Genomic DNA, 57,671 nt, shown 5'->3' with positions numbered 1-57,671 from the left:
ATGCGACGCGGATGGAAAGAACATCCGACCGCTGTCCAGCAACAATGATCATGACAACACGCCCTGGATGCTTCCTGACGGCCGCGTCCTCTACATGCGATGGGAGTATGTCGATCGCAGCCAGGTGCACTTCCATCATTTGTGGACAATGAATCCCGACGGCACATTCCAGACCGTGTTCTTTGGCAACATGTACGGCGGGGTGGCCATGCTCGATGCCAAGCCCATTCCTGGCACAAATAGAGTTGTCGTCTCATGGTCACCGGGACACGGTCGGCCGGAGCATCTGGGGCCCGTAGCCATTGTGGATCCCAGCCTTGGTCCGGACAACCAAGCAGCGGTTAAGATTCTGGGAAAGGGCCGCGATTGGAAAGATCCCTATCCGATCAGTGAGGACTGCTTTTTGGTAGCCCATCCGCGGGGGCTTTTCGTCATGGATGGGGTGGGAAACAGCGAGTTGATTTACGAGCTTCCCCCGGAAGAACGGGCTAAGTTTCAATGCCATGAGCCCAGGCCAATTGTTCCACGACCCCGGGAGCGGGTGCTTGCATCCCGTGTGGATTTGACGAAGCCGACCGGCACCCTGATTCTGGAAGATATCTACCAGGGCCGAAACATGGCGGGAGTTCCCCGGGGCAAAATTAAGAAACTTCTCGTTCTCAAACAATTGCCGAAGCCGGTCAATTTTTCCGGTGGCATGGAGCCTTTGACCATTGGTGGGTCGTTTACGCTGGCGGAAGTGGTGGGGGAAGTCCCGGTGGAGCCAGACGGCTCCGCCCATTTTGAGGTGCCTGCTCTTCAGTCACTCTTTTTTGTCGCTTTGGACGAGAATGATCTCTCTGTGAAACGAATGCACAGTTTTGTCACGCTTCAACCGGGAGAAGTCACCAGTTGCGTCGGATGCCACGAGGTGCGGACGCATTCTCCGCACGTTATCCGAACCGATCTCATGGCTCTGCGACGTCCCCCAGACAAGATCCAGCCCATTTCGGACGTGCCCAAAGTACTGGATTTCCCACGAGACATTCAGCCTATTCTGGATCGGCATTGCGTGACCTGTCACAACCCGGATAGACGAGAGGGAAAAATCGACCTAACGGGTGATCACACGGCTCGTTACTCGATCAGTTACTGGACAATTCGAGTGCACAATCTCGTTTCCGATGGGCGCAATGAACCGCGGGGAAATCGGCCGCCGTATAGCTACGGGAGTGCTGCCAGTCGTTTGATGAAGCTTGTGGATGGAAGTCATTACGGGGTCAAACTGAGCCCGCTGGAACTAAAGACTCTCCGCTTGTGGATCGACACAAGCGCGTGTTATCCAGGAACCTACGCAGCGCTCGGTTGCGGTTATTATCCCGTCGATCTCCCCTGGGGCGACTTGGGACAGCGCTGCGGCGCCTGCCATGTCAAAGAGGTGGCCACGCCCGAAGGACCGAAAAAAATGGCTGTGTTTAACGGCGGATTCCCCGGTGCTATCGAGCCCCTTTGCAATCTTGACAGGCCGGAAAAGTCCTACCTCTTACGGGCTCCACTGGCAAAATCAGCGGGAGGGTTGGAGGCCTGCGGGGAGGCTGTGTTTGCCGACACCAATGACCCGGTTTATCAGAAAACACTGGCGGCCATCGAGGATGCCCATCGCCGCCTTCAGGAGGGAAAGCGCTTCGATATGCCGGGATTCCGGCCAAATCGCCATTACATCCGTGAAATGCAACGATTTGGCTTTCTCCCCGAAGATTTGGGCCCGAATGATCCCATCGACTATTACAAAGTAGATCGCGACTATTGGGACTCTTTCCTCTACCAGCCGATAAACACCAGCGGTCTCGCCACCAAACCGTGAAGGGACCACCGGGAAAGTGCAGATTTCTGGTTCTCGGATCGAGGTCGTCGCTCGGCGAGTGGTGGCTATCACTCGATTTCGTCCTCGTCGTCCAACTCTACTTCCACCAGCGGCGCGACGGTTCCATTCGGTTTAAACCTGCCAAGGAGTGACTCGCTGATGAGATTCTTCCCGAGCACAGCCCGATTGGCCGGCGGGGTCAATGAGCGATAAAGGACCCACTGGCGATCGCCAATCTGGATTCGATATCCCACGGCTTCGTCGCTGCTAACTTTCCGCAGGCATTCACTGACGGTCAGATGCCGCCAGGTAAGCTCGGGGAAAGTGTCGGTTCGGTTGAGCGCATCTTTAGCGGTAGCAGCTTGGTGGTCGACACGCCAGAGGGTCAGAAAAACGGGGAAATAAAACCGCCGTGCTGCCACCCGATAAGTCACTCGGATTTCGTTGTCAATGATCATGATGCTACCTTGGTTAAATCCCTGTTTCCATTCGGGAAACGCAAGCGGCAGAAGCAGCCCTTTCACACCGGTCCCGTCAACGAGAATCTCGTGGGTTTCCGCAGCGGCCCGTGGTTGAATTGCCGGTGAAACGGCAAAACTGAGGCTGTACATCCAGGTTCGTTGTCTCGTGCTCAGAAACGTTTCCGCGAAGAGGACAAATCCATCGATGGGGCACACAGTAATTTGTCTTTGTTGGCGAATTCCTGGCGTCAATCTCCGTTCAAATTCTCGGTGATGGGCTTCGCGGTCGGCAAATTGGCAGACTTCCTTCCACGGGCTGGTTGGAGTCGGAATTTCCCCATCCACTTCCACGGATGAGTTCCACTCTCCTGCGATGATGGATTCTCCCGCGAGGTTCACCGTGTATGCCATCTCGTGGTCACTGTGAGCAAGCTCCACATGGAGGTTTTCCCGACTCCTTTTCGATCCGAGGTGGACACGAGCACATCCAGTGGCCTTTCCGTGGTTGCCTGTCGATTTCTGCTCGGGCTGGTTCCATCTCTCAGGTGTTGGCTGCTCCATGTTTGCGATGTGTCCGCTAGAACTCGAAGTGCCATGGATCGGGAGTTTCGCTGCCTTTTCCTACTCGATTTCATCGATTATCGTAGTGAGGGGAGAGCGAGTTCAACTGCCGGTGCCCCTCAGATTGATAGGATACCGGGCATTGAATCTTCGTGTTTGCAGTTTACCGACGCGGGAAGAATTTACCGGCGGTTTCGAGGTATCCCAGGTTAATTGCATGATTCTTTCGGAAAAAGAGACGGCGATGAGATCGCAGAGGCTGATGACTTTTCTGGTAACTTTTCTGTCGATTCTGTGCATTTTCATTTCTTTTGGGACTGGATGTCGCAAGGAGAGGCCGGCGTCCGCTGTATCTCAAGCGACTGTCGATTCCCATGAAAAGGCCACTGTTCGCGGGGAGGAGGTGAAACCTTTTCAGCCGCCCGGCCCTTCCGTTGCCACCCCCCCGGAAGCGAACGCTCGGGAGGCAATGCAGTCTCCGACGAATTTGATGGATATCCTAGACATTGAGCTCAAGGCTGCCACAGAATGGCAGGTCGGCAACGAGGTCACCTTTCATGTGGAGGTGACCAACCACGGCGAGACCTTCGTTGATCAAATTGAGGTTCAGGGAAGTGTCCAGTTCGGGCTTCAGGACACAATCAGCGAAGCACGATGGACATTTCCTGTCGGGCGACTCGCGGCGGGAGAAACCATCTCACCGGTGCTCAGCTATGTTTCCACTAAGCCGGGTATCTGGTATGTTGCGGCAGCTATTTACCAGAAAGGTGAGCTGGTCAAGGCGACCACTAGGACGCTTTATATTCGGGAAACAGAGTCGCCAAAACCATCAGAAAAACCGGAAAAGGAAACCGTCTCTCTCGGTCCGCCGCTTGTTGAGCATCCGGAACGCTTGCAGCGGCTGCACCCCGAATATCCCATCTGGTTGGATGCGGAAGGCCGCGCGGTGGTGATGGTCGGCCAGGTCTGCCAACGTCAGGCCCCTCTGGAGTTATTTGCCTGTTTGAAGAATTCGAAGGAACACGAGTCGGTGGTATCCATTGATACCCGCGCCTACATTGTCCATGCTGGGCTTCTGGCTCTGGGGTTGGAACCCGGCCGACCTGTCCAGTTCTACCCCGAATACCGCCCGGCCGAAGGACCGGAAATCGACGTCCTTGTGGCCTGGAAGGATGCCGAAGGCAAAGTTCACACCACCCCGGCGCAACAGTGGGTGAGGGACGTCCGTACGAAGCAGGCGATGAGCTATCCATGGATCTTTACGGGGAGTCAACTCCTCACCGATGAGGAGACGGGAAAACAGTATTATTACGCGGATACTACGGGAGAGCTGATTTGCGTCTCGAATTTTCCCTCAGCGGTGCTCGACCTGCCTATCCGCAGCACGGATAGTAACGATGCTCTCCTTTTCGAAGCGTTTACTGAAAACATTCCCCCGCTGGGAACGCCGGTGACCGTGATTCTCAAACCTAAAGCGACAAATGGATCGCACAAAACGACTGAACAGGGAGTCGGTTCGAGCCCACCCGGCGCTGTCCCAACAGAGGAACAAAAGGAGGCCGCAAATCAGCCTGCTGAAATGTCAAGTCCGGCCGAACCAATGGCCCCTGGTAGGTCCTCTGGTGAGTCGGCGACGCAATGAGATGGAACCACGATCATCAAACGGTAGCTGAACTATTTTGAATGTGATTGAAAAGGGGGTTCAGATCATATCCATGGATCAGACGAGTTTCTTGAAGTCCAAGCTGTTGGAGTGTCTGGGTGGGCCGTGGCCGTCGCCCTGCAATCTCGATCCCGAGTGGGGCAAGCCGGTTCGGCGAGACGGCTACACCATCACCCGGGTGACCTACCAGGTGGAGCCAAACGACCGGGTACCGGCGTTGCTCCTTGTGCCTGACGGAGTGGACGAAAAAAGTCTCGCGCCGGGTATCCTCGTGTGGCATCAGCACAACGGTGAGTGGCATCTTGGCAAAAGCGAGCCAGCAGGGCTGGCAGGCAATCCGATGCACCACACGGGGGTAGCACTGGTGAAGGAAGGCTACGTCGTCCTTTGCCCCGATGCGCTGTGCTTCGAGGAACGCCAGTCGCCGTATCTGAAGGGTGGTGATTATGAGCGATTTGTTTTCCTGAAGTACGTGGTCGAGGGAAAGTGCCTCGCCTGGAAAAACATTCTCGATATGCGGCGAGCGGTGGACTTCATGTGCTCTTTGCCTTTTGTGGATGGTTCCCGATTGGGATGCTATGGCCATTCTATGGGATCAACATTCACCTGGCTTGTTGGTCCGTGGGAGGAGCGGCTGGTGTGCCTGGTGGGAAACTGCTGCCTGCCTACCTATAAAGCCATTCACCGGAAACATCTTCTTCACTGTTTTCCCAACTTTATTCCAGGTTGGCTGCGGTACGGAGATACGCCCCATATTGCTGGATTGATTGCTCCTCGGCCCCTTCTTCTCAATTTCGGCGAACTCGACGAAGGCAGCCCTATCGAGGAAGTTCGCGAGGGAGTTGAAATCATTCGCGCGTTTTATGAGAGGGCAGGGGCGCAGGAAAACTTCAGTGTGTTTATTCAGCCGGGCGTGGGGCACGTTCTGTCAGACGAAATGTGGGAGCGGACAAAGACCTGGTTTGGACGACATCTGAAGCGTGCGTGATTTCAGAAGTTCCGCTCCGCTTACGGGTTTTTCTCGTCGCCAAGTGTGGATTTTCGGCGGAGTATATGATGGTAGTGCTGGGCGAAGCGGTGAGCCTCGTCCCGCACATACTGCAGCAGCCGAAGGGCGAAGGAATGCCGACTGAGGCGAAGCGGTTCGTCCCTTCCCGGCACAAAGACTTCCTCTTCTCGCTTGGCCAGGGACACGAAAACCGGGCGGGGACCGTCCCATTGCTCCAGAGCAGAAAGGGCTGCGTGGAGCTGGCCTTTGCCACCGTCAATGAGAAAGATGTCTGGCGGAGATTCATCCTCCTCGCGCAGTCTGCGAAATCTCCGGTGGACGACCTCCCGAATGGCCGCGTAATCGTCGATCCCTTCCACCGTTTGGATCCGGTACCGCTTGTAACCGGGTTTGAAGGGCAGACCGTCGATGAAGCGGACCAGACTGGCCACCATCTCAGAGCCCGACAGATGAGCGATATCCACGCCTTCAATCGTTCGCGGCGGCTGGGCCAACTTCAGCACGCGCTGGAGTCCTGCCAATCCTTTTTTGGGATCGACATGAAAAACTTCAGGTTGGACATGGACGTCGATTTTGCCCCGCTCATCCAGCTTTTCGAGATACTCGATTTCATCCCGTAACCGGGCGGCTTCTTCGAATCGCAGGGCCTCCGCCGCTTCTTTCATCTCTCGCCGGAGATCCTTCAGAAGCCCTTCTTTGTCTCCCTCCAGGAACCTCTGGAGCCGTCGGATGTCTTTGCGGTATTCCTCCTTAGAAATCCGCAGGTTGCAGGGTGCGGTGCACTGGTTGATTGCCGCTAGAAGACACGGACGGAAATGACGCCAGCGCGGATCGTCTTCTCGTATGTCAAGCTGGCACGTGCGGAATTTGAAAATCTTTTGCAGGACCTGAATCGCCCCACGGAGCACACGGGGGCTTGTAAAGGGCCCATAAAGCTTAGTACCCCGTCCTTGCGGTTCCCGCGTGAACACGACCCGTGGGAAATCCTCGCGGATATAAATTTCCAAGTAGGGAAACGTCTTATCGTCTTTGAGCTCGCGATTGTATTTTGGCTGAAGATCCTTGATGAGCCGTGCTTCCATGAGCACGGCATCCACTTCGCTTTCCGCCTCGATGTAATCGATGTCCCGGATTTCCTGCACAAGTTTCGCTGTACGTGGATCCTCGGCGGCCGCCTTGAGAAAGTAGCTGCTTGCGCGATTGCGGAGGTCTTTGGCCTTCCCGATGTAAATGACCCGACCTGCCTCATCTTTCATGAGGTACACGCCGGGTTTGTGGGGAAAGTTTTTGACCTTTAAGGCAGCCGGAGAACGTGTGTGGTCCGCTTCCATGGATGCCATCGTCGGATACCTCCATCGGCCCCTGTCCTTGATTATACAGGGGGCCGGGTTGACAAATGGCTGGCGGTTGCCGCAGTGATCGCCGCATGGGTGCGATCCACGATTGGCTCCGCTAGCGGAGTTGCGGAGGTACCGATTTTCGAGTTGTAGGCACGTTCCCCCACTGAGAGGGATGGCAAGCAATACCTACAAGGAATTCCAAAGAGCGGCGCTGTCGCTGGTCAAATCAATCGCGAACGATTATCATAAAAATTAGCGCGAATTGCCGGGATCTGCCGCCGGCGGCAGCCCCTCGAAAGTCGGATCTGTCGTTTTCTTACAGGTGACCGCAATGGCTCGGAAGATCTTGGATCGGAAAGCCCTCCGTCAGCAGGCGGAGGCGGCTTCCCAGGAGGATACGTCAAAGGCGAAGTCTTCCAGGAAAAGTCGGCCGAAAGTTAAAAAGGTCGTTAAACGCATCGCCTTGTGGGGAGTGTTCAGCCAGACTCTCGTCGAAGTGCAGACCTTCGACTACGCTCATCGGGAAGACGCCGAACGGGTGGCGAGGGAACTCTCAGAAAGCAAAAAGGTCCCCCATTTTGTTCAGCTCGTCAAACGAGAAGTTGAAGTAGAGATACCGGTGGACGGGGCGTGATCGGCGGCGGATGACGACGTGGATGGAGTGCAGTCCAGGCCGGAGCCTTCCTGTCTACTGCCGTATCGGGTGGTTCGTGTCGCCAAATTCCCCAGCATGGTCATATGGAACCGAGAGGGCCAGAGGATGACATGGTATGATCGTAGAGCGCACCTGATGCGAATCACCGTGTTTTGCGTGGCGATAGGGGCTTTTGTTCTGTCGGATGGATGTGGGAAATCGGGTTCCAGCAGCGATGGCAAAGCGCCATCGATTGCCCGACTGGATATCGGTGAACTGCCCGTCCTCGGTGACCCACTTCCTCCTCTCGATGAGGGCCGCCTGGAAATCAGCCCGCCGCGCGATTGGGTGGTATCTCCACGTTCCAGTCGGTACATTGTTCGGTTCCAGGCCGCGGAGGGGAATCCTTACCCCACGGTAATCGTGACGGCGGAGGATTGCCAGCAGTTCAAGAACGTGGATGCTGGCAACGTGGATGCGTTTGCTAAATTCGTCGCTTCGGAGCTTGCTTCCGCGGGCGCCAAAACCACCGTCAAGACGGGACAGATTGGGCAGCTTGTGGGGGTCATGTATACCCGGCGGGCGCGGGTGAAAGACGCCCTCGGTGGGATTGTCGATCGGGTGTTTTTCGATACGGTGGTGGCCGGCCGTCGCTACCAGTTTGAGCTTCGCTCTCCGCCAGAAACGGTGGGCCTCGCCGAGCCCTATTTTCTGGCCATCGTGCGCGGGGCCAAAGTGAGCGGGGTGAGCGAGCTCGAAGAGACGCTCGCCTCGGAAGAGGCTGCAGCCAAGCCGGACACGAAAGAGTCGGCCGCCCGAGCGCCGGCAGAAAAGCCGGAAAAGGGGACAGCGGCTGCACAGAAAGAGGAGAAATCCGCGCAGCAGGCGAAATCGGCCGAGCCAAAACGGGAAAAGCCTGCAACCCCGGAAAAGTCCATTCCAGGGAAGACTCCAGAGCAGACTGCGGCACAAGAGACCAAACCAGCCACTCCTGCGAAACCGGAGCAACCGCAACCTGACGTCAGTCAAGAGAAGAAGGGTAAATCCGCAGAGGACCTGCTCAAGGAAGTGGATAAGCTACTTCAATGAGAAAACCAGAGGAGACGGGGCGGTCACCGCCGGATACCGGGATATCGACAGACGCCCCTGGTTGAATCACAATGATAAGCAAGCCGTGCTCATCTCCGGAAGCGGTGGAGCGGCACGGCGGGAGGTGGCCGGCATCTGGAGGACGGTACCTTGGGCTTGGGGGCATGGAGTGCCGTAGGTGCGTAGTCACGTGACAGGTGTCTCTTCAATCGTGTTGGTGGGAAAGGCCAGCAATGCATTTCGAACCTGGGCATACCGTCGGCATTGATTTGGGAACCACGTTCTCCGCGATCGCTATTCTGGACGACGAAGGACGCCCACGCGTCATTCCCAACGATGACGGAGAAATCGAAACGGCCAGCGTCATTCTTCTGGCGGAGAGTGGCCATGTGATTGTCGGCCCGAATAGGATGCGGGCGGCGATGGAAGATCCGCAGAACGTCATCGAGCGGATCAAGCGATACATGGGCATGCCCGACTACCGTCGCACGTTCGACGGACGGGAAATTTCGCCGGAGTTTATTTCGGCCCTCATTCTCAAAAAGCTTCGCCAGGACGCAGAAAAGCAGATCGGAAAGATCGGCAACGCGGTCATTACGGTGCCATATTACTTCAACGATGCGCGGCGCAAGGCCACTCAGGATGCGGGGCGAATTGCCGGACTTAACGTCGTCGACATCATGAATGAGCCCACCGCCGCGACGCTGACCTACGCCTACAAAGAGGGTATTCTCGGGAACCCGGAAATTCGGGTGGATAAGCCTCGGAAAGTTCTCGTGTACGACCTGGGTGGGGGGACGTTCGACGTGACCGTCGTGGAATACACTCCCACCCAGTTCCGGGTGCTGGCGACCGACGGCGATGTGCAGCTCGGTGGCGTGGACTGGAATGACCGTCTTCTTGACTATGTGGCGGATATGTTCAAGCAACGGCACGGTATCGATCCGCGGGAGTCACCGCAAATGATTCAGATCCTGCGGAATGACTGCGATCTGGCCAAGATTGAGCTGTCGGAGAAAACCGAGACGGTCATCCACTGCCGGTACGAAGGTCGCGCGATCGACGTGCCTATTACCCGCGAGCTGTTCGACCAACTGACAGCTGACTTGCTGCAAAGGACAGCCGACACAACTCTGCTTGTGCTGGAAGAAGCTCGCGTGCGGCCTGACGAGCTGGAAGCGATTGTTCTGGTGGGCGGCTCAACGTTAATGCCGCAGGTACCCGCGATGATCCGGCGGATTCTCAATCGCGAACCGTATCGCGGCATTTCCCCGCACACGGCAGTGGCCGAGGGCGCGGCCATCCATGCGGCGATTCTAGAAGCGAAATACCGCGGAGAGGAAAGCGAACTCGCCGAAAGAATTCGGCGGCGGTTGCAGATGGTGCAACAGGAAAACGTTAACTCGCATGGATTGGGAATTGTGGCCCTCGATCCGAAGACGGGAAAAACGATCAACCATGTGATGATTCCGCGGAACAGCCGGATTCCCATCGAGGTGCGCCGAATCTTCAAAACAACCAAAGACAATCAGGAGCGAATTACGGTCCAGGTTCTGGAAGGAGACGCACCGGATCCGTTCGCATGTTCGCTTCTCGGAAAGTGCCGTATCACTGACCTGCCTCCCAACTTGCCGAAGGGCTCGCCGGTGGAGGTGACCTACGCTTTCAGCGCCCAAGGACGCGTCATCGTGACGGCACGCGACAAGACCAGTGGGCGAGAAGCGCGCATCGAAATTGAACGCCGGGGCGTGCTCGCGGAAGAGGAAGTTGACGCCCTCGCCCGTCTGGCCAACGAATACAAAGTCGATTAGGAAGCCGTGGTATGGCAAAGAAGCCCATCGATGTTTATCGCGACTGGCTGGGCATTGAGGAAACCCAGCGTCCGCTCAATTACTATCAGCTTCTCAAGCTCCCTCTCTTTGAAGACGACGTTAATAAAATCCGGGAACAATATCGGAAACTGAACGCCTACGTCCGCAAATATGCGACGGGCGATTATGCATTTGAGTCCCAGCAGCTTCTCAATGAGCTGGCAAAGGCCATGCTCTGCCTCACCGACACCCAGCGCAAGCGCGAATACGATGCTATGCTGGGACGGAAGGATTTCGGTGAGGGTGTGCGACGCACCGTCGAGGAAATCCTCCTTGCTAATAGAGCCATCACACCTGAGAACCTGGAGCGGGCGCGGCGCTTTGCCCAGGCGGTAGGACTGGCGATCCATGATGCCATCATCCAGCAGAAGTTGGCGGCACCCGACGTGGTGATGCAAGCCTACGCCGAATCACAGGGGTTGCCGTTCGTCGATCTTCAAGAGACAACGATTGACGTATCGCTTCTCGACAAGATGCCTCCCGCACTGGCCCGCCAGTACTCCTGCCTACCCATCATGGTGGACGACAATCAGTTGCTTGTGGCGTCACCCTTTCCACTGAATCCCGATGTGGAAGAAACGCTGCGCCACTTGTACGGTTTGCCCGTCCGGAGCGTCATCACTACCCCGATCGGGATCAATGCGGCAGTCACACGGTACATGTCCGGCAGAGGAGACGGACGCGGTCAGAAAGCAGCCCCCGCCCATCAGAAGGCTTCCGCATCACAAACTTTCGCACCACGGTCCCCGGAACGGTTTCGGCAGGACCTCCAGTATGCGATCGTGGCGTTTAATCTGACGGTCATTCTCCTGATGCTCGCCCAGTTCATGCTGCGGACGGTGTATGACTGGTCCACCGTCATTGGAATGATGATTTTGGCCGTGATCGGCGGCATAATCGTGGGAGGGGTAACCATTGTGTATCTCTCTCGACGGCCGTAGCTTGTCGCGGCGCGAATGAGCTAAGCCTCGTTGTCGGAGAGACCTGCTTCCCAAGAAGCTTTGGCGAGGGGAAACAGTTCCTGGCTGCGCACCACTGGTGTTCCGAGAATCTGCTGCTCTCAAATCACAGTTGTTTCAGGGAAGAGTGATGCTCGCGGCGTGACGGCTGTCACGGGTCCCGACTAGCGCGTTGCGCCATCGCGTTGGGCAAGGATTTGTTGGGCTGCCTGGAGGCCAGCTTCGAGAATCGGATCGCGCGACGTTGAAAGCGATGCCTGAGAGGACACGTCGCCGGAGATCGACGAGGAATCGCTGCCCGACGTAAATCCTGAATCGAAGGGCAATCGGCCTGCAAGGGGGCGTGCCGCCACCTGGACGCGAATGTCGGGGATGACGCCCCGTCCCGCGTAGGGCTGGCCTCGAGGAGAAAAGAACCGAGCCGTGGTCAGACGGAGTCCGGCGCCGCTAATGGTGAGCGGAAAGATTCCCTGAATCGAACCTTTCCCATAGCTCGGGGTGCCCACAATCGTGCCGCGGCCCTGGTCCTGGAGGGCACCTGCAAAGATCTCCGCAGCACTTGCGCTTTCGTGATCGATAAGAACGACCAGCGGCACGGCACACTTGCGCACCTCTTGCGCAGTGTATACGAGGTTCTCCTCCGAGTTTCGGCCCTGTGTCGAGACAATGGTTCCGCCAGTCAAAAACAGATCTGCCGTTTCCACTGCTGCCCCCAAAAGACCACCGGGGTTTCCTCGCAAATCGATGATCAGAGATCGCATGCCCTGGGCTTCTAGCAGGTTGAGCGCTGTTTCCACATCGTGGGCTGTGGTTCGCTGAAAACTGAGCAGTCGAAAATATCCGATTTTCGCCCGGTTATCCAGAATCCGCACATCGGTCACGCTCGGGACCTCAACCCGTGTGCGGATCACGGAAACAGACCTTATTCGGCCGTCTCGATCCACAATCTCCAGCGAAACGCTTGTTCCCTCCGGACCTTTCAGAAGCTCCGCCGCGCGATCCGGTGAAACATCGCGCACCTTCTGCCCGTCCACGGCCACAATCCGATCCCCGGCGCGAACCCCCGACTTTTCCGCCGGACTTCCCGCGATCACCCGCAAAACGATGAGCGCATCTTCCTGCGGACGCAACTCGACCCCGAGGCCCACAAAATTACCTTCGATCTGAGAGTAAAGGTCGGAAAGCTGTGCGGGTGTCAAGAACGCAGAGTATGGATCCAGGGAGTTTACCGCTCCGCATATCATTTCCATCACCGCAGCGCTGACCGGTAGTCCCACCTTCTCATGCAACCACTGGGTTAAGCGGTTAACGGCCTCGAGAGTTGTCGTCCGCGACTGCACGCGGAGTGGCGGCACGATAAACTCCAGATCGCGCCCGGCACTGGCCGCCGCCTCTGATGACAAACTGATTTGGTAGGCGGCGAGGAATTTGGGCTCGCTCAAAGCGAGAGCCAGACCATGGACACCCTGAGTATAAAGTTCGTTCCAGTGGGGTGATTCCACATAATGAGCCTGGATTTTGAAAAGCACCTCGTCATAAAGTTGGAGGGCATTGCGCTCCGAAAGATTCCGAACGGTTTCCAGAAAGGTACTGTCCGCGTACCGACGGATGAGATCATAATGAAGTCGCGTCTCGTGAAATCGGATTTGCAGTTGCGTATGGCCTGGAAAACGGCGGATGGCTTCTTCATAAAGGCTCAGCGCCTCACCCCACCGGGATTGCCGCTCCAGAGCCTGCCCCTGTTCCAAAACAGCTTTCAGTTCCTCGTGTTCGTTGGCTGAAAGCGAAAAGGGATCGGAAGACGGACGATTGTTCAGCTCTCCACCGTCTGAGGTGGCTAGTGCGAAACCCGTTAAAACAAGTGAGAATCCAATCGCTGCTCCAAAGAGGCCTGCTCTCCCAAGCAAGCGCCGTAACCGACGGAAGTGCCGATCACGAAGAGTGCCGAGGATTGTTCCCACAGACGAGTCCGAACCTGAGTGCTCCATGCGTCCAGTCCTCACAGTGCTCCCTCGCATAGCTTCCTGCGGACGCCCACCTGCGATGAGCAGGCAAAAGTGATGCTCGTGGATCCTCCGATTGCCAATCCCACCAGAATATTTCACACCTGACGGCGTTCGACGACACGCCGCCAGCCCACATTACTCTGTTCGGATGAGTATAGCTCAGGCATCGACCATGGGCAAAAACCCCAGCGGTGTTTTTGCCCGATTTGTTCGGTAAAACCCGCAATCTCACAAGGCGCAGGCGCCGAACCTGATCGTGGCAGAAAAGTTGACGATAACACCTACCGTGGCGCCGGAAGTGGCAGCGCCATTTTGGTGAAATTTTTCAGATCTCCGCAGAGAAGATGGGAAATTCTAGAAAACAGCTCCGCTCTTACTTGATGGGGGAGTCACTCAGACTTTTACGGCTCGACGCCGTTTGACAGATTCGATCTCCCGATGAGCCAGGACCAGGGCATCCCGCGCCAGACGACCATCGAGGAACATGGATGTCTCTCCGTTCTTGATGCAGCGGACCACCTCCGTTAGTTCCGCAGCGAAGTCATCGACAGGATCGCGGGCAGGAAGTTTCGGCCGTTTTACTTTCCCGTCTTCGGTGAGGATTGTGACCGGCATATTCATCCAGGAATCGAAAACGAGCGTTGCTTTTTCCAGATGAATCTCGTAACCGTTGGTGAAGGGCCGGCCCTGCTGCATGATCACCCCGCTAGTTGCCGTGACCACGAGGCGGGGGTCATCGAAGAGGAACTGAGTGCTGAAATACTCGGGGACTTCCCCCCGCATACGCCCCACGCTGTGCACGGCTTTCGGCATGCCGAACAGAAGCCGGATGAAGTGAGCATCATGAATGTGCAGATCGATAGCGGGACCACCGCACACATTTGGATCATAAAAGTCTTTCAGCCACAGGGGATCGGAAATAACCCGGTTGAAATGGCCCCCCAGGCAGGCTCCGTACTTTCCACTGGTGACGGCATCATACGCGAAGCGATAAGCCGCGAAAAAGGGGAGCACATGACCGATCAGCAGTATTTTGCCGCGTTTTTCCGCGGTCTTCACCATTTTGTCGGCTGCCTGGACCGTTAGGGCAATGGGCTTTTCGCAAAACACATGTTTGCCCGCCTCCAGGGCCGCGATGGTCGCCTCGGGATGGAGAGCCGGTGGCAGGCAGATATCCACCACGTCCACATTGGGATCTTTCAGAAGCTCCGCGATGTCAGAGTATTTGGCGATTCCTCTCAGGTCCATCTTGCGGCCAGGTGGTCCGAAATTGCCTTTAATGGACCGCCAGTCTCCAGCCAATCGCTCCGGTATCTTTTCACAGATGGCCGTGACTTTGACTCCCTTAATCTTTTGATAAGCCAGATAGTGAATCATTCCCATGAAGCCGATGCCCACGATCCCGACGCGAACCATTTCATCCTCCTTCTTCAATGAGTCTTCCGGCACAAGTCACCAGAACAGATATGCTTGTCTTCAACGGCTGTAGCGGTCGAGGTTTACCGATGCCCGTACAACTCTGCTGATGTTCCGCGATTTTGGTTTTTACATTTTTGTATTTCGCGTGTCTTTCCGCGGAGCAATAGTAAAACCCGCCGCGGTGCAACACTGCCAGGCAGCATCACCCAAATGCCTAGATGTGTCACACAGTTGCCTCCAGGATCTGCAAGAACCGCGGGAAGGCCTCGTCCCAGGCTGCAGTGTTTTGGGGCAAATACTCATCGAGCGGGAAGCTTTGCCGGATGATTTCGCGAGCTTCGGAAATGCTGCCCACTTCTCCGGCGGCCACCGCTTGCATCATGATGTTCCCAAGTGCGGTGGCTTCCACCGGACCAGCCAGCACCGGCCGACCACACGCGTCCGCCGCAGCCTGACACAATAGCCGATTCTTGGTTCCCCCACCAACAATGTGGATGACCTCGATCCGTCGGCCAATGAGCTTCTCACACATTCCCAGAACATGCCGGAATTTCATGGCGATGCTGTCGAGAGCACACCGCAAAACGGCTCCCTCAGTTGACGGAACCGACTGGCCTGTGCGACGTACGAACTCGCGAATGGCTTCCGGCATGTCGGTAGGAGCCAGGAACATAGAATGATCGGGATCGATGAAACTGACCAACCCCGGCGACTCGGCCGTCAATCGATTGAGATCTTCCCAGTCCCAACTCCGGCCCGCCTGATTCCAAATTCGCCGACATTCCTGAACCAGCCACAGGCCAGTGATGTTCTTGAGAAGCCGGATCGTATTCCCCACACCGCCCTCGTTGGTGAAATTGAGGGTCAACGACTCTTCGGTGATGATGGGCTGCTTGACCTCGACTCCCATCAGAGCCCAGGTCCCCAGGCTGATGTAACACCAGTCAGGCCAGTCATCCCCATGCTCGCGTGCCGGCACGGCCATGACGGCACTCGCTGTGTCATGCGTTCCCGGTAAAACCACCTGGGTCTGCGTGAGCCCCGTCTCGGACGCGACACTCGGCCGAAGTGGCCCCAGGACTGTCCCCGGCTGTACGATGGGGCCCAAAATGTGCGTGGGCAGTCCGAAGCGATCAAGCAACTCAGTCGCCCACCGACGCTCCACAGGATTAAAAAATTGCGTGGTGGTGGCATCGGTGAATTCATTGCATTTTTCGCCGGTCAACATCCAGTGGAAGAGATCCGGCATCATGAGAAGTCGGTCGGCAATGTCGAGGAGCGGGGAGCCACCGAACTTCATAGCGAGGAGTTGATAGAGGGTGTTCAGTTGCATGAACTGGAGCCCCGTTTGCCGGAAGATTTCCTCCCGTGGCACAATTTGAAAAGCCTTTTCCATCATGCCATCGGTGCGGTGGTCTCGATAGTGGTAGGGGTTGCCCAGCAGTTCATCGTTGCGGTCGAGCAGTCCGAAATCAACGCCCCACGTGTCCACTCCCACACTTGCCACAGTGGTGTTCACGCGCGATCCAGCCGCATAGAGTCCATTTCGGATGTGGGTCCACTGGCCAAGCACATCCCAATAGAGCCGATTTCCCACTTCCACCGGCCCATTTTGGAATCTGTAAACTTCTTCCAGCTTTACCCGACGACCATCAAACAGGCCTACCACGTGGCGCCCGCTGGATGCCCCCATATCAATGGCAAGAAAGGCTTTGTCGGACATGGTCGATCACCTGTGTCTAGGGAATCTCTCAGAAACTTCACCCGTCCCTTGCTGGGGCAGCGAAATGACTCGTGACGCAACACGGAAGCCGTAACCACTGGCAAAGGATTCTCGTCCTGTCCGCATAAATGGCCCGTCGGCGTTGGTATTTTTGGACCGGTGGTCCTCCCCAACTCCGCACACTCCCTCCGCACCAGTCATGCGCCCATGTCTTGACACGCCAATGCGCTACCAACCCCACCACCGATCGCGTCATCCGCCGCAGGGTCCTGATTCGCTTTTTCGCACTCTATCAACGGGAAATAGTGGCCGGAAATCGCAGTCGCGTCAAGCCCCTGCAGAATGAGAAATCTTCTCCGGAACTGTTTTCCGCATCGGGATGACCCTTCCATACGCCGGGATCGCAATCTCTTTCGTGGGCTCTCAATACAATGAAACTCGAAGCATTACTCGAAGTGTCCTGGATCGGGGTGAGGATCAACCAACCCCACCGGTTCCCATCATTGGGTCCCTGAACTTGGAACTGAAAACTCCGTAAGTCGCCGGGGCTGGTTCAGCCACTTACTGGGCCTGGACATGGCGCGCAGGACCGATGGGGTGCTGATCCGCCAAAGACGTTTGGATCTCGGAGAAGAAGGCAAAGAGCAGTAGCATTGACAGTGCGGGAAACCAGGCATCAGTGGCAGTGAATTTCGACTCTATGTCAACGAAAAAATTTCCTTTGAAACATCACGAAAAGCCGTCGGATTTACCAGTGGATGAGCAGGTCGTAACGCTGGCGCGTGCGGAACTTCTCCGCTGGTTTCGTCACCATGCTCGGGACTTTCCCTGGCGACGAACCCGCGATCCCTATGCGATTTGGGTGAGCGAGATCATGCTTCAGCAGACCACTACTCAGGTTGTGGAGCCATATTTCCGGCGTTTTCTGGAGCGATTCCCCACGCTGGAGCGCCTGGCCTCAGCCGACGAAAGTGACGTGCTCAAACTGTGGGAAGGCCTGGGATATTACCGCCGGGCTCAGAATCTGCATAAAACCGCTCGCATCCTGCAGACGGAGTTTGACGGGCAATTTCCCCGGGATCCTGCGGTACTGATGCGGTTGCCGGGGATCGGTCGGTACACGGCGGGAGCCATCCTCTCTCTCGCCTTCAACCAATCCGTTCCGATCCTGGAAGCCAACACGCGGAGACTCTTTTGCCGGTGGCTGGGTTCAGCCGACAATGGAACTCCACTTTCGGATCGAGTTCTCTGGCAGGTGACCGAAATGTTCCTCGCTCCACACCAAGCGCGTAAGATCAACCTGGCGCTCATGGATGTAGGGAGTGTGATCTGCCTCCCGAAAGCACCGCTATGTGGGCAGTGTCCTCTCAAAACAACCTGTCAGACGTTCCAGAAGCATCTGCCGTTAGGGCAAAACTCACAAAAGAAGCAGCCTCATACGCTCCGCCATGAGGTGGCTTTTGTTCTGGTCTGGAAGCGGCGACTCTTCGTGCAGCGGCGCTCGAAGGGACGTTGGGCGGGATTGTGGGAATTTCCCAGGATTTTACTGCAGGAAGGCGGGAACGAAGTACGAGCACCAGAGCAGATCGCCCTTCCCGAACTCATGAAGCAAAAGGAGCTTTTGGCAGGCCTTGAGCCAGTCAGTGCCCGTCACTTTGCACGGGTCCGACACCAGGTGACGCGCTATCGCATTGTCCTGGACTGTTTTCTCGTTCCGGTTTCTGGACAGGCCAAACCGAGGATTTCAGATGGGCAAACGGCCACGGCTTGGGTTGGCCTTGACGCCCTCGATGGACTGCCGATGCCTGCCCCTATCCGTCGGGTGCTTCCCCTTCTCTCGAGGGAACTCGGCAGCGAACCGCTGGCGTAACGGATAAATTCATGGATAGGCACGAGGGCGCGGCGCGGGCACGAACAATCGCTGGAAGGAGATATCCCGTTTTGTGCCAAAAAAAAGCGCAGGTCAACGTCCCGTTGATCTGCGCCCGGTTTCGTTTGGCTGTGTTGTAACTTAGGACAGAAACCCCAAGGCGAATGGGAATCCTCCCGGGGTAAGACACGTGGTCCTTCAGGACACAGAGAACGACGTTCCGCAACCACAGGTGCGAACCGCCAGTGGATTGTGAAACACGAATCCCCGCTGGAGAATGCCATTTTGATAGTCGATGGTGGTGCCGGCCAGGAACTGAAGGCTTTTCTTGTCGACCACCACTTTGACGCCGTGAGATTCACAAATGACGTCACTGGCGGCGTCCGGGTTCGTCTCGAAATCCAATCTGTACTCAAAACCGCTACAGCCCCCGCCCACCACGGAGACGCGGAGGGCCGAGTCAGCCGCGAGTTGATTTTCCGCCAAAAGACGCTTGACCTCTTGGGCAGCCGCTTCAGTAAGGAACACCTGACTCATTTTCCACTCCTCTTAAATTCGCAAACTCAGTCCAGACCCTAACGTCGATTCATCCCTCCAACCCAGTACCTAACTTTTCGGTGAGTCACATGTCTATCGCAGGCCGAGACAGCGTCGTCGCAGTACCGCTTGCGTCAAAAAAGGCAGTTGCTTGCCCCGGGATCGTACCCAACAAGGTTGGTCATTGACTATCCTAACCGCTGCCTGAAAAATGTCAATTGCCACAAACCAAATTGTTTTAATCGGTGTCTGGCTGCACGGGTTCAATCTTCTGGGGGGGCTGGCTCCGTCCTGTGAATGTTTTTTAGCTGGCGCGGCTATGAACTAACCAGAGCGTGAGTTCTCTGGGCAACTCAAGGAGGTACGATGACGAGTGACGGCTTCGACCGACATGTGGAAATCATAGCGCGGGCTGTTCGAGAACTGCCATCGTGCCTCGCGATTGAACATTGGCACCAGGCGGAAATTCTCGTTGCCGGCCCGGACGCCGATGATTTTCTCCATCGGGTCTCCACAGCGCCGCTGCGGGGGCTGCCGAGCGGAGTCGGCCGACGCATGCTCTTTCTGGATGCCAAAGGACATGTGAAGGCCGCCGCGACAGGTTGGAAGCGAGGGGATGGTTGGATTCTCGAAACCGAGTCCGCACAGTCCGAGAGGCTCGTCCAACATCTTGAATGGTTCCACATCCGAGAACGCCTGGAGATTCAGGACTCTTCACAGCACTGGCGAAAAATCCTTCTAGTGGGGAAGGACGCCGAATTCGCTGTCCGTGGCATAGCAAAATCACAGCTACAATTTTCGGACAATTCCGCTGGACTTGCGGAAACGCGGCTTGATCTGGGTTGGTCAAAGACGCAGGATCCACGAGCGGTTTCTTCACCGGCCAACTTCGCGCTTGAAAGGGAAGCCGAAGCCTGGGCGAGGCGATTTGACCAGCGCCTGGCGCCCAGTTTGCAACTCGTCTTGCCAAGGTCGCACGAAACCCACGTGTCGTCACTGCTTCGAACAGCCGCTTGCGTTGTGTCCCAGAATGAATGCGAGTGGCTGCGGATTCTCTTCGGCATGTGGATTTACGGCCAGGACGTAACCGAAGAAAGGTTGGGCCCCGAAGTAACCGATGATGAACGCATTATCGGACTTAACAAGGGGTGTTATCCGGGACAGGAAGTGGTGGCTCGAATTGTTTCCCGAGGGCATATCAACTGGCGACTGCGGGGGCTGAGTTTTCCCGCAGGCACCCATTTCGCTGCCGGTTCGGAGATTCTCGTCGGTGGCAAGAGGGCGGGATGGCTGACTTCCGTGGCCCCTTTACCCGGGACTGATTGGGCTGTGGGCTTGGGGTATATCCGGCGCGAATTTGACATGTATGGCCAAACGTTGCTCACCGATGCCGGACCCGTGGGCTTACATCCTGTCCCTTTTCGGCTGGAGGGTTCAGGCTAATCCCACCAGGCAGGGTTTTCACCACGAGGACTTTATGGCAATTATTCTCGCTTCATCCCGGGAGCGCAGATCGCGAGACAGAACGAAAAATGCATCGGACACCATTTCCGATTCATTTTCTCCAGAGGTATTTCCCGTTTGTTGAGCAAGCAGTTAAGCGTCTGGAGTGGCCTTCTCTTCGCTGGCTTTGCCCTGGTAAACTTCGAGCAGTGATCGGCCGGGGACGGTGATGCGCAGAAGGGGTGCAATTTCAGCGTAGGCCTGATCGACTGTTGCCAGAACCTCTTGAGGTTCTGGAAAGCCTTGCCGGAAGAGCTTGCGATAACCGGCGTCGAAGAGCGGTTTCTCATGCCATACCGCGTCGCTCACCGGTGGCAGGGCTGCGGAGAGCGCCACTATTGCACAGCCCAGGTCGGTTTCGTTGGGCCGAAACGTCATCACGTCCATGAGATGGTTTTCGATCAATTCAACGAAGCGCTCGGGAAGATTCCATCGTCGGCCAATCCACGCTGCTGCCTGGGCGTGATTCCATCCGCAGCAAGCCATTTCCACCGTGGAAAGGCGTCTTTGACCCTGCTTGCGGGCGGTCAACAGCCGCGTATAAAGATCGGGGTCTTCCTTAGCCAGCAAGGGGACTGCCATATCCTGGAGAAGTGCTGCCGCAAACAGCTCTTCGGAATCTTTGAGCTGGCAGAGCTTGCCCATTTCTCGGGCGAATAATGCGCGCCGGAGAGAGTCCTGCCACAGTGTTCGCAGGTCAAATGGACCGCACTTGGGGCTGGGCATCAGGCTGAAAACAGCGGACCAGAGCACAAAGTTCTTGATTGTTTTCACACCAACCAGCGTGATTGCTAGCCGAACACTGGAAATTTCTCGGGAAAATCCGAAATAAGAGGAGTTCACGAACCGGAGGACCTGTCCAGTTAAACCAGGATCGGTTTCAATTGGAATGGCGTATTCCACCGGTCCGGCATCCGGATCCTGGGAGACCTGCAACACGTGAATGGCACTTTGGGGAAGTGCCGGTAAATTGGCATTGGCAAGAATTTTTTCAAAAGATTTTGCAGTGGCCAGCGTCATTGCATGCTCCTACTGCCACACTTTCGACAATCGCAGCCGCTGTTGTGCCGGCGTCACACGGAGAGCCATCCGTTTGTCTACAGAAAAGTTAGGACATAAAAAGGAACCTGGCAAAAGGATTTTGCTGAGTCCCGGCGGGTGGAAACTTCCGCAAAAGCGCACTGTGTACTACGGCTCAAACACTTCCGGAAGTGCCCCGTCGGCGCGATTGGCTAGTTGGCGCCACACCCGGGGATCCACATTCAGCCCGATGGGCTTAACCGTTTGCATCCCCATGAGAGTTTGGATGACCGCGGGATGCATTGTGGAGAAGCCGCCCACAAAAACGGGCAAAGATTTCTCAGGGGAGGGGGCAGCATCATCGGCCGTCTTTTCTGCCGCTTGTTGAGAATGGACCGCCACCGCCCCCGGTTTTTTCTCAAGAGGACTAGAAACCGCGGATTTTGTTCCCCAAATACTCGGCAGCTTACCGGTATTCCGAAGGGTCGCCCGAGTTCCGGAGGCCCATCCCAGATCATCTGGATCAACCCCTTTCTCCGACACGAAAAGCGTGTAGGTGACACCGTCGGGAAAATCGTCTTCTTTCAGCCAGCGGTTGAGTACGAAAGCTCCCTGCGTGTTGGAATCGATGGGAGACTCTTCATGATGGTAACACCCCGCATAGTTGGACGGTGCCCATTTCGCTGCAGCGACTTGCGTGCGGGGAAAAGAGGGACAAACGACCGAGATCAAAGTTGTGGTTCGAACAGCGTCGTTCTTGGGATCGTACACACCTTTCGATAAATCGAGCTTTCGATAATAGATTTCCGCATCAAGATACGGAAGCAGTGGACAAATCCAACCAATATGCTGGCCCGCAGGCTCATTGCGAATCGGTGCCGTGTCGTTGACAACACCGGCGGGAAAGCATTCGTAGCCGGCGTAGTACCGGGACAATGCCAATCCGATCTGAGATAGATGCTGGGAGCACTGAGCTCGCCGAGCCGTCTCCCGAGAGGCCTGAATGGCGGGCAGGCTCAGTGCAATCAATATCCCAATAATAGCAATCACCACAAGAAGTTCGACTAGTGTAAAGCCGCGAACCTTTTTCCGCTTCATGGTTTGTCTCCCATGTTCACTCGGTCGCCCTCACATCCCGGATATGTTTGGCGGCGATGTCGGCCTTTTAGCGCAATGCGTCGTCAGTGCCTTCTCCATCACTCCGATGCGCCAGACTCTTAAGAACTTTTTGTTCGATGTCGAATCGCAATTTTCTCGCGGATAAATCCCCGAACAGGAAATTGACGCCGCCGGGATGTGCGGACCCGAATCCACCGATAATTGGACCGCCTTCGGGAAGAGAACCCAGGATCTCCAGCAAGGACTGTTTGACTTCGGGGGTTGTGGGCGGGCCCTCTGGAATGTGGGCCAGGATGTTTGGGAGCACTTCCCGAATGTCGCGATCCCCGCGGCAGGAAGTCCAGAATCGTTGCACGTCTTCCGGTTCGGGATTTTGGATGATTCGAATGACTTCTTCTGTTGTGACAGAGTAAGACTCGTAACGAGGCGCAGTGCGATGAGAGAACTTCTCAAGGGATAATCCCGCATTACGAAGTGTTGCGCGTGTTCCGCTCAGCCAGCCCCATTCAAGCCCTAGAGGCAATTTTTCACCGAGAAAGATCGTGTGACCGCATCCGTCGGTGATCTCGTCGACCCGGAAGAACCGATTTCGCACAAAAACTCCATGATCGCTCTCGTCGATGGGCTTGTCTTCCTGGCCGTGGCATCCTGCATAGCTGGGACTGATGCCTCTGTAGACCGATGAGGGACACAGAAGTGGCCAGTTGTAACCTGCCTTAGCACCTAGTATTGCGAGGTTCTCCGAGTCGTAAACACTCAAATCGGCCCGGATCATTCGGCCGGGGACCGGGTCTATCCAGGGCACCACAGCGATCAGCCAATTATGGTGATAACCAATCGGCACGTTGCGAACCGGGCCGCTTGGCTCCACGACGCCGGCGGGAAATCGGCCGTGAATTGTTTCGTAATTCCGGATGGCAAGTCCCAATTGGAGCAACTGGTGCTGACACTGGGCGCTGCGGGCAATTTCCCGACAGGCTTGGACCGCTGGTAAAAGCAGACTGATAAGAGTACCAATAATGAGGACGACGCACCATAGCTCTATCTGGGTCATTCCACGCTGATCCTGAGGGGTAGCGCGGGTCGTCCATCTTGGTGCACGTGCTTTGGCCATCGGCTGGAATGTGCCAGGTGTTTCAGGAGGTTTCCCACAAAACGCGGCTTTGCCGATAGAATCGCCGTCCATCCATCGGGAAATCCTCCCGACGCGATCAGCAGGGAAAAAGAATTTTTTCCCAGTGAAGCTAGACCATCCGGTCGCGGTGTTCAAATTGGACCGCATCGTTTCAATCTCGTTGCGAGGCAACCAGGAAAAACCATATAACCACACAGCGCACCACCCTGATTCGAAGCCAGCCGATATGCTGTCAGGGAAGCGTCACCTGCCGAGTTTCGCTGACCACAATTTTCTCGTTAAGCAAGATTTTTACCTCCAGTACGAGAAACCGCAGTTTTCCACCGTCCTGTTTAATGGCCGTGCGGACCACTCCACGGAGCCCACCAGGTAACTCGTTTTCAGGTATTTCCCAAACTTCACCTTGGTAATCCGCATTTTCGCGGATCCTGTAAACCGCACGGTCGATGGCCGATGCCACCAACCAATCGGCCTGAATGAGGTAGCGCTCCTGCTGTGCGTCGCGGACACGTAACCACAACTGGTGGGCCAGGGTTGCGGCAAGTGTCGAAACGACCACGAGACACACAAGGATTCCCAGCGCCGCAACACCGCGTCCCCAGCGTGTCTGGGAAGGCGCCTCGCCCACCCGGCTTCCAGGAAGATCGGCGAAAGGCGAAAGGGCGATGGGGCTCATTGTTGTTCACCCCCGTTTTGGCTTTTAGCCGTGGTCTGTGTGGAATCAAGGGAAACCGCTGGCGATGTGAGTTGGTCCCGACCGACATAAGCCACGATTTGCCAGGTACGGTGGGGATCACGCTCCTGCCGGGTGATTGGATCGCCAGCACCAAGCTCTAACATCATGACGGCACGTGTGTGGATGCCATCGTTTTCCTGCCGTATTTGTACCCGACCGCGAAGATCAAGCGGAAATCCCTCCCTGCCCACGACGCCGCCATCTCGAACCCGCTCCCGCAGGATCCCCCTGTGGACCCGGTAACGCACAATTTCCTGGTGAGGCAGACGCAGCTCACAGATTATCTGGTCGTCCTCGCGGAGAGAGATTGTCTTGTTTTCTTGTGGAATAGTGATGCTTTCAGCCTGGTGTACGTCCTTCCGGAAAACGAGGCTGAGTCGCCCGAGCACCCGCTCCCCCTCGAGCTGACGTGAAGTCACGGACGAGAGGCCCATGACGACACCTGTCAGGGCCACAGCCACCGCCAAAAGTATGATCGAGACGACAGATACCAGCGTCATCTCGAGCAGAGTAAAACCTTGTCGGGTTTTCATCAGTCACCTCGATTGCCGCCGACCGGTGGAAGGTTTGTATGTTGGGCGAGCTGACTTATCCCGCCGCTCGCACGGGAAGATTGCGACGCCGGTTGAGCAGCCACGGGAGGAAACCGGTATGCCACCAGCGACACACTTCCTGACGGTTTTCCCTCACCATTCGGCCATTCGACGGTCACAACCAGGCGTCTCGCTTCCCCCGCTGCAAGAACCTCCTGTCGCACCACTGCCGACTCCAGAACCGGCTGCCCGGCTGGAGAACATGGGCCGACTTCTTTCTTACCGACAACCAACGCCTCCCACGGTTTCGCGAACAGCGTTTCCATGGCGTTAGCAGCTTCCTGAAGGGCCCATGCCCGCTTTCGTTCCTCCCTTCTTAACCGAACGGTGGAAACAATCAGTTCGCTGCAAATGCCGCTCAAGACGGCCAGCAAGGTAACGGCGACAACAAGCTCCACGGCTGTCGAGCCAGGGTGCATGCCTGTGGTGCCGACAATCCGCTGCGGCTCGCCCTGCTGCATGATCGACAACCCCCAAAACAAATTACGTTCCATGGCAATGTTAGGACACTTCACAGAAGGCTGTACGCAAGTTGGACCAGGAAAACAAAGCATCCCAGATAAACTGCGGCAACCAAGAGCGCCTCTACGGCCACAATAATGAGATAGCCATAAATACCCCACCACCTGAGCCGCACTGCCGCCCGATCGCGATACCACACGGCGAGAATTTCCACGGCCTCCGGGAGATTGCCCATCGACTCGGCAGCTCTGAGCACTTCCGCGTCTGTGACGCTGATGATACGCCAGCGGAGAAGGGCGTCGGCAAGATCATCACCTCGTCGGATGGCGTCGTGGACTTTCCGCAACCGCCACGAGATGCCCAGCGGCAGCCGCGCTGTGATAGCTTCCCAGAGTCGTGGCGCTAACGCAGGGATCAACGCTTCCAGAATGGCGGGATAAGTCTTTTCAGCACGCGTGCCGAGAGCCAGCCCTTGCAGGATCAAACTGCAGACGCGGGAAGAACACTTGGTAAACGGACTAAGATCGCGGAGGATGTTGAGCCCGCCGCTCCAGTAGAGTCCGATCAAAATGGTGACGAGCAGCATCAAGCCGAGAGGAAATAACAGTGAGTTTGGCACTGTCTCGGCTCCCCATTTCATCATAGACAAAACGGGATGGGCTGTCGTCGACATCCCGATGCCAAACTCGTCGGCGATCATGACGAGCATCCTCATAACTCGCCCCAGGATGAAAAGAGCAAAAACGGTTGCGACACCCGTCACGAGGACCAGCCCAAATCGCCCATAAAAAAGTTCTTCCGCATCGCGGAGCTCCTGGTCGTTCTCGTCGGTGGTCTCAATCGCGAGGTCCCAGTCACCGGTGAGAGCTCCCAGGTGTACGGCAACCCGATCTCGCAGTTGCAAGGGCAGTCTCCGAATCGCTTTCTGCACTGGCTGCCCGGCTGCCAGCGATCGCAACAAACTCGGGTGCGGACTGAACATGCCCTGGTCTTTGAGAAAAGCAGACAGGGTCGGAAGCAGGGGGAGATTGTTTTTGACGGCCGAGGAAAAAGTAAGCCAGAATAATCGCGAGTTGCCTGTAGAAATAAGACCCAGACCGGCAAGAAGAACCACCACCCATAACGGTCCAAACAGTAAAACACTCGCGGTAACGAACACGATCCATGCAGCGACTCGAATGCCCAGAACCCAGGGTGCGGTATCCCGGAAAACGTCCTTGCCTTTCGGACGGGTCCACCAGAGGCACACGAAAGCGAACAATATCCCCGCCAGTCCGCCGACAAGCGGCAGAACTACGTTCTCAATGACCCGCTGATAACCTTCGGGTAACATCATCGGCCCTTGCTACATTTTTATTAGCTCATCCGGAAAATGCGGCCAAATAGGATTGCACTGCGGCAAACCAAGCAAGCAGGGGCATGAGAGCGGGAATGAGCCCCAGCAGCATCACGAACGTAAGTTTTCTTTCCAGAGCCACCCCCAGGCACCGGCTTTGGCCGTCGAACAGTGAATACAGGGCGGCGAGGCGTTCCTCAATCGGAATGCTCTGGGGAGATTCCGTGAGAAACGCGAGGAAACTGGCCGACATCCATGGATTCTTCGCCATCGCCTCGCCAAGTGGAATCCCCTCTTCTGCGCGAAAGCTCGCTTCCTGCAGGGCCTCCTTCAAGTCGGGCCATCGCGAGACCCTGGCTCCTGCGGTTAAAGCAGCAGGCATCTGCACCTGCTGGCTGAGCAGCTCCGCCATTACTCCAGCAAGATAGCTCAACGCTGCTGCCTTATAGTACTTTCCTAACAACGGCACGCGATAGACCCAGTTCCCAGCCGAAAGCTGGACAGGAGCCAAAAGAACGGCTACTAGAACAATCGTCGCTACAACTACAACGAACAGCAAAAGAAATGATGCCAGCCACCACACCGTTATCGGGATGAGTAAGTCAGAGGAAGATGAGGTAGAGCAATAAGTTGGCGACGAAATCGACCCAATATCGGAAAAGTCGGTAAAATTGATCGGTGAAAATCCCGACATCAACCACTGTGAGACTACAATCAATGACCCCGCAAGTGTCACAAGTCCGCAGAGCGTTGGATATCCCACCGTCGCCCGAAGATCACGAAGTAACTCCTGATAATGACGTTTGAGCTGGAGCAGTCTTGCCAAGGCAACTCCAGGGTGGGGGCAGAGCGCACTGGCCTCAAGGATGCCACGCAATTCGCGGGACTGAGCGTCGGAAAGCCGCCGCAGGCCGTCCTGCAGCGACAAACCCTGGGAAATGAATCCGGCCAACTTGCGAAAGACCGACTTTGTGGCCCGATTGGGACAGTCCTCCGCCAGGGCCTCAAGAGCATTGGGAAGGGGAAGATCGGAACGCACGGTCTGAGAGATGACGTCTGCCAGTGTTTCCCAATCCACCGGACTGCCGCCAATGCTTGCTCCAGGGTTCATGCTCCCTCTTCCACCCATGTCTGCCCCGCTGCTTCATCTTTCTGGTTGGGATCGCCAAACGCGGTTGTTGTCCGCGTCAGTCTTCCGGGCTATCCGTTGAACCGGGGCGAGAAGCATCCGCCCAACCCTCGCCGCGCTGGGCCAAGCGGTCCCACGGAGAATCCGGGGCCTCCAGAATGCCCAGGATTTTTTCCCGACCGCATTCTTCGCAGTACTGTGCGGCTAATGACCTTTGCTGTTCGCTGAAACAATAGGCCGACTTGGTCCACCAGTTTTCCTCGATGACATCCTGGCAAGAACGACAGCGACGCACGGTTCTCATCAGTCAGCTCCCAACATTTGCCACCCGCAAACGACTAGCGCGGCGGCTCAATTCTACGGATGAAATTCTGCAATCGTCATAAGCAGTGACCACCAGGGCCAGCCGAAGATAAAGATAATCCCAAAAACGATGATCACGCTTGGAATAATGACGGCCAAAGGTACCGTGACCGAGCGAAACACCCGCATCTGGCGTTCACACCGATGGCGCCATTGCTGTGCGAGACTTTTCAGAGACTCTGCCAGTTGGGGGAATGTGAGGCCGTCCACGATGGTCCATCGCACACTGGCAGGAATTCTGCGGTACTCCTTTCCCAACGCCGCTGACCAATTCTGATGACGGATCGCCTCCGCCAGCCATTTTGCCTCTTCTCGCCATCTCCGATCGCCCAGGATGCTTCCTGCCAGGCGGATGGCTTCGTCCACCGGGACACCATGTCGTATTCCTATTGCGAGAAGATCTGTGAAGAGCGTGACCTGCTCGCTCCGGATGATCGCACGAATCCCCGGGAACCATCCCAGCCGGCAGACAAAGTAATCCGGCATCAGAATACGGGCCCGATTAATCGAAAGGACCCACAAAAGGAACAGCATGACGGGAACAAGTACACCCGCCGGGGCCCAGTAGGGGAGGTAACCGCGCAATGTCTGGAGCAGACGGAGCAGGTCTGACCCATCAGCGCCCCAATCACGCATGCTGTCAAGTAGAACAGGAAACACAAATGCTAGGAATGCCGCAAGCACCCCCAAAGCCGCGAGAAAGATGACAAGAGGGTACGCCAGCGAGGCCACCAATTGATTGCGGATGGCGATCGCCCGCTCTCCGAATTGGCCGATATCTGCCAGAATAGCGCCGGTTTGGCCTGACTTGTTTCCCAACCGAAGCACCGCCCCGTAAACAGGTGCCAGATGCTCGTTGACCCTCTGGAGGGCTTCTTCCAGGGGTATGCCATGCTGGAGGGCCTCATTGATCTCTTGCACGGTTTTTCGCCATCGGCGGTTCCCACCCGTGTTCCAGCGAGTCAGAAAGCGTTCCAACGGCAATCCCAGCTTCACCAGGGACGCAATCTGTCTGTGCAGAGCGAAAAACTCAGCCGCAGAGAGCGCACTTCCGCGCGAAGAGGAAGGGTTGGTTTGGGGCACGGACAAGGCTCCTTCGTAGCAAGAGAGAGCTGCATGCCAGTCGCAATATAGCGCGCGGTCCCCGCTACGTCAATAAGGAGCCTGGCTTAAGATCATCTATCTAGGAGGCCAGCGCCATTCCCACGGGGCAGGACGCCAGAACAGACAGAATCGGTCCAACCGATCGTTGGTGCACCACCCGGTGGCCCAAAGTACTGATTTTGTGTTCGCTTGCGTCACGCCGAGGCATCGGCACGTTTCCGCCGTTAGCGCATTCCTTTGTCCTCCGGATACAGTTTTTCCCTTTCCTGCAGATACTCAGCCAGGGCGTCTTTCCAGTGCGGTAGAGGGGGCGCATCCACAAACCGCTGGTACTTCGAGGTATCCAGCACACTAAAGCGAGGACGCGGTGCTTTAGCGCCATATTCCTCAGTGGTGATTGGCGTGATATCGACATCCCAGTTGAGTAACCGAAAAACTTCGCAAGCAAATTCGTACCAGGTGGTGAAACCATCGTTAACAATGTGAAACGTTCCAAACATGGCTGTTCCGAGCAAATAACGGATTGCCCGCGCGACATGGACCACATAACTGGGGGTGCAGAACTGATCATTCACGACCCGGAGAGGCTTTCTCGACCGTCCGAGGCGAATCATGGTCTCTACGAAGTTGCCGGGGGAATTAGGGCCCAGGCGACCGTAAAGGCCACAGGTCCGTACAATGTAGTGCTTCTCCCAAGCGAGCACCTTAATCTCCCCTTCGTATTTGCTCGTTGCGTATACTCCCTGAGGCGAAGCCGGATCCTCTTCCCGAAATGGTTCGGTCCGGAGTGGTTCCCCGCCAAACACGTAGTCGGTGCTGACATAGAGCAGGGGACAGTTCAATTCCCGGGCCAGCTCTGCCAGCACGCCGGTGGCCGTGGCGTTGATCGCGAAGCACCTGTCGGGCTCCTCTTCGGCCCTATCCACGGCGGTATAGGCAGCGGCATGGACAATGGCGTGGGGACGCAGTTCTCGGAGAGTCCTTCTCATGCCGTCGAAATCGAGAAGATCGAACTCCGGAAGGTCCAGGCCGACGGCCTGTGATCCCCACTGGCGACACAGCTCTCCCCCCAACTGGCCTTTTGAACCGGTTACGGCAATCACGGCATGGCTCCAAACCAAGCAAACACAAAACCGGAAATCACTCTCCTCTGGCTTTCGATAAGCTAGTATAAACTAGGTAATAGGAGAAGGACCAAGTGCCGGCTTGCAAGATGTCTTTGCAAGTCAGGATCAACTCGAGGGCGGAACCGGCTTCGACGGTAACTTGCGGTATCGAGAGAACCGATTTCAACAAACCTTCGTCGCATTTCTGATAGAGAAAAGGAGCCAGCCGTGCCAATCTACGAGTTTTACTGCGCCGATTGTCACACGGTGTACAGCTTCTTTTCCCGCAAAATTAATACAGAAAAACGACCCGACTGCCCCCGTTGCGGGCGCCCCCAGTTGGAGCGCCGGGTTTCCCGTTTTGCCATCGGTCGCGGGGGATCAGATAAATCGGAGAAGGGGGAGGGCGGGCAAGAGGACGATGACTTACTGCCACCAGGGTTTGACGAAGAAAAGTTCGAACGCGCAATGATGGAATTGGCCTCCGAGGCGGAGAACCTGGACGAGGAGGATCCCCGCCAGATGGCGCGTCTCATGCGCAAGCTCTCCCAGTCCACAGGCCTCGAATTCGGCGGGGCGATGGAGGAGGCCATCCGGCGTCTCGAAGCGGGCGAAGATCCGGAAAGCATTGAGGAAGATTTGGGCGACCTTTTGGAGGAAGAGGAACCCATTTTCCAGCAGACAGGGCGCTCGCTCAAAACAATTGTCCAGCATCTGTTGCCGCCGAAAAAGGAGGAGACGCTCTACGACCTTGACGCCGCACCCTCCACGGACCCGGCATCATCTGACGCGCACAAGGAGGTTGCAGCGCCTGTCAAAAAGACTACGAAAAAAGCTGCCAAAAAGGCGTCAGGCACGAAGTCCGCCCAGTCGGCTACTGCCAAACGGAGGAAAAAGAGCTAAACCCACGTTTTATCTACCCGTTCCCGATGTGCCGCGTCGGCGAAGATTCACCCAGTGGCCAGCGGACGCGTAGCGGGGCTTCAACAAGTGTGTTTCGGCTTGGCGCCTTCGCGAGAAAAAGAATTCCCTTTTGGATGCTGGCCGCCTCGTTACGCGCAATGAAGGCGGCCGGCCACGTGTAACGGAAAGTAACTGGGGCACCCACCTGCGACCGAGGAACGTCTCGCATCACCGGCGATAAGCTCATACGCCGCATTCTTCTTTCCAGAGACCGGGGTTATACTCTGGGGGATGTCGCATTTACGTTGGTGCATTCGCCTTTCCCATCGAGCGCCGGAGAGAGAATCGTGCGAACGGTAGCCATCCTGTTGGCGATTAACTTTGTTCTGCTTCTGAAACCTGCTTGCGGACAAACCATTCAAAAAGAGGGTGACGTCTGGCGGATAGAGTCTGATCGTTACGAGATGGAGATCAGTGCGCACGACGGGAGTCTCCTTGCAATCCGTCAAAGCGGCAGTAGAGAGGGTATTGCACGGAGCGGCGAAGACGGGTTGTGGCGGATTCGCTGGCGGGATAATTCGGAGCTGATGGCTCGGCAAACGACTGTGCAAACAGAGTTGGTGGGGACTTCGCAGCTCCAGCTAGTTTTCTCTCATCCGGAGGTCAAAGTGGACGTTGTGGTGGCAGCCAGCGCCGAGGCTGTTGATTTCCACGCCACGATCACGCCGAAAAGCAAGGAGGTGCTGGATTTTGTGCTTCCGGCGCGTTTGCGGTTTGAGCCCCAAGCGGCCAGCCGCCTGATCTTCCCAATGGGAGGCAACACCGCTGTGGGAATCGCTTTTCTGCCCAAATTTTTTGAAGCCCAACCACTGGAAAGGCCTGCCGGGTGGGAACGGCAGAGTGTGGGAGCGAGAGCATTCATCCATCTGTTCGGCGGACCGCTGGACATTCGTCCCATGGACGAACCGGCCGTGGCGTTACGCGTGACAGAGGGCGGCAAGAGGTGGCTGAGTCCTGAGGCTTTGCGGTTGGTTTCGGAGCGGCAGGTCATTGTCAATCGGCCGCCCCAGCCTGTGTCCGGGATAGAGGTCCTTGTGGAGGCTGTCGATGGGCGACCATTTTATGTCGGGAAAAAAGTGGGATTGGGTAGCCTCTGGCTGATGGGCGGCCAAATCGGTCGCGGAGACCTTGCGGTCCTGCAAACGGCACTCGTGAGAAGTACTCTAGCGCGGCTCTCCCTGCAAGGAAAACCGATCGGTCTGATCAATTTGCCGAATGAGGTGGCCCAGGGAGGCTGGTCCGCTACCTCTGTGGATCAGTGGCGGGAAGCCCTGTCCACCCTCGGCAACGTGGTGGAGTTGCGGAATGCCCGCGAACTTCAAAGGGTTCTCCGTGAAGGTGCGGTAGCTGCTGTGGTCAATCCGTATGCCGAGCGATTTCCGGTTGACCAAAAAGAAGATTTTGATCAGGCCATTAATGTTCTGGAAAAATATCTCGAACGCGGTGGCCATTGGTTTGAAGTCGGCGGTTATCCCTTCCACTATGCTCTTATACCGAGCCGTTTTTACCGCCGCGTGTTCTGGAATTATCCGCCGGCATTTGCCGACTTTCTCCATTTGGATACATCAGCAGGGTCGATTTCCGTGTACCGTGTTCAGCCCCGGGACTGGCAAGCGTGGGAAGGACGGACTCATAAGACCGCTGTCTTTATTCCTGGAGGAGTTGGCTGCGGCGCCGATGAGCAGGGTGGGTATCTGGAACGCCAATTCGGAACTTTTGTAGCAGCCCAGGAGTCGTGGGAGGCGCCGGTCGTCCGTCTTCAGATCGGTAGTTCACCAGAGGAAGTCCTTCGCCAGTACGCCGCACTCAATGGGCTTCGGCGTCGGCTGGATGAAAAACTTCCAGCGGATATGCTGAGGAAGTTCAAAAGCGCTATCCTGGTACGATTGACCGCCAGCGGCCAGCGGCAGGTGGAGCAACACAAGGCTGCTCTGCGTTATTTGCCGGTACCCAGCATCGTCCACTTCACGGAGCATTTGCCATTGGGATTTGATCGATCGTATCCTGTTCACTATCCGCCCCCGGCATGGTACGGCACTGCCGAGGAGCTGGCCCAATTCATGCGTGAAGCGCGGGAACTTGGCCATCTTGTCATGCCCTACACCAACCCGACGTGGTTTCCCGATCAATCGCCGATCTGGGAGAGGGAGCAGCAGGCCAAATCGGCTTTGGCGCTGGACCTTCAGGGACAACCTTACCGTGAGAGTTATGGTGGAGGTCATGCCACCGGTTATGGGATTTGCCTTTGGCATCCTCTCGTCCAGCGCTACAATCAAGAAACGGTTCGCCTGTTCACGCAACAACTTCCGGTGGATATCTTGTTTCAAGATCAGTGCGCTGCGCGAACTTGGCGGTATGATACCAACCCCGCGTCACCCACGCCTTTCGCCTACACCGAGGGAATTCTTTCTATGGTTGCGGAGGATTCCCAGCGTGTCCCACTCTCCACAGAGGGAGGATGGGATCTGGTGGCGGAGTACCAGGTCCAGCTTTGCGGCATGAGCTTCGGCATCGTCCCCACCGAGCCTCGGCCACCGTGGGACCGGCTTCTCCGCGAGATTTATCCACCGAACCTCTGGCGGGTATATCCTGTGGCGGAGATCCTCGTCCATGACAAAGTCTCCATGCTCATGCACGACCTAGGCGCCAGCGTCAATGATTTCGAGGACCTGGCCTGGGTATTGGGTCTGGGCTTCGCGCTACAATACCGGGTGAACGCCGTCACTCTGACCCGAGACGAAGCCGCCCGGGAGTGGCTCAAGTGGTTGGCCGTTCTCCAGAGAACGATTGTGGCACGATATATGGGTGAACCGGTGACGAGTTTCACTCATGAACGGGACGATTCCCCCAGTGCGGATCGCGACGGAGGAATCATCCGGGCACAGTATGGTGAAGTTCACATCGTGACGAATCTAAACACGCACCCACTTCGTGAAGGTTCTTTGGTGTTGGCACCCTTTGGTTTTTTGGCGATTGCGCCCGATATGATAGCGGGCTCGCTGCAACAGCTGGGCGAGCGTGATCTTGGCGAAGACGCCGTCTGCTTTGTGCTTGCTTCAGACCCAGCGAGAAAGGACCTCTGGCTGTTCCATCGGCCAGGAGGGATTGCCGCAATTCCCGCCGCGGAGTCAGACGTGAACACCATTCAGCTCCAATGGGATGATGGAGCGGTCACTCAGGCGGAGCACCGCGATGGGGCTTTTCAATTTCGTGTGCCGGGTGAAGCCGGGCCAAACGTTCGGAAGGTTTGGCACGCGACTCTCAGGTAATATTCCGGGCGGAGCAGGAATCGGGCGAGGCAACCACGTCGCCGGGACGGCTTCGGAAAGAGGCCAACTGTGCCGGGGATGTAAGGGGACCAGCGCGATTGTGGAAAAAGTTGTCAATTCAGTCAATCACGGAGACTGGCTGCCGGAAGGCTGCGGAGGTGTGAATGAGGCTTCCCAGAGGATGATACCCCAGGGAGGCAATACCACACGCCACGGTTTGTCGAGGGACAGCATGAGAGGCTCAAGGGTGACACGCCGGGCGTAGCGACAACGAAGAGAAATGAGCCCCTTCATGTCCCGCGGGAGCTCCCAAACCTCGCGCGGCTGGAGAAGGATCTCCCGCACCTGCGGGGAAGGATTCCGCAGAATAAGGGTACCTTGACCATTTCCCCAGGCTGCGTAGCCATAAATCTCGCCTTCCAGGGGATTGCCACCGACCCAGTGGACATCAGCCAGGGTGGATTGGTTGGCTCGGGCCCAGCGAATGCACTCGGCAAGATGATCCCAGGAAACCCGTGAAAGAAATTCGGGCGTAACATACAGCTCCGCCAACTGGGTGCCGCTGGCAAAGCCCATCCACATTTCGTCCTGGAGGTCCGCCTCATCTGGAGAGCTGAGGCCGTCGACCCCCAATCGCGCCACCAGTCCCCGGCGTGCGAAGCATACCGGAATGGTCATTAAGGAATTCAGCGGATAAAGTGGTGCGCGGTCGATGATCATCCGCTTGACCGTACCATCGCGATAAGTGATCCATCGCTGCCGTGGCGCGCCCCGGCCTGCGATCCCGCAATCATCGCCGTTTCTCCATACCGAGTCCCCAAACCACAACCAGTAAGGCGATGGCCAGGTGCCGGTCGTGATACTCAGATAGATGTCGGGTCTGGTTTCGCGGAGGTCTTCACACAATCGCAAAAGAGCCTCGACATCCGCGGCTAACTTTTCTCCCGCACCGCTGGCATTGTTTCCGGCAATGCCGTCGAACTTAAAGAAATTGACATCGTACCGGACAACCATCTCACGGCAGATTTCTCTAAATCTGGCAAAATATTTTTCACCGGCCAAAGAGAAACCGTAATCGGCCACTTCATAACCCTGTTCCCGGCCGTAGGCCAGACGTTTCTGCTTAGCTTCCCCGTAACCGCCGAAAGGAGATAACCACGTACCCACGGCCGATTGATACTCCCTCGCTTTGGCGGTCAAAGGGGCAAAACCTTTGGGGAAACCCTCATGAAATCCCCAAAGCGTGCGCGGATCGTCCCAACCATCATCGAACACGAAGGAATCCATCCGCACATCCCGGCGGCGAGTAAGCTCTTCTCCAAAACGCTCGATGACAGCGAGGCACTCTGCCTCAGTCATTTGTTTGCTACCATCTGCGATGTCCCACCAGGAGTTGTAATTGACGAACAGCCCATAAGGGCGAGCGCGACGGCGTTCCACATACCACTGAAAATCTCGTCGCAACTGCCCGGGCGAAGTCTTTCCCACCGCAAATGTGTAGGTGAGCTCATTGCGAGCGGGAACCTTCCTCACGTTCACGGCGGCGAGTACTTGCTCCCCCGCCACCTCGTTGGTGGCCATGGGATGTTCGCAGCCGAGGAACCACTCCCCGCAAACAATGGGCGAGCCACTGACGCTGCCGGCCAGGCGTGCCCCCGGTAATTGCCCCCGGAAGAAGACCACCCGCGTTGGCTTGTTCGCCCAGGCAGCGGACAGCGTGACTCCCATCGCCACGTAGTGTGCACCCTCCCGCAATTCTAGCCACCAGGTGGCAATGTCTCCGGAAGACGAAACCACAAATTCTTGTTCCACACGGTGTCCCGGAAAGCGATCCTCGAGTCGCAAAGCCGAGGATTTCGCGGGGATGGCGACTTCCCGAGGAACACCCCGTTTGGCGATCGCCAAAGGCCGCCATGCCGAACCGTCATAGCTCTCTGCCGAAAAGAGGGGAATATTTTTGGCCGGAAATACGCTCCCATCTTTCAGACTTGCCACCTCTTCAAGGAGGGGATACGCACCTTGCAGGTCCAGAGTGACCGAAAGGACGCCGTTTTCTAATTGCCACGGAGCGTCTTTGCGGTGAACAGTGACCTCTTCACCCGCAGCCTTTGGGCCCTCCAGCTCCCATGGTGCGCATAACAGCCAGGTGAGCAGAGCGACAGATAGGGTGTGGCGATGATGGGCACGCATTGCGAAACTCCCTCCAACTCGGCAAAGACACGGAGAGCAAACGGCACAAATAGCCATTCAAGCGGCCGTCGTTGGTTTGCTCAGATCCTTCGGCAAGCTGTCGAGGGAATTATCGCACGGGGGCAATGGTGCCTTCCATAGGGCTGCTGGCTGTGGCGTAAAGCTTCTTGGGAATACGTCCAGCCAGGTAGGCGAGTCGGCCCGCTTCTGCGGCGTGTTTCATAGCCACTGCCATTCGCAGCGGGTCGCGCGCGTGGGCGATGCCTGTGTTGAGAAGAACTCCATCCACCCCAAGTTCGAACGCCACCGTGACATCGCTGGCCGTTCCCACACCAGCGTCGACGATGACGGGATAGTCGGGATCATTTTCTTTCAGATATTCCAAACAGATGCGGATATTGTTGGGATTGAGGATGCCCTGCCCGGATCCGATCGGACTGCCGGCGGGCATCACGCTGGTGGCCCCGGCCTCTTTTAATCGCTTGGCCACAATCGGGTCATCCGTGGTGTAGACCAGAACTTGGAAACCCTCTTTGACCAGGATTTCTGTGGCCCGGACGGTGGCGATGGGATCGGGAAGAAGCGTCTTCTTATCACCCAGGACCTCCAGTTTCACCCAGTCTGCCCCGGGATTACCAAGCTGGGAAAGGATTTCCCTTCCCAGTCGGGCCACGCGGACAGCATCCTCCGCCGTAAAACACCCCGCCGTGTTGGGGAGAATTGTGTACCGCTTGGTGTCAATAAAATCCAGAATATTTCGCCCCTGCTGGTCAAAAAGGCGTTCGCGACGAACCGCCACCGTTATGCATTGGGTGCCAGACAGCTCGAGCGCCTGCTGCATAACTTCGAACGAGCTGTATTTTCCTGTTCCCACGATGAGTCGGCTTGTGAAAACGTGGGAGCCGATACGCAAAGGGGTGTCCAGCGGAGTATCAATCTGCGTGGCAACCATAATAGCGACGATCAACCTCCTCCTACGAGGGTTACAATCTCCAGACGGTCGCCCTCCGAAAGGGTGGTCTGTTCATGTCGTGCCCGGGGAACGACTTGCAGGTTGTGTTCCACGGCCACTGGCTTTTCCGCGAGGCCCCATCGACGCAAAAGTTCCGCAATAGTGGTCCCAGCAGGGACTGCCTGCCATTCGCCATTGATCAGCACGCGGATCTGAGAACTATTCTGGGGAGAATCCATCCGGTTTCTCCAGGGATTCCAACGGGAGAGCTAAAAAGTTTTGCAACCGAACGGCTTGAGGATCTGATCTTCTCACCGCGCGGGATTCGTGCCGTGAAGAAATTTCCGCCCCTCCGCAATCGTGCAAACAGTCTCTAGCGCGTCAACTTTACCACTCGGGCTATCGTCTTCAAGTATATCGATGGACACTGGCAGAGGCTACTTGTGGGACGAACGGTCGTCTCGCTTCTGGCCAAATGCGAGGCTTCATTCGGTTCTCAGCACGACCGAGCTGAACTGTTCCGCCGCCCACAATTGGAGAGGTGTAGCGAAAGGCTGGTTGGCAGAATGCCGTTCCGGGGACCAGGGCACCATGTAAACGAGTACAATTCCTGTGTTCGTCTCGGCCACGTAGAGCATCGTCTGGCCAGGACGAACTCCTACGCTCGGTCCGCGGCGGATGTCGGCGACGCCCGTGACCATCAAATAGTTGGGCGATTGGGGAATCTGGATTTCCGGCCGAGGTGGCGCGCCAGTTCGCCGTAGCTGCGCATTAGCCTGGGCGATCTCCGCATTTTTTGCTTGGATGACTGTTGTCAGATCCGCAAAGACGTTGGCCTCATACACCGTCTGAAAATTCCGCGTCTGGTTGGAGAGAACCGCACCTTTCAACTGACCGGTGAGGAAATCGAGGAAGAAGAAGGCTTCCACACCGGCATCCACGGGACCGGTACAGATCGCGAAGTTTTGTCCCCGGTCGGTCGCCACCGCATGGGCGGGCGTTTGCGGCCAGAATCGCGCGGCCACGATTCCCACCACCACTCCCACTCCGAACACCAGGGTCCAGGTTCGAACATGTTCCAGCGCCATCGTGCGTTCTCCCAGCGACATTACAGCCACCCCTCGCTAGCTCCCTGCACAGCATTTTCAAACGAACACCAGCGCCACGTCGATTCCGACATCCTAGCAAATTGCACGGCCCAATACCAGCCAAAATGTGTAGCTGGTGGTCGAATATGATCCGGTCCCGTGTCAAACTTTTCCGAAATATCCAGTTTTCCTATTCTTCTGGGGCGATATCGGCGGAAATTGAACGGTTGTTTGATAATCGAACGATCATCGGATGATCGGCCGATTATTCTCCCACCAATCTTTGGACCAACCAGTCTTCGTAAAGTTCCATGTTTTTCCAGCGAACTGCAGCCCTGACAGGTCGGCCCGACGCATCAATCCGAGTGAATCCGTCATCGGTCACTACAAGGGGGAGGGTTTCCATTTCGACAAGACGTTCTTCCACGGCGAGATACACAGCAACCGTGTCGTACAGGGTACTGCTGCGATCCGGTGGAGGTAGGTTCTGTTTCTCGCCCTCTTCACGCCAAATCTGATAGTTTTCCATGAGTGCCTGCACCGATTTGTTGGAGCATTCATAGACCTTGCGGAATTTTTCGCCGGTGAGGTGCACAAGCCCACAAGTGTCGAGCGGGGTGATGGTGACTTCCCAGTCGGCCGCGAACACGGCCTGGAGAGCTTTCGGGTCCACCTTGACGTTATATTCGGCCGAAATTTGAGGGCTGCCTCCATATCCCTTATAAACGCTTCCGTGCATTCCCACAAAACGGGCATTCTGACTGATTTCTGGGGCGCGTCTGAGGGCTTCAGCAATGTTCTGGACAGGCCCGATGCAGATCAGGGTCACAGGAAACGCGCTCTTCTTTATCGTTTCGATAATGGCCCCCACGCCATCTTCGTAAACCGTGCCGGGATATTTCTTGAGATCATAGTCGGCGACCCAGCGTGATTGTCTGCTCGGGCGCTCTTCCAATCCCACGCCAAGGCCGACGGGGATATCGGTGCGCTCTGCCACCTCTAGCAACTTCGCAATGAGTTTTCCGCGGTAAATCGCGTTTTTATTGTCACCCACAACCAGGCGGACATCTAATTCGGGGCATTTCAAAAGGAGTGTTAGGGCCCATGTGTCATCGATATCGTCGCCGATGTCGGTATCAAGAATGACCGGAATCTTATTGCCAGAGTGGATGGCGGAAAACGCCGCGTCCGCACCAAATCGCGACTTGTTTTCAGCTCGCAGCAAACGATTCCATCCCAGGCAACCAGCCAAGCCTCCCCAAAACATTCCTGAAACAAAATCCCGGCGTTTCCAGGTCCGTAACATGTGCGATTCTCCTCAATAAAGCATGTTTCCGCCGCTCCTTTAATCCGGCTTGCAGGCCGGGAGTACGGCATTCACGGGGATATCGACGCCCCATTATCATGAGTTCGCCACGGCTAGACAAGCCGCACGCGCTCCAGGTAGTGGGAGCCAGTCGATTCCTTTCGCCCACAAACGTGACGGCGGTCGCGGCCCAATTAGAGTGGGGAGCTTCAACACCGCGGACTGTTGCATTTTTAAAGGCGAGCGTTTCCAAACCAAGGACCGAGAGAAGGTCGTTGTCGTGCCAAAGATGCATGTCGTCGGACACATCCTCGCCACGCTGATTTGTCTAGTTGGGGCAGGCGCATGGGCGTCCGAGGGACGAAACATGGTGATGGTGCTGGCAGCATTACAGGTCAAATCGCGGTGGTGAGCTTTCGATTGGTTCTGGAGATCGCGTGCTAGGTGGACAGAAAGTTGACCTGGGGACACCACTTGAAAATCAAGAGGAAGGTTAGGTCGTGCCTGTCTGCTGAATCGACCGACACTGATCCTTGTGTTCCCGGGAGACAGGAGAGAGGTCGAAAATATTTACCCGGCAGGAGAAAACCGGACGAATCCATCGGACGTAGAGAAATTGGAATAATCCCACCCAAGCTCGGGACCGCGCGGTGGGGCTTGGCAAAAAATGCGGACATAAAGTGGGGTTTGGGAGGGACGGGCACCCTCTGGGCGAGTTTTCTCACCGGGTAGCAGAGCACAAAAAATTGAATTAAAATGGGAAAAGGTTAGGAGCGGGATAGAGTTTTACGACCACAATTCCCACCTTGGGCGGTAGCATCCTACCTTTTTATTTTATCACCGAGCGTCATCGAGGTCTGGACCGGCAAGTGGTCGGTCGCACATAGGAAGGAGGTTAGCCCTGAACCGGTCAAGTTTCACCATCGGTTTAGGAGCAGTTGTGCTCCTGGTGCTTCTGCGTATCACGATTGGTTGGCACTTTCTTTACGAAGGTGTATGGAAAATCGCCAACCGCGACAAGTTTTCCGCGGAGCCCTTCCTCACTCAAGCGAAGGGTCCGTTTGCTTCGTTCTTTTACGCCATGGTTCCCGATATAGACGGGAAGATCCGGTTCCAGATCGTCAAGGCCAAGGACGGGAACCTGGTGGTTGTTTCTCCTGCTTATGAAGAAGCCTGGAGAAAGGCCTGCGATGAGTATGTCAGGTACTATCGCATGGACGAAAAGCAGAAACGCCAGGCCGAGGCCACGCGCGATCGTTTTGTCGGAGCGCTGAACAATTACCTGGCGCAAAAGCGAGACGACATTTTGGCGTATTTTGACAGTCTGGAGCGCTTTGAGAAGGAAGAAAAAGCATCGCGGAATCTTGGGGCTTACTTCCAGAGGGAACGCCTCTGGGAAAGGCAACAAAAGCTGCGTGGCGAGGTGGCCGCGTGGTTTTCAGAGATCGACAAGATGGGTCGGGCTTATCTGAGCTCTTTGTGGGGGATTCTCACTCCTGAGCAAAAGAGGCGAGGCATGATTAAAGTCCCCCTCTGTGAAACGCAGCGGCTGCCAGTTCGTCTGCCGTTTGCCGCAACCAAGACAGAACTGCTCAACGTGGTGGTGACGTATTCCCTGACAGCCATCGGCCTGTGCTTGATGGTTGGAGCGTTCACACGGTTGGCGGCCCTGGGAGGAGCGGCATTTCTGGCTTTCGTGGTGATGACGCAATGGCCGTGGCCCACCGTCGTGCCAAAAACGCCCGAGATTGTGGGACATGCCTTACTTGTGGATAAGAATTTTGTCGAGATGATGGCCCTCCTGGCGCTGGCTGCCATGCCGGTGGGACGCTGGGCGGGTCTGGATTATTTTCTGTACCACTATGTCTGTCTACCCTTACGCGCGTGTCTCGGAAGGTGCTGCGGTTGTGCATGGAGGAGCGAAGCGAGCTCTAAGGCGGCCGCAACGGGTGGTTGATGACTTGCCATTACTTAAACGTGCTTGGCATCCTCGCCAGTGGGAATAATTGAAAAGAAGGGAAAACGCAGAAACCATACCGGTGATTGGCTGAGAGGTTATCGATAAAAGGAACCGCATGATGAATCTGACACCAGAAGAACGCGAAATCGGGAAGGCTAATTTTAACCGCGCGTTGGGAAACAATTTAGAGGTTACCCGCCGCGACTTTCTCCAGGCGGGATTGCTGACGGCCATGGCCGCCGGCGGCAGTGTGGGAGCCTTCTACTTTGGCTACGAAAGCACTATCGAAAAGCCTCTCCGCGTGGCCGTGCTGGGCACTGGTGACGAAGGTCAGGTCCTCATCGGGGCATGCAACCCAGAATTCATTGAAATCGTGGCAATTGCCGATCTCCGGCCGTACAACGTTCATCGGGCATTCCACGGCGACTGGTCAAGTGAGGCGGCCATGGAAGCTCGACCGGGCTTGCTCAAGGTGTATGGTTGGAAGACTGAAGATGAAGCCCGCAAGCACGTTAAAGTCTATGGCCATTATGAGGACCTCCTGAAAGCGGAAAAGGACAATATCGAAGCGGTGATCATCGCGCTGCCGCTTCACCTGCATGCCCCGGCCGCCATCGCCGCCATGAAACTCGGCAAGCACGTTCTCACCGAGAAATTGATGGGCCATTCCGTTCACGAGTGCAAGGAAATGGCGCGGATGGCCAAACAGGCCTCGGTCCATCTCGCCGTGGGTCACCAGCGCCATTACAACATCCTGTACGAAAACGCGACCGACATGATTCGGCGTGGCTTGCTGGGAGACCTTCATTACATTCGAGCCCAGTGGCATCGTGGGAACTTGCCAGGCCGGGATAGCTGGGCCATGCCGTTGCCTCCCGGTGCCAAACCCGATGATAAAAGCCACCTAACCCTCCTCGCTCAGCAACGGCAGTTGAGGCAGGCGCTTGAAGAAGCCAAAAAATCAGCGCGGCCGGTCACTGCTGAAATCGAACGCATGGAAAAGATGCTGGCCCAGGTGGAGGCCCAGATTCGCGACCAGGAAATTATTGATAAGGTGAAAGAATACGGCTATCAGGATAAGACCCTGGTGGCAGGAAATCAAAAGTATTTCCGCCCCGCTATCGAAGAGCTCATCCGCTGGCGGCTGTGGGAGCGAACGGGTGGCGGTTTGATGGCGGAATTGGGCAGCCATCAACTCGATGCAGCATCCATCTTCATCGCCGCCATGCACGGGGGACAAAAGCAACGGCCGCTCAATGTGGCGGCAGCAGGGAACCGACCAATCTTCCCGCTGGACCGTGAGATCGAAGACCACGTGTATTGCATTATCGAATTCCCCGCACCGGGTTACGATCCCAACGATCCAGTGGGGAAAATGAAAAAAATCGCTGTGCAGTATGCTTCGATCAACGGCAATGGTTTCGGCGGTTACGGCGAAATCGTTTTCGGCACCAAAGGAACGCTGATTCTGGAACGCGAGCAGGAGGCCATGCTGTACGCGGGCTCCGACACTTATGCCTCGGTGGGTGTGAGCCAGAGCGCGGGTGGCGCCGTCCTAGATACCTGGGCCAGCGGTCCCGCCCAAAACAGGGCCGAAGGGTTGGGGCAAATGGCCACGGCCAAGGTAAGTCGGGGTTATCGAGAGGAGATCGAACACTGGGCGTGGTGCATCCGTCGAAATCCCAACGCTTCGGATCCGGAAATCCATCCTCGATGTTATCCAAAAGTGGCACTGGCCGACGCCGTCATCGCTTTGACGACCAACATCGCGGCTCGAGAGGGACGCCGCATCGAATTCAAGCCGGAGTGGTTTGATATCGACAGCGATGAAACTCCAGAAGGCATTAAACCCGATCTGAACCGATATGCATGAGGGCTGATCCGGCCAGCTTGCCCGGAATCCATTTCGGATTGCACAAAAGGCATTGCCCGAAGCACGGCATCGTGATTTCTGCCGTGCTTTTCTTTTTTTAAAGACCTTCTGCCGACAGCTCTGCGGCGAGCCCCCTCATATGAGTGCGTGACTTCCAAACTGCCTTCTCTGTATAATCATCGATTCTTCCCATTGGGAAAAAACATCGCCTTTGCCACTTGGCGGATGGCCAAACTGATCGCCCGATCCTGATGGAAAAGCACACATCGGAGGAATTCGCATGCAAATCGGGGCGATGAATCATCCGGCGAAGGACGTGGTCGAGGAAATTCGCTGGATCGCGGAACACGATTTCGATTACATCGACCTCACACTGGAACCGCCGGCCGCCGATCCGCGGACCCTGGACGGTTCCCGGGTCGCTGCGGCCCTAGAAAAGTACCAATTGCCGGTAGTGGCCCACACGGCCTACTACCTCTCCTATGCTACGCCTTTTACCTCGATTCGCAGAGCCTGCTTAGAAGAGCTGAGTGTAGCCGTGGAGATGGCTGGAAAACTGGGGGCGAAACTTGTCACTGTGCACTTTTCCCGACCGCCCAAGTTTTTTTCTGAGGACCAGGTTTTCGCGTGGCACCGCGAGATTCTGGCCCCTCTGTGCGACCTGGCCGCACAATGCGGTACGGTCATCGCAGTGGAGCAGAGTCCATTTCCCCAGTGTCGGCAAATTGACATCCTGGAACGTCTGCTCACGGAGTTGCCGGGGTTGCGATTTCATCTGGATGCTGGTCATGCACGACTTGAGCCCCAGGGAGACCTGTGGAGTGAATATCTTACGCGTCTTGGTCCGTTTCTGGTACACGTCCATTTGTCGGAGAACGACGGGACGTGCGATCAACATTTACCGCTGGGGGCAATTCCCGGACAATTTTGGCAGTGGCCGCAGCGGATCGCTGAGCTCAAATCACTCCCTTATGACGGCACGATCACCCTGGAGGTTTTCGCCCCGGAGCCGGAGTACCTGCTTCTCAGCCGAGACCTTGTTCGTCGCTGGTGGGCCGAAGCGGATGAACGATAGTCCGCAGCATGAGGGAACGCTGATTGCGGTAAACGGGCGAAGGCCGCAGGGTCACACATAGGTTGCCAGATCCTTGTCCGTTTGCAGGCGTTCTCCGCGCATTGTCCGACGGAATTGATGAGGTGTTAATCCCCATTTTTTCTGGAAAACCCGGGCAAAGTAGTTCGGGGATTGGTAGCCGGAGGCCTCGGCCACATAGGGCACTGGAAAATCGCTTTCGAGAAGAAGGCGCTCCGCCCTTTGCAGACGCAACCGTTCGAGTTCTTCGTGAATCGTCCGCCCAAGTTGACGCCGAAAACGGAGTTCCAAACTGCGTCGCGACATGTGAACGGCTGCCACCACGTCGTTGACGGTAATGGGTTCGGCTGCTCGATCGTGAAGAAACTTGAGCGCCGCGGCGAGGTCGGGATCTTCCACGGCCACCACATCGCTGGAGCGCCGCGTCACCACATAGAGTGCCTCAGCGACAATTTCCTGGGGAGGAATTTCTTCTCCTTTCATGAGCCTGTCGAGCAGGGCTGCTGCACGATAGCCGGCTGATTCAGCATTCAGCGCCACGCTGGAAAGCGGTGGGTCGCTCAGTTCGCAAAAAAGGTCATCGTTATCCACCCCTACAACAGCGAGTTCTTCAGGAACCTGAATCCCAGCCGTGAGGCATGCTTCCAGAACCTGACGGCCACGGTCGTCATTGCATGCCATAAGCCCCGTGGGCCGGGGAAGCTTGGATAGCCAGCGTGCGAGTCGGCGGTGTTCTTTTTCCCAGCTCGTTTCGATGTCCGGGTGCTCGGGCAAGGGATAAACATCGACAGGAAACCCCGCCTCAGCGATCCGCTGGCAGAATCCTTCCTGCCGTCGCTGCGACCACAAATATCCTGGCAGGCCCACGTAGGCGAAGTGCCGGAATCCTCGCTCGAGAAGGTGTTCCGCTGCCAGCCTTCCCGCACCAATAGAATCGGAGTGTACCTGACTGAATTTCTGGAGAGAAGGATTGCCGCAGACCCGAGCCGCAGAGAGTCCCACCAGAATGGCAGGAAGTTTCGTGGCGAGAATGGCCCTCGCCACATGGGGCGTTTCCACCCTGGCGATGATGCCAGTTCCGCCCCACCGCCGCATCCGAGGAAGGGCCTGCTCGAGATCGCCCGGTGTGATGTAGAACCCCCATGGTCCGTGGAGTCGCCCATACCGGATGACCCCTCGGAGGAATTGCCGGCCGTAGCCACGCGATGTCTCAATGAGTAAGGCCACACGGGGAAGTGAGTCCCGCTTTGGTCGCTTTTTCACGGTGCGCGCACTCCCGCTCAGCAATGGTGAACACGGGAATGGGTTCCCTTCGGATTCATGCCCAGCTTACCTTTGCGCAATTTTATATCCAATTTACGCGTCTGTCGCTTGCAGACCTTCCAGCGAGCAGTTATCTTGACAAACTATATCGAAACTTATGGTGGGCCTTGTTCGACAGTCGTCTGGAACCGTCAGGATGGCGGCGAGCGCGGTCCCAGACCATCGGAAGCCTTGCCCGAGTTGTTGCCCACAAAGAAGCGAGGACCCATGTTTGAGGAACTGAAAGCACAGGTTGCCGAAGCCAACCGGCGCTTGCCGGCCCTGGGACTGGTGACGCTGACCTGGGGCAACGTCAGCGGAATCAGTGAGGACCGCCAGGCCGTTGCCATAAAGCCCAGCGGTGTTCCCTACGAGAGTCTTCGGCCGGACGATATCGTGGTGGTGGATCTGAGCGGTCGGGTCATCGACGGTCAACTACGACCTTCCACCGATACGCTGACCCATCTAGCCATCTACCGCAGCTTTCCGGAAATCGGCGGCGTCTGCCACACCCACAGTCATTTTGCCACAGTATTTTCTCAATTGCGTCGGGAAATCCCGTGTTTTGGAACGACGCACGCCGACCATTTTTGCGGCCCTATTCCCCTGACGAGAGTCTTGTCCGCCACGGAAGTGGAGGAAGGTTACGAACTGAACACCGGGCGGATCATTGTAGAACGGTTTCGCGTGGGGGGATTGAATCCTCTTGCGACGCCTGGAGTACTGGTCGCGGGGCACGGGCCGTTTACCTGGGGACGTTCCGCCCGGGAAGCTGTGGAAAACGCCGTGGCTCTCGAGGAGGTTGCCTCCATCGCTTGGCATATGCTCGTGCTGGAACCTGATCCGATGCCGATCGAAGGCTATATCCTGCAAAAACATCATGAGAGGAAGCACGGCCCGGCGGCCTATTACGGCCAGCAGCGGCGTGCCGCCATTGGTGGAAAGGATGAATTTCATTCGTGATCAATGGTGGTTTAGACATGGAAGCAATGAAACCTTATCCTGATAAGGAACTTTGGTTTGTGACCGGAAGCCAGCACTTGTATGGGCCAGAAGCCATCCAAAAGGTGGCTCAGAACATGCAGGTCATCGCTTCGGGTCTGGACTGCGATCCCCAAATCCCCTGCCGGGTCCTCGCCAAATCGGTAGTGACCACTCCAGATGCGATCCGGCGGGTGTGCCTGGATGCCAACAATAGTCCGGCTTGTGTGGGACTTATCTTTTGGATGCACACGTTTTCCCCGGCCAAGATGTGGATCGCCGGGTTGCGCGATCTGATCAAGCCTTTTCTCCATTTGCACACCCAGTTCAATCGCGATCTCCCCTGGGAATCGATTGATATGGACTTTATGAATCTCCATCAATCGGCCCATGGCGATCGCGAGTTCGGCTTCATCTGTGCGCGCATGCGGCTTCGCCGTAAGGTGGTCGTGGGCCATTGGGAGGACCCTGAAGTCCGACGGCAGATTGGTGTGTGGGCGCGGGCTGCAGTGGCCTGGGACGATGCCCAGGATTTACGCATCGCCCGATTTGGCGACAACATGCGTGAGGTGGCCGTCACCGAGGGTGACAAGGTCGAAGCACAGATTCGCCTCCGCTACTCGGTGAACGGTTACGGGTTGGGGGATTTGGTCCGCAAGGTTCAGGAGGTCTCTGATCTGGAGGTGGAACGACTGATCCGGGAGTACGAGGACCAGTACGAGGTGGTTCCGGAACTTCGGCCGGGCGGAAGCCGCCATGATGATCTTCGAGAGGCTGCTCGAATCGAATTGGGATTGCGGGCATTTCTGGAGGAAGGCGGTTTTAAAGCGTTTACGGACACCTTCGAGAACCTGCACGGTTTACGCCAGTTGCCCGGTCTCGCGGTTCAGCGTTTGATGGCAGACGGCTTCGGGTTCGGTGCAGAGGGCGACTGGAAAACCGCGGCACTCGTGCGAGCAGTGAAAATGATGGGAAAAGGGCTCCCCGGCGGCGCCTCATTCATGGAAGATTACACCTACCATCTTGATCCGGCAGGTATGAAGGTGCTGGGTGCGCACATGCTGGAGGTGTGCCCCACGATTGCGGCCGGTCGGCCATCTCTAGAGATTCATCCGCTGTCCATTGGTGGCAAGGAAGACCCACCACGGCTCGTGTTCGATGCGGCGGCTGGGCCGGCGCTCAATGTCGCGATCCTCGATTTGGGAAACAGATTTCGAATGCTCGTCAATGAGGTTCAGGTGGTTCCGCCGGACCGCGACCTGCCGCGGCTTCCTGTGGCGCGCGCTGTATGGCGGCCGCTTCCCGACCTGAAGACAGCAGCCGCTGCCTGGATTTTGGCGGGAGGGCCCCACCATACTGCCTTCACCCAGGCGCTCTCGCCGGAGTATCTAGAAGATTTTGCTGAGATGGCGGGGATCGAGTTCTTGCACATCGGTCCCCAGACCGACTTGCACCAATTCAAAAAAGAGCTCAGGTGGAACGAAGCAGCTTTCGGGAGTTGATATTTGGTCTAACCGTATTGGGTGGTTCTTCGGGACCGGTTGAAGGGTGAGCAACATGACGGGATTGGACTGGTTGATCATCGGAGCCTATTTTGCGGTTCTCTTCGGGTTAGCGTGGTGGGTCATCCTGCGAGGCAAAGACACGGCGGATGACTACTTTCTGGCTGGTCGAAACCTCGGCTGGTTCATCGTGGGGGCCTCCATATTTGCTTCCAATATCGGATCAGAACATCTGGTGGGACTAGCTGGATCGGGATGCACGGACGGCGTGGCGATGGCCCATTATGAACTCCACGCTTGGTGCCTGCTCATTTTGGCGTGGGTCTTCGTGCCTTTCTATCTGCGCTCTAAGGTATTCACGATGCCTGAGTTTCTGGAACGGCGATTCAGTCCGGGGGCACGCTGGTTGCTTTCCCTCATTTCGTTGGTTGCCTACGTTCTCACCAAGATCGCCGTGGGCATCTTCGCAGGGGGAGTCGTTTTCCAAACGCTGCTTCCGGAAGTCCATCTGACCATCGGCCAGTTTGAACTCAATAGCTTCTGGGTGGGATCGGTACTCGTCATCGTGCTGACCGGGCTTTACACCGTGCTGGGCGGGATGCGAGCCGTTGCCTACACCGAGGCTCTTCAAACCTTCATTTTGGTGGCCGGGTCTGCTCTGGTGACGATCTATGGACTCATCGCACTGGGAGGTTGGGGGGAGCTTCGACAGATTTGCGGTTCGGAAATGTTCAACCTCTGGAAGCCGCTTGCTCCCGAGGGATGGACCGGAACCTGGAAACCGGTCCTTGATGAAAAGGCCAAGGTAATGGCCTGGTATTTTAACAGCAATTATCCGTGGTTGGGGATGCTCATCTGTGCGCCCATCAGTGGGCTGTGGTACTGGTGCACCGATCAATACATCGTTCAGAGATGTTTGGGCGCTCCCAGTGAGAAGGAAGCCAGACGGGGAGCGATCTGGGCAGCCGTGCTGAAGCTGCTGCCGGTTTTCATCTTTATCATCCCGGGTATGATCTGCCTGGCTCTCTCCGTCAGCGGCCGGTCCGAGGCCCTTCGGAACGAATTCTTCCAGGCCGATTTGGAGAAGGTGTTAAGCAGCGAGGCAGCCTCTCACGCTGAAGCGAAGCGGATTGCCATTGGACGCGTGGTGGTTCCTAATGGTGAGCAGAAAGTCATCGCCGGCCAATCGGTTGTAACCAACGGCAAAGTTGCAGTGGTAGGAGGGACGGTCGAACCTGTGGAGGGCGGGCTAGCTGTGACCAAAGGTGTGGTCTATGTCAACTCTCAGGCTACGCAGGCTGCCTTTCCGCTCATCGTGCGGTACGTGTTACCTCCCGGGTTCCGAGGAATTGTGGTGGCTGGACTGCTCGCCGCCTTGATGAGCTCGCTCTCCGGCGTGTTCAATGCCTCCTCGACCCTCTTCACCATGGACTTTTACAGCAAACTTCGGCCGAATGCTTCGCAGCACGAACTGGTCTGGACTGGGCGGGTGGCCACCACCACGATGGTGCTGATCGGATTAGCCTGGATCCCAGTGATCCAGGGAGCGCGGGGACTCTACGATTACCTGCAGAGTGTTCAGGGGTATCTCGCGCCACCCATTTTCACCGTCTTCTTCCTGGGAGTATTCTGGAAACGCCTTAACGCCAAAGGTTGCTTGTGGGCCCTGGCTGTTGGTTTCGCGCTGGGCGTCTTCCGACTCGCTGTGGATACCCCGGTGAAGCTGTTCGGCGTGCAGTATCCCGAAGGCTCTTTCTTGTGGATTGTGAACAACATCTTCTTCCAGTACTTTGCCGTGCTTATTTTCGTGGTCAGCGTGACCGTGATGATTGTCGCCAGTTACCTCTCGGCTCCCCCTGATGAGTCGAGGATTCAGGGATTAACCTTCGGCACGATCACTGAAGAACAGCGTCGTCAATCGAGGGCCACATGGAACTGGCGCGATGTCGCGGCATCGGCCTTTGTGCTGGCCTGCATTGTCGCGGCTTACCTGTACTTCCGCGGTTGATGCAATCCCCAAAAGGCGCTGGTTTGATAGCGAAAAGCAGGCGCGACCTTTGGGCGTGTTTGGGGAGGCACGCGACTCCCGCGCACGGTGCGCGGGTAGGCGTCAAAAAATGGTTTGAAATAACGGTGATTGCCGAAACGAAGGTCCGCTGTTTGGCGGAAGCTTGACTGAGATGTTGGAGGTGCGTCTATGAAGCGGTACCCCAAGAAGCATCGTTGCCCGTTTGTTTGCACGGCTGCTCTGTATCTGTTGGGGACATGTTGCTGGCCATCGGCGGGTGTAAGCTTCGCCGGGGAGGATGTTGCCACCATCGTCGTGCATCCAGACAAGGTGGTCAACCAGATTGATGTCAAAGTATACGGACACTTTCTGGAACATATCTATCATTCCGTGAATGGGGGATTGTGGGGCGAACTCGTCTGGAATCGTAGCTTTGAATACAACGATGCCGGGCAGTGGCGTGTGGAAGGCGATACCATCGTGCAGAAAAGTCTTGACGTCAATCGCCGCTGGGTTTTTGGTGATCCCGGTTGGCGAGATTATGAGTTTACGCTCGAGGCCCAGAAAATCAGCGGAGAGGAAGGGTTTCTCATTCTCTTTCGAGTAAGAGACAATGACAATTTTTACTGGTGCAACCTCGGCGGCTGGGGCAATCGATGGCATCAACTGGAACGAGGCAGATCTGGAGAAGGGCGGTGGCATCCGGTTGGTCCCCGCGTCGATGGTCAGATCGAACGCAATCGGTGGTATAAAATCCGCGTTCGTTGCGAGGGACCTCACATTCAGGTCTGGCTGGACGAACAGAAAATCATCGACTTTACCGATCGCGAAGGTCACCTGGCAGGCGCAGTCGGAATTGGCACCTGGGCCACCCGTGCCCGGTTTCGCAATCTTCGCGTGACCGATTTAGAGGGAAGGGTGCTTTTCAGCGGTGTTCCCCCCACTCCGCCCAGCGCGGGCCTGGCCCGGTACTGGGAAGCCTTCGGACAAGGTCAAGTTTCCCTGGACGATACATCGGCTGCTAACAGTCACTTCTCAATTAAGATCGACGGCGCACCGGGTGAGACCGGCATCCAGCAAACGCCTTTTGCTCTGAAGGCCAATGAGTGGTACGTGGGCTCCGTGTGGATTCGCGGTAAGACGGAACAAGCACCGGTTGTTCGGCTCATGGACGGTGTCCAGCCGCTGGCCATGCAGAGCCTCCCCTGGCCGAGCGAAAACTGGCAGGAAGTTCCGCTCCGCCTGCGTGCTATCCGCAATGTGGATAACGCCACACTCCAAATCGCCTTGCGCGGGCCCGGCACATTGTGGGTGGATCAGGTGAGCCTGATGCCGGAATCCTGGAAACGTAATGGCGGATTCCGACCAGATTTGCTAGAGGCAGTGGCCGAGCTGAAACCACCCCTCATTCGCTGGCCAGGCGGTTGTTTTGCCTCAGCCTATCGCTGGAAGTCTGGAATCGGTCCGCAGTCAAAACGGGTTTCTTATCCCCGCGAGATTTGGGACGACGTGGATGTCAATTCCTTCGGTACCGACGAGTTCATCGAACTGTGTCGCCGTGTGGGTGCAGAACCGTGTCTGGTCGTGAATATTGGCACACCCCAGTGGAATCCCGATCCTGATCCCGAGGAATTTTTGCAGGATATTTTAGACTGGATCGAATATTGCAATGGTCCTGCCGATTCCCAATGGGGTCGAGTGCGGGCCGCCAACGGTCACCCGGAACCGTATCACGTCAAGTATTGGGAAATCGACAATGAGACCTGGGGCTTCGGTGCTGAGAACTACGCAGCGGCGGTGCGAAAGATTGCTCCTCTGATGCGGGCAAAAGATCCGTCCATCAAGCTCATCGCTTGCGGAAGTGGTGGAATGGGGGAAAGCGCTCATCGCTGGAATCGGGTGATCATCGAGCAATGCGCGGATCTTGTCGATTACCTCAGTCTTCACCACTATGAAAACCCGGATCAATTTGCCCGTGGACCTTATCGCTATGAAGCATTTTTCCAGGAAACCGCTCGGCTTATCGCCCAATCTCGGAATCCGCGTTTAAAGCTGTTCGTTTCGGAGTGGAACGCCCAGAGTACGGATTGGCGGACGGGACTCTACTGTGGGGGGATCCTCAATGCCTTCGAACGAAGCGGTGACGCAGTGGAAATCGCATCACCGGCGCTGTTTTTGCGACATGTCTCAGCCACGGCATGGGACAATGCGTTTATCAACTTCGATCATCGCCGATGGTTTCCGGCCCCCAACTATGTGGTCATGAAGCTGTGGCGCGATAATTTCGCACCTGAGCGTGTGGCAGCGGAAGGCGTCCCTGAGGACCTCAATCTTGTGGCAACGAGGGATCCGCAGCAGGGCGTCGTGATCGTGAAAGTCGTCAATCCCGGTAGAGAAGCACGGAGGGTTTCCATCAAAGTGGCGGGCCAGGCTATTCAATCAGCGACCGCGCAGAAGGTTGCGCCCGGAAATCTACAGGCGCGAAACACGCTTGACCATCCTGATGCGGTGCGCCCTGAGAAAGCGGAGGTAGTACTTGCGGACAGCGCGGCCATTGTGGAGCTGCCCGCTTTGTCGTGCGTTGTCCTGCGACTGAACGTCAAGTAGTACCACGAACATCTCCCGAAACACCATCACCCGGTGATCTCTAGGTGGATCACCGGGTGATAAAGTTTTTAGAAGGCCGTCATTGTCGTAACAAATTACAAGGCAATTTCCACTACCTCGGCTGCAGCCGGGCACCGGGAAATCATGTTTGGGATGAGTCACTCGTCCTCTTCTTCGTCGTAATCATCCTCCCAATCTTCGTCCTCTTCTTCCTCGTCATCCCAGTCTTCGTCTTCTTCGTCGTCCCAGTCTTCATCTTCCTCGTACTCTTCTTCGTCCTCGTCTAAATCCTCATCGTCCCAATCTTCATCGTCCTCCCATTCGTCCTCATCCTCATCCCAATCGTCTTCGTCTTCGTCCCAGTCCTCGTCGTCATCCTCCCAATCTTCGTCCTCTTCGTCCTCCCAGTCCTCGTCGTCCTCATCCTGGGCGAGGATGTAAACACGATGGCCCAATCCTGCGGGGCTGGCCTCTGCCGTACGCGGCGGCAGGTCGGAAATTGCGTGGGTCGCGCTCAGGCGAGCCACAATGTCTTGGAAAGCAAGTTTCACGGTGAACACCCCTGATTTAAAAAGGACCAAGCTCGAAATATATCCCCTCGCGGTGGAGCGAGAACCCTCCCTCCACCGCGAACCATTGACACCTTATCGCTTCCCGGCGTGCGGGAGTTTTAGAGATCCTCATCACCTCTCAGGTCGGGAAAACGTCTAATATATCAAATGCGCCCCTCGCCGGTAAGTGGTGCACTGTCCTGGAGCTCCAGTTGTGCTTCCCGACGGACTGCGGAGTTACGATACTCAGCATGGGGAAGTTCGTCCAGTCCCCGGAGTCCAAAAACTTCCAGGAACGTGTCAGTCGTTCCGTAAAGATAGGGTCGTCCCAGCTCTTCTGATCGCCCAACAATTTTTACCAGTCCCCGATCCATCAACTGGCGAAGAATCTCACCGCACTGGACTCCTCTGATGGATTCTATTTCGGCACGGAGCACAGGCTGCCTGTATGCAATGATGGCCAGGGTTTCCATTGCCGGAGGCGACAGGCGAATTTGCCTCTGATCGCGTCCCAGTCGTGCCACCCAAGGGTAGAATTCGGGCCGAGTGCGTAGCTGAAAACCGCCGGCCACTTCCACCAGACAAAATGCGGCACCAACTTCATCATACAATTTTCCAAGTCGCCGAAGATAGCCTCTGACCTCGGCCGCACTCTCGAATCCACAAATTTGGGCAATTTTCCTTGGCGTTAATGGCTGACGGGCAAGAAAGAGCGCTGCTTCCACGCGGCGTACCCCTTCCCCCCAGACCGGACCTTCCCGGGGCCCCAAAGCCTCGGTTTGCGAGGTTGCTGAGGGAATTCTCCGAAGAAACAGCCGCCAATCTGGACGCCGGCACAGCGGGGGGCTGGTCTCGTAACGTGATCTCTTTCGCCAAAAATATTGCATTTCCGCGGCTCAGAATGTGCGCACCTTTTGGAACTGTTTACTCCGGAGTCACAAGACAAGGATACGGCTCCCTCCGGCTTGCGTGCAAGGTGCCTTCTCGTCTGAATGGTCTCAGGATCAACGGCCCCATTAGGTGGCAGAGGTTTCTCGGTACCTGTGGTCAGGATCGGTTCTCGCAATCTTAAGGCATCCGCCGCCTCCTGCGCCAATCCGCGGATTCCGATCGCTACTCGCACGGAGGAGGCCCTGTCTGCGACGCTTGGCTAAAAACCCCGGGGAGAATGCGGACCGGCATCAGACGAATTGCCAGAAATCTGAGTCAGAACCCGTCTCATGGCCTCCTCGGGGCTGGGAGCAATGGCTTCCAAGAGGCGCGTCATGTGAGGGACGCCCTTGACCGGCATTTCGCAGGTGAATCGAAAGAGTTGCCCATCGGTTCCCCACCGCTCCAAACGATAGCGCGCGGCGCCCAGGGCACGAAACTGCTGCGCAAGCTGTTCCAACTGTTCGATTCCCTCCAAAGATGAGGTCTGTTGCTGACGCGGCCTATGTTGCTGTGGAGACATGCTAGCCAAGGGGGGTGCCAAATCGGAAGCAGACTGTGAACCCATGGATGGGTTCTCGTCAGAGGGAAACTCCCCGTCGACCAGGCCCTTGGTCGCTGATTGCCAGGGAGGTCGGCTGCCCGCGACATCAGTGGCCAGGCTGTCTACCCCTCGGATGGCCGAAGGATTCTCGTTCCTCCCCGAACCCAGAACGCGTCGTGAATCTTGGTTTGAAGGTGGATTTCTCCTACCGGGACTCTCCGCGCGGCCAGGCCCGGTAACGCCGAAGTCAGTCTCCAGGGGCGTCGCGGAGCCAATCGGGGGAACCGGACTTGCCTGGACAACCTGAGCGGGGCTTTCACGGAAGGTGTTGCCCACGGATCGATACCGGCCGTCCGACTCGCTTGCAACACTCGGAATCTCAAAAGCGTCTCTTTTAAAGGACAGTTTACCCGATCTAGCTTTTCGCTCTGCGTCCGAAGTTTGCCCATGTTCCTCTGCGGAGAAGAAAACGGAAAGAAGAACCGGAAGCCGAGTTGGCGGGACAAGAGCCAGGCCAACGGTGCCCGCGAAAATCGCAAACAGGGCTACGGCCCGCCACATGTCTGACCGGCTGCGTTCCCGTGGATCGAGTGGTTCCGGACTGGAATCGAGGGATTCGGGTGCGAGGTTTTCGGCGACGTCCGTATCCATGGAGTGCCTCATGCAGATAGCGAGTCGGCGTGTCCACGCAATAATATCGGCGCGGCGCGAAAAGACGCAACACAACTTGTCGGCACTCCAGTTAAACTTGGCCCTGTGAATTGCTCCACGCGTGGACTCGTGCGGACGCCGGCCGGCGGTCATGGCTACTCCGCAGGTGGGCCCGATATCCAGCTAGGGCGGGCATCAGGAGGGGAGTCGGGAGGGGGGCGTGACAAGTGCCAAAAATTCACAAGGCAAGCGCACCGCCTCGATGATCGCCCAGAAAGTAAAGACTTTGCAACACCATCGAAGACGGGCCACGGATCTCGGCACCCCTGTCCTGAGAATTCGCCAAGCTTTCCGCGGCGACAAAGCGAGATTTCTGACGAAGCCCGGAGAAGCTGCGGGCTTGGGACACTTCTGGCGCGTAACCGACACGCCTGAGTGGGCCATTTAGCGACCCCGACGGGATTTGAACCCGTGCTACAGGCTTGAAAGGCCTGTGTCCTAACCTGGCTAGACGACGGGGCCGTCGTAGAAACTAATTATTAAGGCCTTTGCGGTGTCGCGTCAACCGCCTGTGACTGCAATTGGCGGCATTTTTGGGCCAAGTGGGCCATTCTCGTGTTTCTTGAAGGCGTGCTTCGGGCGGATCCCAGTGAAAACGATGGGCAATGACTGCGTCTACGACCATCCCAGTTCACCAAGTGTTCGCGGCCAAATTCTCGGTAGGCTGTCCAGTTTAGCCGAAGACAAAAGGCAGTCGTGCCTAGCCGGACCAATCATCACGGAACGCGCACCCGAGAAAACAGAAAAGAGTTCTCAAGGTGGGATTCTCACGTGGCGGGAACGAGGCAGCTCATTTCACCGGGGTTTGTTCGCTAGGTGCGGAATCTGAGGCGGTTTCTGTATCCGTCGACTCTTGCGCCCGCTTCTTGTCCGCCTGAATCATTTCGTACACTTCCCGCCGATGCACCGTGACATGCTTGGGGGCTTCGATCCCGAGGCGAACGCGATCGCCCCGGATATCGACGACCATAATCACAATTTGGTCGTCGATAATGATACTTTCGTTTTTCTTCCGCGAGAGAACCAGCATCCTCCATTCCTTCCTTTGCTGCTGGGGGCTCAGGCATCATCGGCCCGAGGCACCAAATACGTCGCGCACACCTTCCCTTTATCCTACTCTAACTCGTCCTTGGGTGAAAATCAAGCAAATTGGGTGCCCATCCGAGAAAAAGCGCTCTTACGAATCACGATCCGAACCCCACGTTGTTTCTGACATCAAGTAGACATATTTTTGCAGAATTTTATTGAAA

At 56.5% G+C, this 57,671-nt stretch carries 45 protein-coding genes and 1 tRNA gene (1 of these 46 running past the window's edge); 18 read left to right on the top strand and 28 right to left on the bottom strand.

Annotated elements, in window-relative coordinates; genetic code table 11:
- Positions 1-1,843: the 3' portion of a hypothetical protein gene (locus ABJK56_RS05225; RefSeq protein WP_347243607.1), read on the top strand. Its footprint begins 674 nt before the window's first position; 1,843 of the gene's 2,517 nt are visible here — the last part of the coding sequence; its start codon lies beyond the left edge, outside the window; the stop codon is at positions 1,841-1,843.
- Between the two features lie 68 nt (positions 1,844-1,911).
- Here the strand turns inward: ABJK56_RS05225 and ABJK56_RS05220 are convergent, their stop codons facing one another.
- A complete protein-coding gene (locus tag ABJK56_RS05220) occupies positions 1,912-2,742 on the bottom strand; it encodes a hypothetical protein (RefSeq protein WP_347243606.1) in 831 nt (276 codons plus the stop codon).
- Between the two features lie 265 nt (positions 2,743-3,007).
- Here ABJK56_RS05220 and ABJK56_RS05215 point away from each other — a divergent pair, with 265 nt between their 5' ends.
- Both ABJK56_RS05215 and ABJK56_RS05210 read left to right on the top strand, forming a co-directional pair.
- A complete protein-coding gene (locus tag ABJK56_RS05215; protein WP_347243605.1) occupies positions 3,008-4,507 on the top strand; it encodes a YdjY domain-containing protein in 1,500 nt (499 codons plus the stop codon).
- A gap of 73 nt (positions 4,508-4,580) precedes the next feature.
- Positions 4,581-5,516, top strand: a complete 936-nt coding sequence (locus tag ABJK56_RS05210) for an alpha/beta hydrolase family protein (RefSeq protein ID WP_347243604.1) — start codon at positions 4,581-4,583, stop codon at positions 5,514-5,516.
- Between the two features lie 20 nt (positions 5,517-5,536).
- Here the strand turns inward: ABJK56_RS05210 and ABJK56_RS05205 are convergent, their stop codons facing one another.
- Positions 5,537-6,877: an excinuclease ABC subunit UvrC gene (locus tag ABJK56_RS05205; RefSeq protein WP_347243603.1), complete on the bottom strand. Its 1,341-nt coding sequence runs from the start codon at positions 6,875-6,877 to the stop codon at positions 5,537-5,539.
- Between the two features lie 331 nt (positions 6,878-7,208).
- Here ABJK56_RS05205 and ABJK56_RS05200 point away from each other — a divergent pair, with 331 nt between their 5' ends.
- The 4 genes from ABJK56_RS05200 to ABJK56_RS05185 all read left to right on the top strand — a co-directional run bounded on the left by ABJK56_RS05200 (position 7,209) and on the right by ABJK56_RS05185 (position 11,412).
- A complete protein-coding gene (locus tag ABJK56_RS05200; RefSeq protein WP_347243602.1) occupies positions 7,209-7,511 on the top strand; it encodes a hypothetical protein in 303 nt (100 codons plus the stop codon).
- A 126-nt stretch (positions 7,512-7,637) separates the two neighbouring features.
- Complete coding sequence (locus tag ABJK56_RS05195; RefSeq protein WP_347243601.1) at positions 7,638-8,600, top strand: hypothetical protein; 963 nt, start codon at positions 7,638-7,640, stop codon at positions 8,598-8,600.
- Positions 8,601-8,833: 233 nt separating this feature from the next.
- The gene (locus tag ABJK56_RS05190) at positions 8,834-10,411 is read left to right on the top strand and encodes an Hsp70 family protein (RefSeq protein WP_347243600.1); all 1,578 of its coding nucleotides are present in this window, start codon (positions 8,834-8,836) and stop codon (positions 10,409-10,411) included.
- Between the two features lie 11 nt (positions 10,412-10,422).
- Positions 10,423-11,412, top strand: a complete 990-nt coding sequence (locus tag ABJK56_RS05185; protein WP_347243599.1) for a hypothetical protein — start codon at positions 10,423-10,425, stop codon at positions 11,410-11,412.
- A 182-nt stretch (positions 11,413-11,594) separates the two neighbouring features.
- Here the strand turns inward: ABJK56_RS05185 and ABJK56_RS05180 are convergent, their stop codons facing one another.
- The 3 genes from ABJK56_RS05180 to ABJK56_RS05170 all read right to left on the bottom strand — a co-directional run bounded on the left by ABJK56_RS05180 (position 11,595) and on the right by ABJK56_RS05170 (position 16,578).
- On the bottom strand, positions 11,595-13,418 hold the full coding sequence (locus ABJK56_RS05180) for a S41 family peptidase (RefSeq protein ID WP_347243598.1): 1,824 nt from the start codon (positions 13,416-13,418) through the stop codon (positions 11,595-11,597).
- A 411-nt stretch (positions 13,419-13,829) separates the two neighbouring features.
- A complete protein-coding gene (locus ABJK56_RS05175; protein WP_347243597.1) occupies positions 13,830-14,852 on the bottom strand; it encodes a Gfo/Idh/MocA family oxidoreductase in 1,023 nt (340 codons plus the stop codon).
- A gap of 226 nt (positions 14,853-15,078) precedes the next feature.
- Complete coding sequence (locus ABJK56_RS05170) at positions 15,079-16,578, bottom strand: FGGY-family carbohydrate kinase (RefSeq protein WP_347243596.1); 1,500 nt, start codon at positions 16,576-16,578, stop codon at positions 15,079-15,081.
- Positions 16,579-17,278: 700 nt separating this feature from the next.
- On the opposite strand from ABJK56_RS05170, the gene ABJK56_RS05165 reads away from it, so the two are divergent.
- Positions 17,279-18,448 (top strand): A/G-specific adenine glycosylase, encoded by a 1,170-nt coding sequence (locus ABJK56_RS05165; protein ID WP_347243595.1) that lies wholly within the window; start codon positions 17,279-17,281, stop codon positions 18,446-18,448.
- Positions 18,449-18,646: 198 nt separating this feature from the next.
- On the opposite strand, the gene ABJK56_RS05160 is transcribed toward ABJK56_RS05165, so the two are convergent.
- The gene (locus ABJK56_RS05160; RefSeq protein WP_347243594.1) at positions 18,647-18,985 is read right to left on the bottom strand and encodes an iron-sulfur cluster assembly accessory protein; all 339 of its coding nucleotides are present in this window, start codon (positions 18,983-18,985) and stop codon (positions 18,647-18,649) included.
- A 366-nt stretch (positions 18,986-19,351) separates the two neighbouring features.
- Between ABJK56_RS05160 and ABJK56_RS05155 the strand changes: the two genes are divergently transcribed.
- A complete protein-coding gene (locus tag ABJK56_RS05155) occupies positions 19,352-20,428 on the top strand; it encodes a hypothetical protein (protein ID WP_347243593.1) in 1,077 nt (358 codons plus the stop codon).
- 153 nt (positions 20,429-20,581) lie between these two features.
- On the opposite strand, the gene ABJK56_RS05150 is transcribed toward ABJK56_RS05155, so the two are convergent.
- The 11 genes from ABJK56_RS05150 to rfbD all read right to left on the bottom strand — a co-directional run bounded on the left by ABJK56_RS05150 (position 20,582) and on the right by rfbD (position 30,588).
- Positions 20,582-21,508, bottom strand: a complete 927-nt coding sequence (locus ABJK56_RS05150; protein ID WP_347243592.1) for an HDOD domain-containing protein — start codon at positions 21,506-21,508, stop codon at positions 20,582-20,584.
- Positions 21,509-21,676: 168 nt separating this feature from the next.
- Entirely contained in the window at positions 21,677-22,606 is a 930-nt protein-coding gene (locus ABJK56_RS05145; protein WP_347243591.1) for a DUF1559 domain-containing protein, read from the bottom strand.
- Between the two features lie 67 nt (positions 22,607-22,673).
- Complete coding sequence (locus ABJK56_RS05140; protein WP_347243590.1) at positions 22,674-23,813, bottom strand: DUF1559 domain-containing protein; 1,140 nt, start codon at positions 23,811-23,813, stop codon at positions 22,674-22,676.
- Positions 23,814-23,994: 181 nt separating this feature from the next.
- On the bottom strand, positions 23,995-24,438 hold the full coding sequence (locus ABJK56_RS05135) for a hypothetical protein (RefSeq protein WP_347243589.1): 444 nt from the start codon (positions 24,436-24,438) through the stop codon (positions 23,995-23,997).
- Positions 24,435-25,031: a hypothetical protein gene (locus ABJK56_RS05130; protein ID WP_347243588.1), complete on the bottom strand. Its 597-nt coding sequence runs from the start codon at positions 25,029-25,031 to the stop codon at positions 24,435-24,437. The genes ABJK56_RS05135 and ABJK56_RS05130 overlap by 4 nt, the downstream gene beginning before the upstream one ends.
- The gene (locus tag ABJK56_RS05125; RefSeq protein ID WP_347243587.1) at positions 25,031-25,552 is read right to left on the bottom strand and encodes a hypothetical protein; all 522 of its coding nucleotides are present in this window, start codon (positions 25,550-25,552) and stop codon (positions 25,031-25,033) included. The genes ABJK56_RS05130 and ABJK56_RS05125 overlap by 1 nt, the downstream gene beginning before the upstream one ends.
- A 50-nt stretch (positions 25,553-25,602) precedes the next feature.
- Entirely contained in the window at positions 25,603-26,889 is a 1,287-nt protein-coding gene (locus ABJK56_RS05120; protein ID WP_347243586.1) for a type II secretion system F family protein, read from the bottom strand.
- Between the two features lie 25 nt (positions 26,890-26,914).
- On the bottom strand, positions 26,915-28,000 hold the full coding sequence (locus tag ABJK56_RS05115) for a type II secretion system F family protein (RefSeq protein WP_347243585.1): 1,086 nt from the start codon (positions 27,998-28,000) through the stop codon (positions 26,915-26,917).
- 76 nt (positions 28,001-28,076) lie between these two features.
- Positions 28,077-28,322 carry a hypothetical protein gene (locus ABJK56_RS05110; protein ID WP_347243584.1) on the bottom strand — a complete coding sequence of 82 codons (246 nt, stop codon included), beginning with the start codon at positions 28,320-28,322 and terminating at the stop codon, positions 28,077-28,079.
- 53 nt (positions 28,323-28,375) lie between these two features.
- Complete coding sequence (locus tag ABJK56_RS05105) at positions 28,376-29,464, bottom strand: type II secretion system F family protein (protein ID WP_347243583.1); 1,089 nt, start codon at positions 29,462-29,464, stop codon at positions 28,376-28,378.
- 245 nt (positions 29,465-29,709) lie between these two features.
- Positions 29,710-30,588: a dTDP-4-dehydrorhamnose reductase gene (gene rfbD / locus ABJK56_RS05100; protein ID WP_347243582.1), complete on the bottom strand. Its 879-nt coding sequence runs from the start codon at positions 30,586-30,588 to the stop codon at positions 29,710-29,712.
- Positions 30,589-30,819: 231 nt separating this feature from the next.
- Here rfbD and ABJK56_RS05095 point away from each other — a divergent pair, with 231 nt between their 5' ends.
- Positions 30,820-31,494, top strand: a complete 675-nt coding sequence (locus ABJK56_RS05095; protein ID WP_347243581.1) for a zinc ribbon domain-containing protein — start codon at positions 30,820-30,822, stop codon at positions 31,492-31,494.
- Between the two features lie 347 nt (positions 31,495-31,841).
- On the top strand, positions 31,842-34,823 hold the full coding sequence (locus ABJK56_RS05090; protein WP_347243580.1) for a DUF6259 domain-containing protein: 2,982 nt from the start codon (positions 31,842-31,844) through the stop codon (positions 34,821-34,823).
- Positions 34,824-34,949: 126 nt separating this feature from the next.
- Here ABJK56_RS05090 and ABJK56_RS05085 read toward each other — a convergent pair whose 3' ends face one another.
- The 5 genes from ABJK56_RS05085 to ABJK56_RS05065 all read right to left on the bottom strand — a co-directional run bounded on the left by ABJK56_RS05085 (position 34,950) and on the right by ABJK56_RS05065 (position 40,359).
- Entirely contained in the window at positions 34,950-37,013 is a 2,064-nt protein-coding gene (locus ABJK56_RS05085) for a hypothetical protein (protein WP_347243579.1), read from the bottom strand.
- A 109-nt stretch (positions 37,014-37,122) separates the two neighbouring features.
- Positions 37,123-37,965: a thiazole synthase gene (locus ABJK56_RS05080; RefSeq protein ID WP_347243649.1), complete on the bottom strand. Its 843-nt coding sequence runs from the start codon at positions 37,963-37,965 to the stop codon at positions 37,123-37,125.
- An 11-nt stretch (positions 37,966-37,976) separates the two neighbouring features.
- Positions 37,977-38,204: a sulfur carrier protein ThiS gene (thiS, locus tag ABJK56_RS05075; protein WP_347243578.1), complete on the bottom strand. Its 228-nt coding sequence runs from the start codon at positions 38,202-38,204 to the stop codon at positions 37,977-37,979.
- A 246-nt stretch (positions 38,205-38,450) separates the two neighbouring features.
- Positions 38,451-39,053 carry a hypothetical protein gene (locus ABJK56_RS05070; RefSeq protein ID WP_297035386.1) on the bottom strand — a complete coding sequence of 201 codons (603 nt, stop codon included), beginning with the start codon at positions 39,051-39,053 and terminating at the stop codon, positions 38,451-38,453.
- 265 nt (positions 39,054-39,318) lie between these two features.
- On the bottom strand, positions 39,319-40,359 hold the full coding sequence (locus ABJK56_RS05065) for a nucleoside hydrolase (protein ID WP_347243577.1): 1,041 nt from the start codon (positions 40,357-40,359) through the stop codon (positions 39,319-39,321).
- 940 nt (positions 40,360-41,299) lie between these two features.
- On the opposite strand from ABJK56_RS05065, the gene ABJK56_RS05060 reads away from it, so the two are divergent.
- From ABJK56_RS05060 to ABJK56_RS05050, 3 genes are all read left to right on the top strand, one after another.
- Positions 41,300-42,316: a hypothetical protein gene (locus ABJK56_RS05060; protein WP_347243576.1), complete on the top strand. Its 1,017-nt coding sequence runs from the start codon at positions 41,300-41,302 to the stop codon at positions 42,314-42,316.
- 118 nt (positions 42,317-42,434) lie between these two features.
- Entirely contained in the window at positions 42,435-44,192 is a 1,758-nt protein-coding gene (locus ABJK56_RS05055) for a Gfo/Idh/MocA family oxidoreductase (protein ID WP_347243575.1), read from the top strand.
- 280 nt (positions 44,193-44,472) lie between these two features.
- Positions 44,473-45,267, top strand: coding sequence for a sugar phosphate isomerase/epimerase (locus tag ABJK56_RS05050; RefSeq protein ID WP_347243574.1), 795 nt, complete (start codon positions 44,473-44,475; stop codon positions 45,265-45,267).
- Positions 45,268-45,318: 51 nt separating this feature from the next.
- On the opposite strand, the gene ABJK56_RS05045 is transcribed toward ABJK56_RS05050, so the two are convergent.
- On the bottom strand, positions 45,319-46,548 hold the full coding sequence (locus ABJK56_RS05045; RefSeq protein ID WP_347243573.1) for a XylR family transcriptional regulator: 1,230 nt from the start codon (positions 46,546-46,548) through the stop codon (positions 45,319-45,321).
- Positions 46,549-46,815: 267 nt separating this feature from the next.
- Between ABJK56_RS05045 and araD the strand changes: the two genes are divergently transcribed.
- The 4 genes from araD to ABJK56_RS05025 all read left to right on the top strand — a co-directional run bounded on the left by araD (position 46,816) and on the right by ABJK56_RS05025 (position 53,685).
- Positions 46,816-47,550: an L-ribulose-5-phosphate 4-epimerase AraD gene (gene araD, locus ABJK56_RS05040; RefSeq protein WP_347243572.1), complete on the top strand. Its 735-nt coding sequence runs from the start codon at positions 46,816-46,818 to the stop codon at positions 47,548-47,550.
- Positions 47,551-47,567: 17 nt separating this feature from the next.
- On the top strand, positions 47,568-49,070 hold the full coding sequence (gene araA, locus ABJK56_RS05035; RefSeq protein WP_347243571.1) for an L-arabinose isomerase: 1,503 nt from the start codon (positions 47,568-47,570) through the stop codon (positions 49,068-49,070).
- Between the two features lie 55 nt (positions 49,071-49,125).
- Positions 49,126-51,078: a sodium:solute symporter gene (locus ABJK56_RS05030; RefSeq protein ID WP_347243570.1), complete on the top strand. Its 1,953-nt coding sequence runs from the start codon at positions 49,126-49,128 to the stop codon at positions 51,076-51,078.
- Positions 51,079-51,267: 189 nt separating this feature from the next.
- Entirely contained in the window at positions 51,268-53,685 is a 2,418-nt protein-coding gene (locus tag ABJK56_RS05025) for an alpha-L-arabinofuranosidase C-terminal domain-containing protein (protein ID WP_347243569.1), read from the top strand.
- Positions 53,686-53,843: 158 nt separating this feature from the next.
- On the opposite strand, the gene ABJK56_RS05020 is transcribed toward ABJK56_RS05025, so the two are convergent.
- From ABJK56_RS05020 to csrA, 5 genes are all read right to left on the bottom strand, one after another.
- Positions 53,844-54,236 carry a hypothetical protein gene (locus tag ABJK56_RS05020; protein ID WP_347243568.1) on the bottom strand — a complete coding sequence of 131 codons (393 nt, stop codon included), beginning with the start codon at positions 54,234-54,236 and terminating at the stop codon, positions 53,844-53,846.
- Positions 54,237-54,400: 164 nt separating this feature from the next.
- A complete protein-coding gene (gene scpB / locus ABJK56_RS05015) occupies positions 54,401-55,123 on the bottom strand; it encodes an SMC-Scp complex subunit ScpB (protein WP_347243567.1) in 723 nt (240 codons plus the stop codon).
- A 263-nt stretch (positions 55,124-55,386) separates the two neighbouring features.
- Complete coding sequence (locus ABJK56_RS05010; RefSeq protein ID WP_347243566.1) at positions 55,387-56,361, bottom strand: hypothetical protein; 975 nt, start codon at positions 56,359-56,361, stop codon at positions 55,387-55,389.
- 448 nt (positions 56,362-56,809) lie between these two features.
- Positions 56,810-56,883 (bottom strand) — tRNA-Glu (locus ABJK56_RS05005).
- Between the two features lie 328 nt (positions 56,884-57,211).
- Positions 57,212-57,451, bottom strand: a complete 240-nt coding sequence (gene csrA / locus ABJK56_RS05000; protein WP_347243565.1) for a carbon storage regulator CsrA — start codon at positions 57,449-57,451, stop codon at positions 57,212-57,214.
- Positions 57,452-57,671 lie beyond the last annotated feature (220 nt).

It is taken from the genome of Thermogutta sp. (assembly GCF_039793925.1).
Lineage (GTDB): Bacteria > Planctomycetota > Planctomycetia > Pirellulales > Thermoguttaceae > Thermogutta.
The sequence above is the reverse complement of the archived record's forward strand: the minus strand, read 5'-3'. Positions and strand labels throughout refer to the sequence as shown.

Bases quoted from the DNA above. Each gene is read 5' to 3' on its own strand.
- ABJK56_RS05210 (WP_347243604.1), top strand. From the start codon at position 4,581: ATGGATCAGACGAGTTTCTTGAAGTCCAAGCTGTTGGAGTGTCTGGGT.
- ABJK56_RS05205 (WP_347243603.1), bottom strand. From the start codon at position 6,877: ATGGCATCCATGGAAGCGGACCACACACGTTCTCCGGCTGCCTTAAAG.
- ABJK56_RS05200 (WP_347243602.1), top strand. From the start codon at position 7,209: ATGGCTCGGAAGATCTTGGATCGGAAAGCCCTCCGTCAGCAGGCGGAG.
- ABJK56_RS05195 (WP_347243601.1), top strand. From the start codon at position 7,638: ATGACATGGTATGATCGTAGAGCGCACCTGATGCGAATCACCGTGTTT.
- ABJK56_RS05190 (WP_347243600.1), top strand. From the start codon at position 8,834: ATGCATTTCGAACCTGGGCATACCGTCGGCATTGATTTGGGAACCACG.
- ABJK56_RS05185 (WP_347243599.1), top strand. From the start codon at position 10,423: ATGGCAAAGAAGCCCATCGATGTTTATCGCGACTGGCTGGGCATTGAG.
- ABJK56_RS05180 (WP_347243598.1), bottom strand. From the start codon at position 13,418: ATGGAGCACTCAGGTTCGGACTCGTCTGTGGGAACAATCCTCGGCACT.
- ABJK56_RS05175 (WP_347243597.1), bottom strand. From the start codon at position 14,852: ATGGTTCGCGTCGGGATCGTGGGCATCGGCTTCATGGGAATGATTCAC.
- ABJK56_RS05170 (WP_347243596.1), bottom strand. From the start codon at position 16,578: ATGTCCGACAAAGCCTTTCTTGCCATTGATATGGGGGCATCCAGCGGG.
- ABJK56_RS05165 (WP_347243595.1), top strand. From the start codon at position 17,279: ATGTCAACGAAAAAATTTCCTTTGAAACATCACGAAAAGCCGTCGGAT.
- ABJK56_RS05160 (WP_347243594.1), bottom strand. From the start codon at position 18,985: ATGAGTCAGGTGTTCCTTACTGAAGCGGCTGCCCAAGAGGTCAAGCGT.
- ABJK56_RS05155 (WP_347243593.1), top strand. From the start codon at position 19,352: ATGACGAGTGACGGCTTCGACCGACATGTGGAAATCATAGCGCGGGCT.
- ABJK56_RS05150 (WP_347243592.1), bottom strand. From the start codon at position 21,508: ATGACGCTGGCCACTGCAAAATCTTTTGAAAAAATTCTTGCCAATGCC.
- ABJK56_RS05145 (WP_347243591.1), bottom strand. From the start codon at position 22,606: ATGAAGCGGAAAAAGGTTCGCGGCTTTACACTAGTCGAACTTCTTGTG.
- ABJK56_RS05140 (WP_347243590.1), bottom strand. From the start codon at position 23,813: ATGGACGGCGATTCTATCGGCAAAGCCGCGTTTTGTGGGAAACCTCCT.
- ABJK56_RS05135 (WP_347243589.1), bottom strand. From the start codon at position 24,438: ATGAGCCCCATCGCCCTTTCGCCTTTCGCCGATCTTCCTGGAAGCCGG.
- ABJK56_RS05130 (WP_347243588.1), bottom strand. From the start codon at position 25,031: ATGAAAACCCGACAAGGTTTTACTCTGCTCGAGATGACGCTGGTATCT.
- ABJK56_RS05125 (WP_347243587.1), bottom strand. From the start codon at position 25,552: ATGCAGCAGGGCGAGCCGCAGCGGATTGTCGGCACCACAGGCATGCAC.
- ABJK56_RS05120 (WP_347243586.1), bottom strand. From the start codon at position 26,889: ATGATGTTACCCGAAGGTTATCAGCGGGTCATTGAGAACGTAGTTCTG.
- ABJK56_RS05115 (WP_347243585.1), bottom strand. From the start codon at position 28,000: ATGAACCCTGGAGCAAGCATTGGCGGCAGTCCGGTGGATTGGGAAACA.
- ABJK56_RS05110 (WP_347243584.1), bottom strand. From the start codon at position 28,322: ATGAGAACCGTGCGTCGCTGTCGTTCTTGCCAGGATGTCATCGAGGAA.
- ABJK56_RS05085 (WP_347243579.1), bottom strand. From the start codon at position 37,013: ATGCGTGCCCATCATCGCCACACCCTATCTGTCGCTCTGCTCACCTGG.
- ABJK56_RS05080 (WP_347243649.1), bottom strand. From the start codon at position 37,965: ATGGTTGCCACGCAGATTGATACTCCGCTGGACACCCCTTTGCGTATC.
- thiS (WP_347243578.1), bottom strand. From the start codon at position 38,204: ATGGATTCTCCCCAGAATAGTTCTCAGATCCGCGTGCTGATCAATGGC.
- ABJK56_RS05070 (WP_297035386.1), bottom strand. From the start codon at position 39,053: ATGGCGCTGGAACATGTTCGAACCTGGACCCTGGTGTTCGGAGTGGGA.
- ABJK56_RS05065 (WP_347243577.1), bottom strand. From the start codon at position 40,359: ATGTTACGGACCTGGAAACGCCGGGATTTTGTTTCAGGAATGTTTTGG.
- ABJK56_RS05055 (WP_347243575.1), top strand. From the start codon at position 42,435: ATGATGAATCTGACACCAGAAGAACGCGAAATCGGGAAGGCTAATTTT.
- ABJK56_RS05050 (WP_347243574.1), top strand. From the start codon at position 44,473: ATGCAAATCGGGGCGATGAATCATCCGGCGAAGGACGTGGTCGAGGAA.
- araD (WP_347243572.1), top strand. From the start codon at position 46,816: ATGTTTGAGGAACTGAAAGCACAGGTTGCCGAAGCCAACCGGCGCTTG.
- araA (WP_347243571.1), top strand. From the start codon at position 47,568: ATGGAAGCAATGAAACCTTATCCTGATAAGGAACTTTGGTTTGTGACC.
- ABJK56_RS05030 (WP_347243570.1), top strand. From the start codon at position 49,126: ATGACGGGATTGGACTGGTTGATCATCGGAGCCTATTTTGCGGTTCTC.
- ABJK56_RS05025 (WP_347243569.1), top strand. From the start codon at position 51,268: ATGAAGCGGTACCCCAAGAAGCATCGTTGCCCGTTTGTTTGCACGGCT.
- scpB (WP_347243567.1), bottom strand. From the start codon at position 55,123: ATGCAATATTTTTGGCGAAAGAGATCACGTTACGAGACCAGCCCCCCG.
- ABJK56_RS05010 (WP_347243566.1), bottom strand. From the start codon at position 56,361: ATGGATACGGACGTCGCCGAAAACCTCGCACCCGAATCCCTCGATTCC.
- csrA (WP_347243565.1), bottom strand. From the start codon at position 57,451: ATGCTGGTTCTCTCGCGGAAGAAAAACGAAAGTATCATTATCGACGAC.